At 68.0% G+C, this 55,463-nt stretch carries 55 protein-coding genes (1 of these 55 only partly in view); 28 read left to right on the top strand and 27 right to left on the bottom strand.

The features are described from left to right. Both uca and atzF read right to left on the bottom strand, forming a co-directional pair. Positions 1–294, bottom strand: partial view of an urea carboxylase gene (gene uca / locus AC6LKD_RS05590; protein WP_498115483.1) — the 5' portion only. Its footprint begins 3,366 nt before the window's first position; 294 of the gene's 3,660 nt are visible here — the first part of the coding sequence; the start codon lies at positions 292–294; the stop codon falls past the left edge of the window. A gap of 44 nt (positions 295–338) precedes the next feature. Beyond that, positions 339–2,159 (bottom strand): allophanate hydrolase, encoded by a 1,821-nt coding sequence (atzF, locus tag AC6LKD_RS05595; protein WP_498115484.1) that lies wholly within the window; start codon positions 2,157–2,159, stop codon positions 339–341. Between the two features lie 369 nt (positions 2,160–2,528). Here atzF and urtA point away from each other — a divergent pair, with 369 nt between their 5' ends. The 10 genes from urtA to AC6LKD_RS05645 all read left to right on the top strand — a co-directional run bounded on the left by urtA (position 2,529) and on the right by AC6LKD_RS05645 (position 13,722). Then, positions 2,529–3,782: an urea ABC transporter substrate-binding protein gene (gene urtA, locus AC6LKD_RS05600; RefSeq protein ID WP_013395837.1), complete on the top strand. Its 1,254-nt coding sequence runs from the start codon at positions 2,529–2,531 to the stop codon at positions 3,780–3,782. A 20-nt stretch (positions 3,783–3,802) separates the two neighbouring features. Continuing rightward, positions 3,803–5,434, top strand: coding sequence for an urea ABC transporter permease subunit UrtB (gene urtB / locus AC6LKD_RS05605; RefSeq protein WP_013395838.1), 1,632 nt, complete (start codon positions 3,803–3,805; stop codon positions 5,432–5,434). Further along, positions 5,431–6,558 (top strand): urea ABC transporter permease subunit UrtC, encoded by a 1,128-nt coding sequence (gene urtC, locus AC6LKD_RS05610; RefSeq protein ID WP_013395839.1) that lies wholly within the window; start codon positions 5,431–5,433, stop codon positions 6,556–6,558. Before urtB ends, urtC begins: the two co-directional genes overlap by 4 nt. After that, positions 6,555–7,394, top strand: a complete 840-nt coding sequence (gene urtD, locus AC6LKD_RS05615) for an urea ABC transporter ATP-binding protein UrtD (RefSeq protein WP_013395840.1) — start codon at positions 6,555–6,557, stop codon at positions 7,392–7,394. Before urtC ends, urtD begins: the two co-directional genes overlap by 4 nt. Position 7,395: 1 nt before the next feature. Further along, complete coding sequence (gene urtE, locus AC6LKD_RS05620) at positions 7,396–8,094, top strand: urea ABC transporter ATP-binding subunit UrtE (protein ID WP_013395841.1); 699 nt, start codon at positions 7,396–7,398, stop codon at positions 8,092–8,094. 75 nt (positions 8,095–8,169) lie between these two features. After that, positions 8,170–8,583, top strand: a complete 414-nt coding sequence (locus tag AC6LKD_RS05625; protein ID WP_013395842.1) for a DUF2946 domain-containing protein — start codon at positions 8,170–8,172, stop codon at positions 8,581–8,583. 185 nt (positions 8,584–8,768) lie between these two features. After that, on the top strand, positions 8,769–10,970 hold the full coding sequence (locus AC6LKD_RS05630) for a TonB-dependent receptor (protein ID WP_498115485.1): 2,202 nt from the start codon (positions 8,769–8,771) through the stop codon (positions 10,968–10,970). A gap of 23 nt (positions 10,971–10,993) precedes the next feature. Then, on the top strand, positions 10,994–12,523 hold the full coding sequence (locus AC6LKD_RS05635) for a PepSY domain-containing protein (protein ID WP_498115486.1): 1,530 nt from the start codon (positions 10,994–10,996) through the stop codon (positions 12,521–12,523). 72 nt (positions 12,524–12,595) lie between these two features. Next, positions 12,596–13,024, top strand: a complete 429-nt coding sequence (arsC, locus tag AC6LKD_RS05640) for an arsenate reductase (glutaredoxin) (protein WP_013395845.1) — start codon at positions 12,596–12,598, stop codon at positions 13,022–13,024. Positions 13,025–13,116: 92 nt separating this feature from the next. Continuing rightward, the gene (locus AC6LKD_RS05645) at positions 13,117–13,722 is read left to right on the top strand and encodes a phosphatase PAP2 family protein (RefSeq protein ID WP_492274507.1); all 606 of its coding nucleotides are present in this window, start codon (positions 13,117–13,119) and stop codon (positions 13,720–13,722) included. A 13-nt stretch (positions 13,723–13,735) separates the two neighbouring features. Here the strand turns inward: AC6LKD_RS05645 and AC6LKD_RS05650 are convergent, their stop codons facing one another. The 4 genes from AC6LKD_RS05650 to ogt form a co-directional block, all read right to left on the bottom strand. Beyond that, entirely contained in the window at positions 13,736–14,716 is a 981-nt protein-coding gene (locus AC6LKD_RS05650; protein WP_498115487.1) for a Bug family tripartite tricarboxylate transporter substrate binding protein, read from the bottom strand. A 108-nt stretch (positions 14,717–14,824) separates the two neighbouring features. Further along, on the bottom strand, positions 14,825–15,910 hold the full coding sequence (locus AC6LKD_RS05655) for a tartrate dehydrogenase (protein WP_498115488.1): 1,086 nt from the start codon (positions 15,908–15,910) through the stop codon (positions 14,825–14,827). A 207-nt stretch (positions 15,911–16,117) separates the two neighbouring features. Further along, positions 16,118–17,083, bottom strand: coding sequence for a DUF3829 domain-containing protein (locus AC6LKD_RS05660; RefSeq protein ID WP_013395849.1), 966 nt, complete (start codon positions 17,081–17,083; stop codon positions 16,118–16,120). 73 nt (positions 17,084–17,156) lie between these two features. Next, positions 17,157–17,705, bottom strand: a complete 549-nt coding sequence (ogt, locus tag AC6LKD_RS05665; protein WP_498115489.1) for a methylated-DNA--[protein]-cysteine S-methyltransferase — start codon at positions 17,703–17,705, stop codon at positions 17,157–17,159. Positions 17,706–17,854: 149 nt separating this feature from the next. Here ogt and AC6LKD_RS05670 point away from each other — a divergent pair, with 149 nt between their 5' ends. Continuing rightward, the gene (locus tag AC6LKD_RS05670; protein ID WP_498115490.1) at positions 17,855–19,300 is read left to right on the top strand and encodes an AlkA N-terminal domain-containing protein; all 1,446 of its coding nucleotides are present in this window, start codon (positions 17,855–17,857) and stop codon (positions 19,298–19,300) included. A gap of 13 nt (positions 19,301–19,313) precedes the next feature. Here AC6LKD_RS05670 and AC6LKD_RS05675 read toward each other — a convergent pair whose 3' ends face one another. The 9 genes from AC6LKD_RS05675 to AC6LKD_RS05715 all read right to left on the bottom strand — a co-directional run bounded on the left by AC6LKD_RS05675 (position 19,314) and on the right by AC6LKD_RS05715 (position 28,810). After that, positions 19,314–20,219, bottom strand: a complete 906-nt coding sequence (locus tag AC6LKD_RS05675) for a LysR family transcriptional regulator (RefSeq protein WP_013395852.1) — start codon at positions 20,217–20,219, stop codon at positions 19,314–19,316. A gap of 49 nt (positions 20,220–20,268) precedes the next feature. Continuing rightward, positions 20,269–20,751 carry a YajQ family cyclic di-GMP-binding protein gene (locus AC6LKD_RS05680; RefSeq protein ID WP_013395853.1) on the bottom strand — a complete coding sequence of 161 codons (483 nt, stop codon included), beginning with the start codon at positions 20,749–20,751 and terminating at the stop codon, positions 20,269–20,271. Between the two features lie 79 nt (positions 20,752–20,830). Then, positions 20,831–21,619, bottom strand: coding sequence for a heme ABC transporter ATP-binding protein (locus tag AC6LKD_RS05685; RefSeq protein WP_498115491.1), 789 nt, complete (start codon positions 21,617–21,619; stop codon positions 20,831–20,833). Then, a complete protein-coding gene (locus AC6LKD_RS05690; RefSeq protein WP_498115492.1) occupies positions 21,616–22,614 on the bottom strand; it encodes a FecCD family ABC transporter permease in 999 nt (332 codons plus the stop codon). The genes AC6LKD_RS05685 and AC6LKD_RS05690 overlap by 4 nt, the downstream gene beginning before the upstream one ends. After that, positions 22,598–23,431 (bottom strand): heme/hemin ABC transporter substrate-binding protein, encoded by an 834-nt coding sequence (locus AC6LKD_RS05695; RefSeq protein WP_498115493.1) that lies wholly within the window; start codon positions 23,429–23,431, stop codon positions 22,598–22,600. The genes AC6LKD_RS05690 and AC6LKD_RS05695 overlap by 17 nt, the downstream gene beginning before the upstream one ends. Positions 23,432–23,449: 18 nt before the next feature. After that, positions 23,450–24,496 (bottom strand): hemin-degrading factor, encoded by a 1,047-nt coding sequence (locus AC6LKD_RS05700; RefSeq protein WP_498115494.1) that lies wholly within the window; start codon positions 24,494–24,496, stop codon positions 23,450–23,452. A gap of 81 nt (positions 24,497–24,577) precedes the next feature. Next, entirely contained in the window at positions 24,578–27,133 is a 2,556-nt protein-coding gene (locus AC6LKD_RS05705; protein ID WP_498115495.1) for a TonB-dependent receptor, read from the bottom strand. Positions 27,134–27,308: 175 nt separating this feature from the next. Beyond that, the gene (locus AC6LKD_RS05710; RefSeq protein ID WP_498115496.1) at positions 27,309–28,322 is read right to left on the bottom strand and encodes a FecR domain-containing protein; all 1,014 of its coding nucleotides are present in this window, start codon (positions 28,320–28,322) and stop codon (positions 27,309–27,311) included. Next, a complete protein-coding gene (locus AC6LKD_RS05715) occupies positions 28,301–28,810 on the bottom strand; it encodes a sigma-70 family RNA polymerase sigma factor (RefSeq protein WP_492274496.1) in 510 nt (169 codons plus the stop codon). The genes AC6LKD_RS05710 and AC6LKD_RS05715 overlap by 22 nt, the downstream gene beginning before the upstream one ends. Positions 28,811–28,946: 136 nt before the next feature. Here AC6LKD_RS05715 and AC6LKD_RS05720 point away from each other — a divergent pair, with 136 nt between their 5' ends. From AC6LKD_RS05720 to AC6LKD_RS05735, 4 genes are all read left to right on the top strand, one after another. After that, positions 28,947–29,414, top strand: coding sequence for a CopD family protein (locus tag AC6LKD_RS05720; RefSeq protein WP_013395861.1), 468 nt, complete (start codon positions 28,947–28,949; stop codon positions 29,412–29,414). A gap of 143 nt (positions 29,415–29,557) precedes the next feature. Next, a complete protein-coding gene (locus tag AC6LKD_RS05725) occupies positions 29,558–30,418 on the top strand; it encodes a hypothetical protein (protein ID WP_013395862.1) in 861 nt (286 codons plus the stop codon). A gap of 155 nt (positions 30,419–30,573) precedes the next feature. Continuing rightward, entirely contained in the window at positions 30,574–31,263 is a 690-nt protein-coding gene (locus tag AC6LKD_RS05730) for a helix-turn-helix transcriptional regulator (RefSeq protein ID WP_498115497.1), read from the top strand. A gap of 69 nt (positions 31,264–31,332) precedes the next feature. Continuing rightward, entirely contained in the window at positions 31,333–31,746 is a 414-nt protein-coding gene (locus AC6LKD_RS05735) for a VOC family protein (RefSeq protein WP_013395864.1), read from the top strand. An 80-nt stretch (positions 31,747–31,826) separates the two neighbouring features. Here AC6LKD_RS05735 and AC6LKD_RS05740 read toward each other — a convergent pair whose 3' ends face one another. Both AC6LKD_RS05740 and kynU read right to left on the bottom strand, forming a co-directional pair. Beyond that, positions 31,827–33,233, bottom strand: a complete 1,407-nt coding sequence (locus AC6LKD_RS05740; protein ID WP_498115498.1) for an amino acid permease — start codon at positions 33,231–33,233, stop codon at positions 31,827–31,829. Positions 33,234–33,310: 77 nt separating this feature from the next. Next, on the bottom strand, positions 33,311–34,561 hold the full coding sequence (gene kynU, locus AC6LKD_RS05745) for a kynureninase (RefSeq protein ID WP_498115499.1): 1,251 nt from the start codon (positions 34,559–34,561) through the stop codon (positions 33,311–33,313). Positions 34,562–34,699: 138 nt separating this feature from the next. Here kynU and AC6LKD_RS05750 point away from each other — a divergent pair, with 138 nt between their 5' ends. Next, positions 34,700–35,173: an Lrp/AsnC family transcriptional regulator gene (locus tag AC6LKD_RS05750; RefSeq protein ID WP_013395867.1), complete on the top strand. Its 474-nt coding sequence runs from the start codon at positions 34,700–34,702 to the stop codon at positions 35,171–35,173. Positions 35,174–35,180: 7 nt separating this feature from the next. Here AC6LKD_RS05750 and trhA read toward each other — a convergent pair whose 3' ends face one another. Both trhA and AC6LKD_RS05760 read right to left on the bottom strand, forming a co-directional pair. Continuing rightward, entirely contained in the window at positions 35,181–35,810 is a 630-nt protein-coding gene (gene trhA / locus AC6LKD_RS05755) for a PAQR family membrane homeostasis protein TrhA (RefSeq protein ID WP_492274490.1), read from the bottom strand. A gap of 85 nt (positions 35,811–35,895) precedes the next feature. Next, positions 35,896–36,981 (bottom strand): P1 family peptidase, encoded by a 1,086-nt coding sequence (locus tag AC6LKD_RS05760; RefSeq protein WP_498115500.1) that lies wholly within the window; start codon positions 36,979–36,981, stop codon positions 35,896–35,898. 194 nt (positions 36,982–37,175) lie between these two features. On the opposite strand from AC6LKD_RS05760, the gene AC6LKD_RS05765 reads away from it, so the two are divergent. The 3 genes from AC6LKD_RS05765 to AC6LKD_RS05775 all read left to right on the top strand — a co-directional run bounded on the left by AC6LKD_RS05765 (position 37,176) and on the right by AC6LKD_RS05775 (position 39,475). Continuing rightward, positions 37,176–37,958 carry an amino acid ABC transporter substrate-binding protein gene (locus AC6LKD_RS05765; RefSeq protein ID WP_492274488.1) on the top strand — a complete coding sequence of 261 codons (783 nt, stop codon included), beginning with the start codon at positions 37,176–37,178 and terminating at the stop codon, positions 37,956–37,958. Positions 37,959–38,042: 84 nt separating this feature from the next. Further along, positions 38,043–38,723: an ABC transporter permease subunit gene (locus tag AC6LKD_RS05770; RefSeq protein WP_498115518.1), complete on the top strand. Its 681-nt coding sequence runs from the start codon at positions 38,043–38,045 to the stop codon at positions 38,721–38,723. Next, positions 38,720–39,475 (top strand): amino acid ABC transporter ATP-binding protein, encoded by a 756-nt coding sequence (locus AC6LKD_RS05775; RefSeq protein ID WP_492274487.1) that lies wholly within the window; start codon positions 38,720–38,722, stop codon positions 39,473–39,475. Before AC6LKD_RS05770 ends, AC6LKD_RS05775 begins: the two co-directional genes overlap by 4 nt. A gap of 39 nt (positions 39,476–39,514) precedes the next feature. Here AC6LKD_RS05775 and AC6LKD_RS05780 read toward each other — a convergent pair whose 3' ends face one another. The 7 genes from AC6LKD_RS05780 to AC6LKD_RS05810 form a co-directional block, all read right to left on the bottom strand. After that, the gene (locus AC6LKD_RS05780) at positions 39,515–40,054 is read right to left on the bottom strand and encodes a hypothetical protein (RefSeq protein WP_498115501.1); all 540 of its coding nucleotides are present in this window, start codon (positions 40,052–40,054) and stop codon (positions 39,515–39,517) included. 114 nt (positions 40,055–40,168) lie between these two features. After that, positions 40,169–42,328 (bottom strand): TonB-dependent receptor, encoded by a 2,160-nt coding sequence (locus AC6LKD_RS05785; RefSeq protein ID WP_498115502.1) that lies wholly within the window; start codon positions 42,326–42,328, stop codon positions 40,169–40,171. 55 nt (positions 42,329–42,383) lie between these two features. After that, on the bottom strand, positions 42,384–43,034 hold the full coding sequence (locus AC6LKD_RS05790; RefSeq protein WP_498115503.1) for a hypothetical protein: 651 nt from the start codon (positions 43,032–43,034) through the stop codon (positions 42,384–42,386). Continuing rightward, a complete protein-coding gene (locus AC6LKD_RS05795) occupies positions 43,031–43,636 on the bottom strand; it encodes a hypothetical protein (RefSeq protein WP_498115504.1) in 606 nt (201 codons plus the stop codon). The genes AC6LKD_RS05790 and AC6LKD_RS05795 overlap by 4 nt, the downstream gene beginning before the upstream one ends. Positions 43,637–43,639: 3 nt before the next feature. Beyond that, the gene (locus tag AC6LKD_RS05800; RefSeq protein WP_498115505.1) at positions 43,640–44,377 is read right to left on the bottom strand and encodes an ABC transporter ATP-binding protein; all 738 of its coding nucleotides are present in this window, start codon (positions 44,375–44,377) and stop codon (positions 43,640–43,642) included. Then, entirely contained in the window at positions 44,370–45,455 is a 1,086-nt protein-coding gene (locus tag AC6LKD_RS05805) for a FecCD family ABC transporter permease (protein WP_498115506.1), read from the bottom strand. The genes AC6LKD_RS05800 and AC6LKD_RS05805 overlap by 8 nt, the downstream gene beginning before the upstream one ends. Beyond that, on the bottom strand, positions 45,439–46,509 hold the full coding sequence (locus AC6LKD_RS05810) for an ABC transporter substrate-binding protein (RefSeq protein ID WP_498115507.1): 1,071 nt from the start codon (positions 46,507–46,509) through the stop codon (positions 45,439–45,441). The genes AC6LKD_RS05805 and AC6LKD_RS05810 overlap by 17 nt, the downstream gene beginning before the upstream one ends. A gap of 112 nt (positions 46,510–46,621) precedes the next feature. On the opposite strand from AC6LKD_RS05810, the gene AC6LKD_RS05815 reads away from it, so the two are divergent. Beyond that, a complete protein-coding gene (locus AC6LKD_RS05815; RefSeq protein WP_498115508.1) occupies positions 46,622–47,317 on the top strand; it encodes a Crp/Fnr family transcriptional regulator in 696 nt (231 codons plus the stop codon). Between the two features lie 37 nt (positions 47,318–47,354). Here the strand turns inward: AC6LKD_RS05815 and AC6LKD_RS05820 are convergent, their stop codons facing one another. Beyond that, positions 47,355–48,038, bottom strand: a complete 684-nt coding sequence (locus AC6LKD_RS05820) for a M23 family metallopeptidase (protein ID WP_041654282.1) — start codon at positions 48,036–48,038, stop codon at positions 47,355–47,357. Between the two features lie 277 nt (positions 48,039–48,315). On the opposite strand from AC6LKD_RS05820, the gene AC6LKD_RS05825 reads away from it, so the two are divergent. The 8 genes from AC6LKD_RS05825 to AC6LKD_RS05860 all read left to right on the top strand — a co-directional run bounded on the left by AC6LKD_RS05825 (position 48,316) and on the right by AC6LKD_RS05860 (position 55,362). Continuing rightward, positions 48,316–49,566 (top strand): MASE1 domain-containing protein, encoded by a 1,251-nt coding sequence (locus AC6LKD_RS05825; protein WP_498115509.1) that lies wholly within the window; start codon positions 48,316–48,318, stop codon positions 49,564–49,566. Beyond that, positions 49,556–51,097, top strand: a complete 1,542-nt coding sequence (locus tag AC6LKD_RS05830; protein ID WP_498115510.1) for an acyl-CoA-binding protein — start codon at positions 49,556–49,558, stop codon at positions 51,095–51,097. The genes AC6LKD_RS05825 and AC6LKD_RS05830 overlap by 11 nt, the downstream gene beginning before the upstream one ends. Before the next feature lie 28 nt (positions 51,098–51,125). Continuing rightward, positions 51,126–51,551: a DUF2946 family protein gene (locus AC6LKD_RS05835; protein ID WP_207465778.1), complete on the top strand. Its 426-nt coding sequence runs from the start codon at positions 51,126–51,128 to the stop codon at positions 51,549–51,551. 61 nt (positions 51,552–51,612) lie between these two features. Continuing rightward, positions 51,613–52,236: an SCO family protein gene (locus AC6LKD_RS05840; RefSeq protein ID WP_013395885.1), complete on the top strand. Its 624-nt coding sequence runs from the start codon at positions 51,613–51,615 to the stop codon at positions 52,234–52,236. Positions 52,237–52,264: 28 nt separating this feature from the next. Beyond that, positions 52,265–52,759 (top strand): copper chaperone PCu(A)C, encoded by a 495-nt coding sequence (locus AC6LKD_RS05845; protein WP_498115511.1) that lies wholly within the window; start codon positions 52,265–52,267, stop codon positions 52,757–52,759. 249 nt (positions 52,760–53,008) lie between these two features. Then, positions 53,009–53,368 (top strand): DUF4148 domain-containing protein, encoded by a 360-nt coding sequence (locus AC6LKD_RS05850; RefSeq protein ID WP_492274474.1) that lies wholly within the window; start codon positions 53,009–53,011, stop codon positions 53,366–53,368. A gap of 234 nt (positions 53,369–53,602) precedes the next feature. Then, entirely contained in the window at positions 53,603–54,805 is a 1,203-nt protein-coding gene (locus AC6LKD_RS05855; protein ID WP_013395888.1) for an ATP-binding protein, read from the top strand. Between the two features lie 5 nt (positions 54,806–54,810). Then, on the top strand, positions 54,811–55,362 hold the full coding sequence (locus tag AC6LKD_RS05860; RefSeq protein WP_492274473.1) for a response regulator transcription factor: 552 nt from the start codon (positions 54,811–54,813) through the stop codon (positions 55,360–55,362). The last annotated feature ends 101 nt before the right edge of the window (positions 55,363–55,463 follow it).

Consider the following 55,463-nt stretch of genomic DNA (forward strand, 5'->3'; position numbering starts at 1 on the left):
GGCGTCCTCGCAGGCCTGCGCGAACTCGGCGCTTTCGGACAGGAAGCCGTAGCCGGGGTAGATGGCCTGCGCGCCATGCTCTCGGGCGGCGGCCAGCAGCAGGTCCATGCGCAGGTAGCTGTCGGCGGCCTTCTCGCCGCCCAGCGCCACGGCCACGTCGGCCGCGCGCACGTGGGCGGCATTGCGGTCCGGGTCGGAGTAGACGGCCACGCTGCGGATGCCCAGCCGCTTGAGGGTGCGGATGGCGCGGACGGCGATCTCGCCGCGGTTGGCAATCAGAACGGTATCGAACACGGTGCGACTCCCAGGTTTCTTGCGGGGGTTATCGAAAGCGGAGATCAGGCCAGGCTGGCCAGGTAGGCGCGCCAGCCGCCGAACTCCGTGATGTCGCGCGCGCCCTCCAGGCCGCGCGGCTCGCAGATGAAGCCCTTGACCTGCCGGCCGTCCGCCAGCTCCAGCGTGCCGATGCCCAGCGGCGCGGGGATCTCGGCCACGAAGGCGCCGAAGGCAGCCAGCGGCACATCCCAGAGCTCGACCTCGATGGGCGCGCCGCTCGCGGACTTCACCAGGCCGGGCTTGGGCGGCGATGTTTTTGCCAGGGCATACAGGCGGTAATCGCCGGCTGTGTGCGTCTGCTCGACGAACACCGCGCGGCGCGAGGTCAGCTGATGGTTCAGCGGCATGCCGCGCAAGTGCGCGCCGACCACGGACACACGCACCGTGTCGCCCGCCGGCGCCCGGGCAGGGCTGATGGCGGGCAGCGGTGCGCCGGTGGCGCCCAGCGGCAGGCCGAGACGCGCCTGCCACTGGCGGCCAAACTGCGCCAGGGCATGGTCCTGCCACGCCAGCCCGATCAGCGTGATGCCTGCGGGCAGGCCGTCGTCGCGCATGCCGGCGGGCAGCGCCAGCGCCGACAGGTCCGCCAGGTTCGCAAAGTTGGTGTAGATCCCCAGCCGTGAATTCAGCGCCACCGGATCGGCGTCCAGTTGGGTGATGGTGTAGATCGACGGCGCGGTCGGCACGACCAACGCGTCGAAGCCCGCCAGCGACTGAAGGATGCGCCGCGCCAGATCCGCGCGCCGGTACTCCGCCTTGAACGCGTCCAGCGCGCTGTAGTTGGCGGCCTGCTCGACGATGCCGCGCACCACCGGATGGATGGCGCCAGGGTTCTTCTGCCACAGTGCTTCCACGGCGGCAAAGCGCTCGGCCACCCAGGGCCCCTGATACAGCAGCGCCGCCAGCTCGCTGAACGGCGTGAAGTCCATGGGCTCGACCGTCGCGCCGGACGCCTTCAGGACGCGTACCGCCGCGTCGAACGCGGCCGCCGCCTGCGCATCGCCGAAGAATTCCAGCTGCGCGGGTATCGCCAGCCTGGGCTGCGCCGGCCACGGATGTACGCTGCCTGCCGGCTGGGCGCGCGAATAGGGATCGCGCTCGTCGAAGCCGGCCGCGATATCGGCCACCAATTCCGCGTCATCCACCGTCAACGCGAACACCGACACGCAATCCTGCGTGCGGCATGCCGGCACCACGCCGGCCGTGCTGAGCCGGCCCTTGGTGGGTTTGAGGCCGACGATGTTGTTAAAGCCCGCCGGCACGCGACCCGAACCTGCGGTGTCGGTACCCAGCGAAAACGCCGCCAGGCCACGCGCTACGACGGACGCGGAGCCCGAACTGGAGCCGCCGCTGACGTATTCCGGATTGAAGGTATTGGCCACGGGGCCCAGCGGCGAACGCGTGCCCACCAGTCCGGTGGCGAACTGATCCAGGTTGGTCTTGCCCACCAGGATGGCGCCCGCCGCGCGCAGCCGGGCGACGACGGTGGCGTCCTGCTCAGGCGTATAGGCGAATTCCGGGCAGGCCGCCGTGGTGGGCCAGCCTGCGGCGTCGATGTTGTCCTTGACCGCAAACGGCACGCCATACAGCGGCAGCCGCTTCAGATCGCCGCCGGCGGCTTCCAGCAACCCATGCAGGGCATCGAGCTGCCGCGCCAGCAGGGCACCGTCCACGCGCTTGATCCAGGCATTGTCCGGCTGGCCGCCGCGTTCGGCCCATGCAGCCAGCAGAGTCTCGGGCGTGGCGCCCTCATCGCGGTAGGCGGCCTGCCATTGCGCGATCGTCCATGCGACGGGGCCTTTGTGCGTTGCTACGGCGTTCATGCTGGAGTCCTTTCTTGTATACAAGTACGGATTCCCAAGCAATCGGCGTGCCATGTTGGCCGCCGCCCCGCGTTTTCCCCCTTCTCCTGCGGCGGCGCGCTCCAAGCCGCCAGGCGCGCATGACGACGCCCCACCCCGCACGCACCGCCAACGAGCGCCGCGCGCACCCATGTTGTGCATGCGGCACCAGATCGATCACTGGCGTCTTGCGCGCCGCGCTCCACGATGCTCGCGTCCCATCCCCCCTGCATATAGCGGACCGCACGTCAGCGCGTGGTTGGCATGCCTTTTGCTTTGAGGTTCTGGTCGTCGGGTGTTGTTCAGATCGTTCTCGCCGGCGCGACCGGCACATTCCCATCAGGAGTCACCATGAAACGCAGACTAGCCCTTAAGCAACTGACCGCCGTGAGCCTGTTGGCCATGTCTGGATGGATGCCCCAGGTACACGCCGCCGAAGACACCATCAAAGTCGGCATCCTGCATTCGCTCTCGGGCACGATGGCAATCTCGGAAACGTCGCTGAAGGACGTTGCCCTGATGGCCATCGAGGAAATCAACGCCAATGGCGGCGTGATGGGCAAGAAGCTCGAAGCCGTGGTGGTGGACCCCGCGTCGAACTGGCCGCTGTTCGCCGAGAAGTCGCGCCAGCTTTTGTCCCAGGACAAGGTGGCGGTCGTCTTCGGCTGCTGGACCTCGGTGTCGCGCAAGTCCGTGCTGCCGGTGTTCAAGGAGCTCAACGGCCTGCTCTTCTACCCGGTGCAATACGAAGGCGAAGAGCTGGAAAAGAACGTGTTCTACACCGGCGCCGCGCCCAACCAGCAGGCCATACCCGCCGTCGAATACCTGATGAGCGAAGACGGCGGCGGGGCCAAGCGCTTCGTGCTGCTGGGCACCGACTACGTCTATCCGCGCACCACCAACAAGATCCTGCGCGCCTTCCTGCATTCCAAGGGCGTCAAGGACAGCGACATCGACGAGGTCTACACGCCCTTCGGCCATTCCGACTACCAGACCATCGTCGCTAACATCAAGAAGTTCGCCACCGGCGGCAAGACGGCCGTCATCTCAACCATCAACGGCGACTCCAACGTGCCCTTCTACAAGGAGCTGGGCAATGCCGGCCTGAAGGCCACCGACGTGCCGGTGGTGGCGTTCTCGGTCGGCGAAGAGGAATTGCGCGGCGTCGACGCCAAGCCGCTGGTAGGCCACCTGGCCGCGTGGAACTACTTCCAGTCGGTCAAGAACCCGGTCAACGACGCCTTCATCCAGAAGTGGAAGGCCTATGCCAAGACCAAGAACCTGCCCAACGCCAATACGGTGGTGACCAACGATCCGATGGAGGCCACCTACATCGGCATCCACATGTGGAAGCAGGCGGTGGAACAAGCCAAGACCACGGACGTGGACAAGGTAATCGCGGCCATGGGCGGCCAGAAGTTCAATGCGCCCGACGGCTACACCATCGAGATGGACCCGACCAACCACCACCTGCACAAGCCGGTCTACATCGGCGAGATCAAGGCGGACGGCCAGTTCAGCGTGGTGTGGAAGAGCAAGGGTCCGATCCGCGCCCAGCCCTGGAGCCCGTACATCCCGGGCAACGAAGGCAAGCAAGGTCTCTAACGCACTGGGAACAAGCAGCCATGCGCATCGCGGCAATCGCACTCTACTTGCGTCGTTTCCTGCTGGCTTGGCTGGTGTCCCTGCCGCTCGCTGCCGCCCCGGCGGCGGCCGGCGGCGTGGACCCAGCCCTGCTGGCGCCGCTGGCCGGCGACGACACGGACGCCAAGCTCCAGACGATTGCCGCGCTGGGCCAGTTGCCCGAACCCGAAGCGGCAGCGGTGCTGCAGGCGCTGGGCGAGGACCGGCTCTATGCCGCCCCCGATGGCCGCGTGCTGATCGGCAACGGCGGCGCGCGCGCCACCGACGCGGCCACGGGCGCCGCCGCCGAGCTGCCCGCGGACGCGGGCGCCATAGGCATCAACAACCGCCTGCGCCGCGCCATCGAGGCCGCGCTGGCCGGCTCACGCCTGTACTCCGAACAACCCGCCGAGCGTCTGGCGGCGGCTCGCCGCCTGCAACAAACCGGCGACCCGGCGCGCCTGCCCATGCTGGAGAAGGCCCTGGCCGCGGAAAAGAACGAGGCCGTGCGCGACGCGCTGCTGATCGCGCAGGCCAACCTGGAATTGAAGAGCAGCGATCCTGCCAAGCGGCGCCACGCGGTGGAGCTGCTGGGCGGCACCCGCAGCGCCGCCTTCCGCCCCACCCTGGCCGCCCTGGCCGAGGAACGCGACGGCGCTTACGCCGAGCCCGACGCCGGCGTGCGTGAGGCCGCCGGCCGTGCGCTCAAACAGATCGACCGCCACCTGACCACCATCGAATGGGCCGGCAACCTGTTCTACGGCATCAGCCTGGGCAGCGTGCTGCTGCTGGCGGCGCTGGGCCTGGCCATCACCTTCGGCCTGATGGGCGTGATCAACATGGCGCACGGCGAGCTGCTGATGATAGGCGCCTACGTGACCTATGTGGTGCAGACGGCGTTCCGCGCCTGGCTGCCGGGCTGGCTGGACTGGTACGTGCTGGCCGCGTTGCCGCTGGCCTTTGCCGTGACCGCGCTGGTCGGCATGGCGCTGGAGCGCACCGTCATACGCTGGCTCTATGGCCGGCCGCTGGAAACGCTGCTGGCCACCTGGGGCATCAGCCTGATCCTGATGCAGGGCGTGCGCACGCTGTTCGGCGCGCAGAACGTCGAGGTGGGCAATCCCGGCTGGATGTCCGGCGGCGTCACGGTGCTGGGCGGACTGGTGCTGAGCTACAACCGCCTGGTCATCATCGGCTTCGCCTTCTTCGTGGTGTTCCTGGTGTGGGCGCTGCTGAACCATACCCGCCTGGGCCTGTTCGTGCGCGCCATCACACAGAACCGCCGCATGGCCGACTGCGTGGGCGTACCCACCGGCCGCGTCGACATGCTGGCCTTCGGCCTGGGCTCCGGCATCGCCGGGCTGGCTGGGGTGGCGCTGTCCCAACTGGGCAATGTGGGACCGGACCTGGGCCGCGGCTACATCGTCGATTCGTTCATGGTGGTGGTGCTGGGCGGCGTGGGCCAATTGGCCGGCACCGTCATCGCCGCGCTAGGCCTGGGCGGCGTCAATAAATTCCTGGAGCCTTACACGGGAGCCGTCATGGCCAAGATCACCATCCTCGCGCTGATCGTGCTGTTCGTCCAAAAGCGGCCGCAAGGCCTGTTCGCCCCCCGCGGCCGGAGTGTCGAATGAAACAGAACGCGCTGACTGACCTCAATCTGCTGACCCGCCGCCCGCTGTACTCGGGCCGCGTATGGGCGGCCCTGGCCGCGGCCGTGGCGCTGCTGGCGCTGCTGCCCTGGCTGAATCTCGTCTTCCCGCCCGGCCATGCGCTGCATGTGTCGGCCTATGCCGTGGCGCTGCTGGGCAAGTTCATGTGCTACGCCATGGCGGCGCTGGCGCTGGATCTGGTGTGGGGCTATGCCGGCATCCTGTCGCTGGGACACGGCCTGTTCTTCGCGCTGGGCGGCTATGCGCACGGCATGTACCTGATGCGCGCCATCGGCCGCGACGGCGTCTACCAGAGCGATCTGCCCGACTTCATGGTATTCCTGGACTGGAAGAGCTACCCCTGGTACTGGTCCTTTACCGAACACTTCTGGTACGCCATGCTGCTGGTGGTGCTGGTACCGGGCGTGCTGGCCTTCGTGTTCGGCTACTTCGCCTTCCGCTCGCGCATCAAGGGCGTGTACTTTTCCATCATCACGCAGGCGTTGACCTTCGCCGCGATGCTGCTGTTCTTCCGCAACGACACAGGCTTCGGCGGCAACAACGGCTTCACCGACTTCAAGCGCATCCTGGGCTTCGACATCACCGCGCCGGGCACGCGCGCCGCGCTGTACTGGATCACGCTGGCGGCGCTGGCCGGCGCCCTGATCCTGGCGCGGCTGGTCACGCAGAGCAAGCTGGGCCGCGTACTGACCGCCGTGCGCGACGCCGAAAGCCGCCTGCGCTTCATCGGCTACGACCCTCTGGGCTTCAAGCTGTTCGTCTGGACCCTGTCCGCAGTGCTATGCGGCATCGCCGGCGCGCTCTACGTGCCGCAGGTCGGCATCATCAACCCCAGCGAGATGTCCACCGAGACCTCCATCGAAATGGTGATCTGGGTCGCCACCGGCGGGCGCGGCACGCTGGTCGGCCCCATCATCGGCGCAGGCGCCGTCAACGGCCTGAAGACCTGGTTCACCAGCGTGCTGCCGGAGTTCTGGCTGTATGCGCTGGGCCTGATCTTCGTACTGGTGACGCTGTTCCTGCCCACCGGCATCGTCGGCCTGGCGCGCCGCATCTCCGCCCGCATCCAGGGGAACAAGGCATGAGCAGCACGCATATCGAATCCGCCGCGCTCGACGGCGGCCCCAGCGGCGACGCCGGCTATGGCCGCGTCAACCCCAAGGGCCTGGACACCAGCCACGGCGCCATCCTCTACCTGGAAGGCATCACGGTCAGTTTCGACGGCTTCAAGGCCCTCAACGACCTGACGCTGGACATAGGCGTAGGCGAACTGCGCTGCATCATCGGCCCCAACGGCGCCGGCAAGACCACCATGATGGACGTCATCACTGGCAAGACCCGGCCCACTTCGGGCACGGCCTACTTCGGCCAGAGCATAGACCTCGCGACGCTCAACGAAGCGCAGATCGCGCATGCCGGCATCGGCCGCAAATTCCAGCGGCCCACGGTGTTCGAGCAGCACAGCGTGTTCGAAAACCTGGAGCTGGCGATGAAGACCGACAAGCGCGTGCGGCCCACGCTGTTCGCGCGGCTGAGCGGCGAACAGGCCGACAAGATCGGCGAGACGCTGGACCTGATCCGGCTGCGGCCGGAAGCGGCGCTGCCCGCCGGGTTGCTATCGCACGGCCAGAAGCAGTGGCTGGAGATCGGCATGCTGCTGATGCAGGAGCCGCAATTGCTGCTGCTGGACGAACCGGTGGCGGGCATGACCGACGCCGAGACCGAACGCACCGGCGAGCTGCTCAACGAGCTGCGCGGACGCCATTCGCTGATGGTGGTGGAGCATGACATGGACTTCGTCAACCAGATCGCGGGCAACGGCAAGGTCACGGTGCTGCATGAAGGCTCGGTGCTGGCCGAAGGACCGATGAGCAAGGTGCAGGCCGATCCGCGCGTCATCGAAGTTTATTTGGGGCGCTGAAATGCTGGACGTGAACGCGATCGACCAATACTACGGCGGCAGCCACACCCTGCGCGGCGTGTCGCTGTCCTTGCGCCAGGGCGAATGCCTGGCGCTGCTGGGCCGCAACGGCGTGGGCAAGACCACCTTGCTCAAATGCGTGATGGGCGTGCTGCCGGTGGCGCGCGGCGGCATCGCCTTCGACGGCGCCGACGTCACGCGCCTGGAGCCGCACCAGCGCGCCGCGCGCGGCATGGCCTATGTGCCGCAAGGCCGCGACATCTTCGCGCGGCTGACGGTGGAAGAGAACATCCTGATGGGCATGGCGGCCAAGCCGGCGGCGCGCGCCCGCCGTATCAAGGAAGAGGTGTACGAGCTGTTCCCGGTGCTGCGGACCATGCTGTCGCGCCGCGGCGGCGACCTGTCCGGCGGGCAGCAGCAACAACTGGCGATCGCCCGCGCCCTGGTGGCCGAGCCCAAGCTCATCATCCTGGACGAGCCCACCGAAGGCATCCAGCCGTCCATCATCAAGGACATCGCCCGCGTCATCCACATGCTGCGCCAGCGCGGCGACATCGCCATCCTGCTGTGCGAGCAGTACTTCGACTTCGCCCGCGAGCTGGCGGACCAGTTCGTGGTGCTGTCCCGCGGCGAGGTGGTGGCGCGCGGCGACCGCGGTGCGATCGATGGCGAGGACGTGCGGCGGCATCTGTCGGTCTAGGGCCTGAGCCGGGCCTCGATTATTCCTGGCATACGCTGGACGGCAGCCCCATCTGCTCCGATATAATCGGGCGCCATGTGCTCCGCTGCCTACCTGACCCGCCCTGCCGTCTGGATCGCGCTCGTCGCGATCCTGTGGGCGTCGTTGGCGCCGTCGCTGGCGAATGCGCTGAGCCTGTCTCCGGCCAGCCACAACGCCCATCGCATCAGCGTCGACTTCTGCACCAGCGAAGGCGCGGGACAAGCCTCATTCTCCCTGGAGGTGCCGGGCAACAACGATGACGGCAGCCAGGCGGACAGTCACGGCGACAGCCATCACTGCCCGTTGTGCCGCAACCCTGGTGCCGACGTGGGCATCCTGCCCGCGCCCGTTCCCGTCGTACCCGCCCCGCTCGGGCGCGCCATCACCTATCCGCCGCTGTTCTTCCTCGCGGCGCATCCTCTTCATGCCTGGAGCGCGGCGCAGCCGCGCGCACCGCCAGCAGTCTGAGCCGGCGCGCCCCGCCGCCTGACGGCGGCCGGTCCGCGTCCGCACGCTGTTACCCCGCCGCCACCTTCCGTCCGCGCCGACCGCGCGTCCAGAGGCGTGCCGTCATTCAGGCTCATGCGCCCCGACCAGCCCCGCCCGTCCCCGGAGGGCAGCGGGGCGCGCGGGCCGGACCACCGGTTCCAGACATGAAGAAAACCACGACCTACACCCTGCTGCTGGGCGCGCTCGCCAGCGGCTCCGCCCAGGCCCAGCCCACGGAACCCGCCGTGCAAACCCTGGCGCCCACCACCGTGCATGGCGCAAGCGCCGAAGCGCCCGCCCCCAACGGCCCCATCAATCTGAACGCGCGCGACAGCACCGGCAGCCGCCTGGACCTGACCCTGCGCGAAACGCCGGCCAGCGTCACCGTGATCTCGCGCGAGCAGATCGAGGCGCGCGGCTCCTTGAACACCCAGGAGATCGCCCGTGGCATCCCCGGCGTGGACAACGCCTCGCCGCCCGGCAATGCCGGCGCGGTCAGCTACCGCGGCTTCTCCGGCGGCCAGGTCTCGCAACTGTTCAACGGCATCTCCGTGCAGTACGACTCGATCGCAGCGCGGCCGGTGGACAGCTGGATCTATGACCGGGTCGAAGCGATAGGCGGCCCCTCCACCTTCCTGTTCGGCGCGGGCGCGGTGGGCGGCGCCATCAACTACGTCACCAAGCTGCCCGAGCGCGACACTTTCTACGACGGCCAGTTGCGGTTGGGTTCGTTCGACAGCCGCCAGCTATCGGTCGGCCTGAACCAGCAGCTGACGGGCGAGCCTGGCGGCCGCGGCCACTATCTGCGCATCGACGCCAATACCGATTCCAGCCACGGCTGGGTCGACGGCAACCATTCCCGCGCCAGCCAGGTGGCCGCCTCGCTGCTGTCCGACCTGGGCGCTGACGTGACCCAGACTTTCGCCTTCGAGTACCAGCGCGAACAGGTCGACCGCCCCTACTGGGGCACGCCGCTGAAAACCGGCGCCAACGGTGTGGTGCAGGGCACGGGCCGCATCCTGGATGGCACACGCTTCAAGAACTACAACGTCAACGATGGCCTGTACGAGCAGTCGGTGCTGTGGGCGCGCTCCCTGACCGAATGGCGCGCCGGCTCGAATCTGACCTTCAAGAACACGCTCTACTACTATCGCGCTGAACGCGATTATCGCAACCTGGAAAGCTACCGCCTGAACGCTGGCAACAGCCTGGTGCTGCGCTCCGGCGCGCTGCTGCAGCGCCACGAGCAAAGCCTGATCGGCAACCGCGTGGAAGGGCTGTACCGCTCGACCCTGGCCGGCCTGCCCAGCGACTGGTCCTTTGGTGTGGACGTCAGCCAGAACAAGATCACCCGCTATCCCACCAGCCTGCCCGCCCAGGTGGACGCGGTGGATCCCTACGACTTCTCGGCCGGCGATTTCTACGACATCCCCGGCATGAAGCGCGGCCATGTCGCCGACCGCGACAACCGCATCCGCACGCTGGCGCTGACGATGGAGAATCGCACCACGGTGCTGCCCGGCGTGGCCATCGTGTCGGCGCTGCGCAAGGACTTCATCGACCTGGACCTGACCAACCGCCGCGCCGTCACCGCGACCTCGCCCGCCAGCGCGCAGCGCAGCTACTCTCCGCTGACCGGACGGCTGGGCGTGAACTGGGAGCTGAGCCCGGAAGCTACGCTGTACGCGCAGTACGCCACCGCGGCGGATCCCCCGTCGGGCATCCTGGCGACGGCCTCGTTCGCCGACGTGCTGAGCAATGACAAGCTCAGTACCGGCAGGCAGGCCGAAGTGGGCGGCAAGTTCAACTTCTGGGACGGCCGCGGCACGGCCACCGTGGCGGTCTATGAGATCAAGCGCAAGAACATCGCCACCTCGGACCCGAACAACCCCGGCGTCAGCGTGCCCGTGGGCGCGCAATCGGCGCGCGGCATCGAACTGGCCGGCGGCCTGCAGCTGACGTCCCAGCTGTCCCTGCAAGGCAACGTCGCTTTCGTCGATCCCCAGTACGACGACTTCTCGCAATCGGTGGGCGGCGTGGCGGTCTCGCGCAACGGCAACGTGCCGACCAACACCCCGCGCCGCCTCGCCAACGTCTGGCTGGATTACGCCTTCCTGCCCGACTGGACCGCCAGCATGGCGGCGCGCTACGTGGGCCGTATGTATGCCGACGCCGCCAATACCGTCTGGACGCCGTCCTACACCGTGTTCGACGCGGCGCTGTCGCACCGCATCAACCGCAACCTCAGCGTGACGGCGCGCGTGCGCAACCTGACCGACAAGGTCTACGCCGCGAACGCGACGCCTACCATGTACTACCTGGGCGCCCCGCGCTCGGTCGAGCTCACCTTGCAGGCCCGCTTCTGAGCGGCGCGCCGGGACAGACCGCCATGAACACGACACTCCCCTCCCCGTCCCGGCATCGCGCCGGTCCGCCGCTGTCGGCGCGCGCCAAGCGCTGGCTGTACCTGATCCATCGCTGGACGGGCATCGTGCTGTGCTTGTTCTTCGCCATGTGGTTCATCTCCGGCGTGGTGATGATGTACGTGGGCTATCCCAAGCTCACGCCGCAGGAACGCCTGGCGCACCTGCCCGCGCTGGACACCGCCGCGATTGCCGTGACGCCCGCGCAGGCGTTGACAGCCGCGGGAGCCAAGGACTCCGCTGGCCTGGTGCTGGCTGCGGCCCGCGGTGGCGCACCGGTCTATCTGGTTCCGACCGAGACGCGCCGCGCGCCCAAGGTGGTGGACGCCGCCAGCGGCGCGCTGCTGCCCCCAGCCGATGCCGCGACCGCGCTAGCCACGGCCCGCGCCTGGTCGGGCGGCCAGTATGCCGCCCATTACCAAGGCACGGTCGACGAGGACGCCTATACCCATTCGCGCGCGCTCGGTCCCGACCGGCCGCTGCACCGGGTGGACCTGGACGATCCGGCGCGCACGCGGCTCTACGTCTCGTCCGCCACGGGCATGGTGGTGCTGGACGCCACCCGCGCCGAACGCGTCTGGAACTACGCGGGCGCCTGGATCCACTGGCTGTATCCGTTCCGCGGCAACGCGCTGGACGGTTGGTGGCACGACATCGTGGTGTGGCTGTCGGTGGCCGGCGTATTGCTGGCAGTGACGGGGACGGTGGTCGGTATCCTGCGCTGGCGCTTTTCGCGGCCCTATGCCAGCGGCAGCCGCTCGCCCTACCGCGAGAACATCATGCGCTGGCACCACTGGAGCGGCCTGCTGTTCGCGGCCATCACCATCACCTGGATCTTCAGTGGGCTGATGTCGATGAACCCGTGGAAGCTGTTCAGCAGCGGCGCCCCACCCCTGGCCCAGGCAGCCTATGCCGGCGCGCCGGGCGCCAGCCTGGCCGCGCCCGGCGAGCTGATCGCGGCCCTGCCCGCCACGCCGCGCGAACTGCGCTGGGCCCGCGCCGACGGCCAGGACGTGGTGCTGGCGCGCAGCGCCGCCGGCGCCCCCATGGTGCTGTCGGCCCGCGATGCGCAACCCCATGCGTTCGACCGGGCGGCCCTGCGCGCCGCCGCCGCCCGGCTGGTTCCCGGCGCGCGGCTCGCCAGCGCCGAAACACTGGAGGCCTACGACTTCTACTACTACGCCCGCGACGAGCACGCGATGCTGGGCCATGTCGAAAAGCCCTTGCCTGTGTGGCGCCTGGCCTATGACGATCCCCAAGCGACCTGGGTCTATCTGGACCCGCGCACGGGACAGATCGTCAGCCGGCAGGACAGCGGTTCGCGCGCGAGCCGCTGGCTGTTCGCCTTCCTGCATAGCTGGGACTGGACCGGCCTCTTGTCGCGCCGCCCGCTATGGGACGCCCTGCTGGTATTCCTGAGCCTGGGCGGCGCGGCGCTCAGCCTGACCGGCGCGGTGATAGGCTGGCGGCGGCTGGGCAAGAAGCTGCGGGCCTGAAGCGCTAGCGCCAATGCACTATGCTCACAGCCTTGCATGACGCATGACGACACACCGGAAAGAGGAGCTTCCATGTCCGACGTAACCATCTACCACAACCCCAAGTGCGGCACCTCGCGCAACACCCTGGCCATGATCCGCAACGCCGGCATCGAACCCGAAGTGGTGCTGTACCTGGAAACGCCGCCCTCGCGCGCCGCCCTTAAGGCACTGTTCAAGAAGGCTGGCGTCAGCGTGCGCGAGGCCCTGCGCGAGAAAGGCACGCCTTACCAGGAACTGGGCCTGGACGACGCCTCGCTCTCTGACGACGCGCTGCTGGACGCGATCGAACAGCACCCCATCCTGCTGAACCGTCCCTTTGTCTCGACGCCGCTGGGCGCACGCCTGTGCCGTCCCTCCGAACTGGTGCTGGATCTCCTGCCGGCGCCGCAGCAAGGCGCGTTCAGCAAGGAAGACGGCGAAGCCGTGATCGACGCGCAGGGCAAACGCATCCAGAAGTAAAAGGACGCAGTCCGGCGCCTTTTTGCAAGCGGACTGAAGGCTGGGTTCTTTACCATCGCGGCAATCGCTTTATTACGCCGCAATGACCAGTCATGAATTCTCTCGAAGGCCTCAACCAGTCCCTTTTTCTTTGGATCAACGCCGATCCGGCCACCCCTGTCTGGCAGATCCACGCCGCCATGCTGGTGGCCAACCGGCTGATCCTGCTGGTGCCGGCCGTCCTGGCCGCCCTGTGGCTGTGGGGCGGCCGGCCACAGCGCGACCTGGCGCTGAAGGCGCTGGCCGGCATTGCCGTGGCGCTGTTCGCCAGCTATCTGTGCGGCGCCCTGTGGCCGCATGCCCGGCCCTTCGTCATGGGCCTGGGACATGCGTTCTTTCCCCACAAGGCGACGTCCTCGTTCCCCAGCAACCACACCATCATCATCGCCACGCTGGCATGCACGCTGATCCACGATCGGCGCTGGGCCGGCTGGGGCTGGCTGACACTGGCCGCGGCCGTCCTGGTGGGCGCGTCGCGCGTCTACCTGGGCGTGCACTTCCCGCTGGACATCTTGGGCGGGCTCTTGCTGGCGCCTGTGGCCGCCGGACTCGCCGCGATCGCATGGAGCCGCTATGGCGAGCCCCTCACGGGCGTGGCGCAAAGCCTGTACCGCAAGGTGTTGGCGCTGCCGATCGCGCGCGGCTGGATCCGCGCCTGAACGGACGCCGCGTTCAGTTGATCGCTACCTTGGTGTCCTTGACCAGCTTGGCGTAGTTCTCGGTGTCGGCGCCGATACGCGCCTTCATCTCGGCCGCCGTGTCGCCGATCGGCACCGCGCCAATCTCTGCCATCCGCCGCGAGAAGTCGGGCGAACGGATGATCTTGACCATCTCGGCATTCAGGCGCGCCACCACGTCCGCGGGCGTCGCCGCCGGCGCCAGCACACCGAACCAGGTCCCCATGTTGAAGGGCTTGAGGCCGGCCTCCTCCATGGTGGGCACGTCGGGCAGCGCGGCCGAGCGCTGATTGGTGGTGACAGCCAGCGCGCGCAGCTTGCCGCTCTGGATGTGCGCAAGCACCGGCGTCACGGTATCGAAGGACATGTCGATCTGGCCGCCCAGCAGGTCGGTGGTCAAGGGGCCGCTGCCCTTGTAAGGGACGTGCAGCAGCTGCACATGCCCTTCCTTTTCGAACTGCGCGCCGATCAGGTGTTGTCCCGTGCCCATGCCGTTTGAGCCATAGGTCAGCTTGCCCGGCTGGCCTTGCGCCAGCTTCAGCAGGGCCTGCACGTTCTGCGCCGGCAGCTTGGGATTGACCACCAGCACGTTGGGCACCAGGGCCACCGTGGTCACCGGCGCGAAATCCTTCTGGAAGTCGTAATGCAGGCTCTTGTAGACGCTGGTGGCGATGGTGTGGTGCACGGCGCCCATCAGCAGCGTGTAGCCGTCGGGCGCGGCCTTGGCCACGTAGTCGGCGCCCAGCGTCGAGCCCGCGCCGGGCTTGTTCTCCACCACCACCGGCTGGCCCAAGCTCTTGGCCAGTTCCTGGCCCAGCGCGCGCGCCAGCACATCGGTGGTGCCGCCGGCCGGAAACGGCACGACCAGGTTCACGGGCCGGACCGGATAGCTCTGTGCCTGCGCGCCGCCGGCCAAGGACAGGCCGGCCAGGCAGGCCAGCGCCAGGACGCGCGCGGATATCGTTCTCTTGTGCATGCTTGTCTCCTCGGTACGAATGGAATTCGCTTCTTGTCGTGGAGCCCGGAGCCGGCCTGAGGTCTAGCGCCCCGGTCCCGCTACGGGCCTGCTTCGTGCCTGTTCCGTCTACGCGGCCCGGGCCCTGGCCGCGGCCGCCAGCTTGGCGCAGACCGCCGCCGTGACCTGCGCGGTAGTGGCGGTTCCGCCCAGGTCGCCCGTATGCAGCGAGGGATCGGCGGTCACGCTTTCGATCGCCTGCATCAGCCGCGCGGCGGCCTGCGTTTCGCCCAGGTGCTCCAGCAGCATGACCACGGACCAGAACGTGCCGACCGGATTGGCCAGCCCCTTGCCCATGATGTCGAAGGCCGAACCGTGGATCGGTTCGAACATGGACGGATAACGGCGTTCGGGATCGATGTTGCCGGTGGGCGCGATGCCCAGGCTGCCGGCCAGCGCCGCCGCCAGGTCGCTGAGGATGTCGGCATGCAGGTTGGTGGCGACGATAGTGTCCAGCGTAGCGGGACGGTTCACCATGCGGGCGGTGGCGGCGTCGACCAGTTCCTTGTCCCAGGTCACGTCCGGGAACTCGCGGCTGACCTCCACGGCGATCTCGTCCCACATCACCATGGCGTGGCGCTGCGCGTTGGACTTGGTCACCACCGTGAGCAGCTTGCGCGGACGGGATTGCGCCAGCTTGAAGGCGAAGCGCAGGATGCGCTCGACGCCGGCGCGGGTCATGATGGAGACGTCGGTCGCGGCTTCCAGCGGGTGGCCCTGGTGCACCCGGCCGCCCACGCCGGAGTATTCGCCTTCGGAGTTCTCGCGCACGATGACCCAGTCCAGCTGGCCCGGTGTGCAGCGTTTGAGCGGCGCGTCTATGCCCGGCAGGATGCGCGTCGGGCGCACGTTGGCGTATTGGTCGAAGCCCTGGCAGATCTTCAGCCGCAGGCCCCACAGGGTGATGTGGTCGGGGATGTGCGGGTCGCCCGCCGAACCGAACAGGATGGCATCCTTGCCGCGCAGCGCGTCCAGGCCGTCGGCCGGCATCATGACGCCGTGCTGGCGGTAATAATCGCCGCCCCAGTCGAAATTCTCGAATTCGAAGCTCAGGCCGCCGTCCCGGGCCAGTTCCTGCATGATGCGCTGTCCGGCGGGAATCACTTCCTTGCCGATGCCGTCGCCGGGGATGGTTGCGATGCGATAGGTCTTCATGGGCCGACTGGGCTCCTTGCTGGTGAGATGCTGTCGGCACTGTACTGACGCCCGAGGGCGGCGGGCGCAGTGGAATTCAAAACATCTTTTACCTGGAGTTGAAGGTGGAATGCGCAGGCGCCGATTTGAACGCGCAAATAAAACAGCGCCCGCATGGGGCGCTGTTTCGGGCTGCGGCCATGTCGCGGCCGCTGGCGGGCGCTGCCGTCAGCAGCGGCCGACGTTCAAGGTAGAGATCATGTTGTTGAAGTTCTGGCGCAGGCTGCCGGCGTCCATCTCGATGGTGAGGCGGATCATCTTGAATGCGCCAGTGCGCGCCGCTTCTTCCTTGTAGCGGCCGCTGCTGGTGTTTTCAAGGATCTTGCGGCCGGAAGCCAGGAAGCTGTTGACGTTCATCATCATGCTGGAGCAGCCCTTGGGATCGGCCTCGCGGGTCTTCTTGTCAAAGCCCAGCGCCATCTCGTTCATCTTGTCCAGCTCCTGCTTGAACGCCTCCTGGTCGGCGCCCAGGCCCGTGCCGTCGAACACGCCCGACGCCTTGTCCATCGTGGCCTTGCCGTAATAGACCAGGCCGGCGCGGTAATAGGCGACAGTGTCCTTCTCGGCCTTCTCGAACGCTGCCTTGGTATTGGCCGTGTCCCTGATGGAAATGCCGCGATAGAAGCCGTTTTCGGCCTTCACCACTTCGGTCAGCGCCGCGACGTAGGCCGGACTCTTCTCGCGGGCCAGCGCGCCGTTGTCCGACAGGAAAGTCTTGGCTGCCGCGTAGTTCTGCAATTCGTTGCTCAGCGGCGCCAGCTTGCCCAGCGCGTCCGAAAATTCCTTGGCAGGCGCATCGATCTCGGCAATCGGCGTCTTCATCGCCAGCGCGCCGTCGAGTTTTTCCTTGGTGCGCAGGATGCTGGAATCGTTGCTGATGGAGAAATCCTTGAGCGGCTTGCCATCCTTCAGCGCCGGGACGACACGCGTCTGGTAGCGGTCCAGCGCCTCTTCGAAAGTCGTGGAGAGGCCATTGGCGGTGTCGACGTACTGGTTGTACTTGATGATCTCGGCCTGGGCGGTGGTCGGCTCGGACGCTTTCGCTTCCTTCTTGGCGCTATCGTCGCCACACGCGGCAAGCGCCAGCGTGACGGCCAGAACGGCGGACATGCGCAAGGGGCGCGGCATAAACATCTTTGTTTCCTGTTGCGGGTTGCTCTGAAGGGGACGGATGATATGCCTTTCAGATGCTTAACACGCTACAAATCTATTCAGCCCTGTCACAAGAATTTTCAAGCCATCTCTGCTCGTGATCCAGCAGCCAGCGCTTGCGATGCAGCCCCCCGCCATAACCGGTCAGGGAAGCATCCGCGCCCACGACCCGGTGGCAAGGCACCACGATGCCGATGGGATTCGCCCCATTGGCCGCTCCCACCGCGCGCACGGCGGCGGGTCGCGCGATGCGCTGCGCCAGGGCGCCATAGCTGACCGATTGGCCGCCCGACACTTCCCGCAAGGCCCGCCACACCTCGCGCTGAAAATCGGTGCCGCCGGTGGCCACGTCCAAGGTGTCGATGGCGCGCACGTCGCCGTCGAAATAGTCCAGCAGCGCGCGCCGCGCGGGCGAGGCCTGGGCGGCATCGCGCAGTTCCACGATCTGGTTGCGGTACTGCCTGCGCAGCAGCAGATGCATGCGCGATTCGTAGTCTTCCCAGTCCACCGCCCGCAAGCGCTGCTGCTCGTCGCTCAGGACCAGCATCAGGCCGATGGGCGTGGGAACGCGTTCAAGAAAGAAAGCCTGGGTTCGGGCGGACATGGGGCTGGCTCCTGCGGCGGTGATCGATGGGTGCAATATAGGCGCGGACGCGAAACTTGCGCTGGCGGTTTTCGGACAGGAATGCCGCATCCACAACACTGTCCGAAAACCGCTAGATCCGGCGCCCGCAGCGGCGGTAGCATGATCCCATGGACCTGAACCACGACGCCTGCTACAGCGCCATCCAAGTGCGCGACGCCCGTTACGACGGCCGCTTTTTCACCGCCGTGAAGACCACGCGCATCTATTGCCGCCCGGTCTGTCCGGCGCGCACGCCGCTGTCGAAGAACGTGGCGTTCTACGCCACCGCGGCGGCGGCGCAGGAGGCCGGCTACCACCCCTGCCTGCGCTGCCGCCCGGAAACCGCTCCCGAACTGGGACCTGGACATGAACTGCCGGACAGCGTGGCGCGCGCGCTGCAACTGATCGAACTGGGCGCATTGGACGAAGATGGCGTGGACGTGCTGGCGCAGCGCCTGGGCGTGGGCGAACGCCAGTTGCGGCGCCAGTTCCGCCAGCACCTGGGCGCCTCGCCCGTGGCCGTGGCCCAAACGCGGCGCGTGCTGCTGGCCAAGCAGCTGATCCACGAAACCCGGCTGCCGATGGCGGAAATTGCCTTCGCCTCGGGCTTTGGCAGCATCCGCCGCTTCAACGAGATCTTCCACGACCTGTTCGCGCGCGCGCCCGGAGACCTGCGGCGTTCCGGCAAGCCCGAGGTGTCCGCGGCGCAAGAAGGCGAGATCAAGCTGCTGCTGCGCTACCGTCCGCCCTACGACTGGGACGCGATGCTGGGCTTCCTGCGGCTGCGTGCGATCCCCGGCATCGAGCAGGTCACGGAGGACAGCTATGCGCGCACCGTCCTGCTCGACGGCCACCAGGGCACGGTGACGGTGCGCCCGGGCCGCGGCGATGCGCTCGAAGCCACGGTGCGCTTTCCCCGGCTGCAGGCGCTGCCGGCCATCATCGCGCGCCTGCGCCGCGTCTTCGACCTGGCCAGCGATCCAGTCGCCATCGCCGCGCAATTCGCCAGCGACCCTATCATGACCGAGCTGATCCGAGCGCGGCCCGGCCTGCGCGTGCCCGGGGCCTGGGACGGCTTCGAGCTGGCCATGCGCGCCGTGCTGGGCCAGCAGATCACGGTGGTCGCGGCCATCCGCCTGGCCGGCAAGTTGGTGGCCACGCACGGCGCGGCGATGGCGCGTCCCGAAGGCGGGCTGACGCATGTGTTTCCCTTGCCCGAAGCCGTGGCGGCCGCCGAGCTGGCGCCGCTGGGCATGCCGCGCAGCCGCGCGGCGACCTTGTCGGCGGTGGCCGCGGCGGCGGTGGCGGATAAACATCTATTCGATGCGGCCGGCGGCCTGGAGGACGCGGTGCGCCGGCTGCGCACCATACGCGGCGTGGGTGAATGGACGGCGCAATACATCGCCCTGCGCCAGTTGCGCGAGCCGGATGCGTTCCCGTCCGCCGACATTGGGTTGATACGGGCGCTGGAGAAACTGGAATCACGAGCCTACACGCCCGTGCAATTGTTGGCCCGCGCCGAGACGTGGCGGCCCTGGCGCGCCTACGCGGCGCAGCACCTGTGGTCGGCCTGAGCCGGGCCGGCCATCACCACCGGCTGTCCGCGCCCTTCCTGAAATACGCCACCAGGAAGTCCACGAACACGCGCACCTTGGCGGACAGGTGGTGCCTTTCCGGAAAGACCGCGTAGATGTCGGCTTGCGGCAAGGCGTAGTCTTCCAGCACCTGCACCAGCCTGCCGCTGCGCAGATAGCGGGCCAGGTCCCATTCGGCGCGCTGCAGGATGCCCAGGCCGGCCAGGCCCCAGGTCAGCGTCACTTCGCCGTCGTTGCTGCTGAGATTGCCGCGCACCTTCACGGTCTCGCTGCGGCGGCCCTTGGTGAAACGCCACAAGCCGTACGCGGCTTCATTCTGCCGCAGCACGATGCACTGGTGCCGCGCCAGATCGTGCGGCGTGACGGGAACGCCATGGGTCTTCAGGTAGCCCGGCGATGCGCAGACCAGACGCCGGTTGGGCGCGATCTTGCGGGCGATGAGGCGGGTGTCGGGCAGGTCGCCGAAGCGCACCGCCACGTCGAAGGCGTCCTGCACGAAATCCGCCGGGCTGTCGGTCAGCTGCAATTGCAGCGACACCTCGGGATAGGCTTGGGCAAATTCCGCAATCGCGGGCGCGATGTAGCTGCGGCCGAAACCCAGCGGCGCGTTGACCTTGAGCAAGCCGCGCGGACTGTCCTGGCGGCTGGCGATCAACTGGTCCAGGTCCTCGATCTCGCCCAGGATGCGGCGGGCGTTTTCCAGGTAGACCTCGCCTTCGGCGGTCAGGCTCAGGCGCCGCGTGCTGCGATTGACCAGCCGCACGCCCAGCCGCGCCTCGATCTGGGCCAGCCGCTTGCTGACCGCGGCCGGCGTGACGCCGAGCTCGCGGGCGGCAGCGGACATGCCGCCGGCGCGCACCAGTTCGACCACCAGCTGCAACTCATTGGAATGTCCCATGGCCCCCCTCGAGGTCGGCAGGGCGCCGCGCGCCCTGGCGCGGGGCGGATCAGTCGCGGAAGTTCTCGAACTGCAGCGGCAGGTCGACGTCGGTCTTCTTCAGCAGCGCGATGGCGGTCTGCAGGTCGTCGCGCTTCTTGCCGCTGATGCGCAGCTTGTCGCCGTTGATCTGCGATTCCACCTTGAGCTTGGCGTTCTTGATGGCGGCGATCAGCTTCTTGGCCACCGGCTGCTCGATGCCCTGCTTGATGGTGACCTTCTGGCGCGCGCCGCCCAGGTTTTCGAGGGGATCGGCCACATCCAGGCAGCGCACGTCGATGCCGCGCGCCGACAGGCGGCCGCGCAGGATGTCCAGCATCTGCTTGAGCTGGAACGCGCTGGAAGCGACCTGGGTCACGACAAATTCGTCGAGTTCGAACTTGGCCTCGGTGCCCTTGAAATCGAAGCGGGTGGCCAGTTCGCGGTTGGCTTGGTCGACAGCGTTGGAGAGTTCGTGTTTGTCGACTTCGGAGACGACGTCAAAAGTAGGCATGACACGGGATCCTGTTGGGTAGATGTTGAAAAAGGCGAATACAAGCGTATCGCCTATTTTACCGACCCCACAGCCCGCGTCACGCCATCAGCACCAGGAGGCGGCCGGCTTGCAGGGGATGCGGAATCACCTGGGCGTCGATGCCGTAAGCCAGATACAGATTGGCCGGCGTCAGGACCTCCGCCGGCGTGCCTTGCGCGATACCGCGCCCGCCGCAAAGCAGCAGCAGGCGGTCGCACCAGCGCGCGGCCAGGTTCATGTCGTGCAGGATCACCAGTACGCCCGTATGGGCGCTGTGGGCCAGCTCCCAGGCGCGGCGCAGCAAATCGCCCTGATGCTTGGGATCCAGGCTGGCGGTGGGTTCGTCCAGCAACAGGTAGCGCGGCTCGCCCTGTCCGCGCGCGGCATGGCACTGGACCAGCACGCGCGCGAATTGCACGCGCTGCTGTTCGCCGCCGGACAACTCCGGATAGCGCCGGCCCGCCAGATGCGCCGCGTCGGCCTGGCCCAGCGCCTGCGTCACGAATTCGTCCACCGCCTGCGGCGGCAACTCCGGGAACGGATAGGCGCCCATGGCGACCACCTCGCGCACGCTCAGGTCGAAAGTCAGCCCGGGCTTTTGCGGCAGCACGGCGCGCTGGCGCGCCTGCTGCCGGTGCGGCAGCGCGGCCAGCGGGGTCGCGCTCAGGCTCAGCTGGCCGGCATCGGGCGTCAGTTCCGACGAGAGCGCGCCCAGCAAGGTGGATTTGCCGGCGCCGTTGGCGCCCAGCAAGCCCACGACCTCTCCCGGCCGGATGTCCAGCGACACATCGGTCAGGATGCGCGCGCCGCCGCGGCTCACGGTCAGGTTCTGTGCGGAAAGCGTCATCCGATCCTCCGTCCGCGCGCCAGCAGCCACAGGAAGAACGGTCCGCCGACCAGGCCGGTCACCAGGCCGATAGGCAGTTCCACCGGCACGACCACGGTGCGCGCCAGCCAATCGGCGAGTATCAGCGCCAGCCCTCCCGCCAGAATGGTGGCGGGCAGCAGCCAGCGGTGGTTGGCGCCCAGCGTCATGCGGACCAAATGCGGCACCACCAGCCCGACGAAGACGATGGTCCCCGTGGCGGCGACCAGCGGCCCGACGATCAGCGCGCTGGCCAGCACCAGCCTGGCCCGCACGCGCTTGAGCGTGTAGCCCAGGTGCTGGGCTTCGCGCTCGCCCAGCAGCAAGGCGTTCATGACGCGCCATTGGCTCGTCAGCCACAGGCTGACCAGCAGCACCCATGGCCCCAGGAACGACAGCACTTTCCAGTTCGCGCCGCCCAGGCTGCCCATGTTCCAGAAGGTCAGGTCGCGCAGTTGCGCGTCGGTGGCAACGAAGGTGAACAGGCCGATCAGGCTGAACGCCATGGCCGTGATGGCCACGCCCGCCAGCAGCAGCCCGGCCACGCCCGGCACGCGCCGGCCGACCGCATAGGCGCAGAGCGTGGCGACCAGGCTGCCGGCGAAGGCCGAAGGCGCGGTGATCCAGAAGCCGCCGGATGTCAGCACAATGGCGGCCACCGCGCCCAGCGCGCCGCCAGCCGATATGCCGATCAGCCCGGGTTCGGCCAGCGGATTGCGGAACAGCGCCTGCATGGCCGCGCCGGATACCGCCAGTCCGGCGCCCGCCACCAGCGCGAACAGGACGCGCGGCAGGCGGATGTCGATCAGCACATTGCGCCACAAGGCGTTTTCCGGCGTCGGCGCGTCCCACAGCAGGGAGGGCAGCTCGCGCAAAGGAATCGCCACCGCGCCGTTGGCGGTGGCGGCCACCACCGCGACCGCCAAGGCCACGGCGAGCAAGCCCAATGCCAGCGGCGCGCTAACGCGCCATGACATGCGCGACCTCCTGCTTGAGCTGGGTCAGCGCCAGCGGCAGGCGCGGCCCCATGCCCAGGATGAGCAGGTCGTCCATGACCACGATCCGCCGCTTTGCGGCGGCCTGGGTGGACGCGATACCGGGCATGCGCAGGAAGGCTTCCATGCCGCCGCCCGCGTCCAGCGACGCCTGCGTGACCACGATCAGGTCAGGTGCGAGCGCGCCCAAGGCTTCGGCCGACAGGGGCTTGTAGCCCTGCTGGTCTTGCAGCACGTTCACCAGCCCCGCCAGATGCATGACTTCGTTGGCGGCGGTGTCGCGGCCAGCGCCTTGCGGCGAGCCCGTGCGGTTGATCAGCAGCAGGGCCCGCGCGCGCGTCGCGGGCACCGCCTCGGCGCGCGCGAGTTCGCGCGTGACCTCTGCCACCATGCGTTCGCCCGCGGGCGCAACGCCCAACGCGTCGGCAATGCCGCGGATGCGCGACTTGAGCGAGTCCACCGACGGCGCGTCCGACACGGTGACGACCCGCAAGCCGACGTCCGCCAGGCGCTTGAGCGCGTCCGGCGGCCCGGCCTGCTCAGACGCCAGCACCAGGTCGGGCTTGAGCGACAGCACGCCTTCCACCGGCACGGCCCGGTAGTAGCCGACGCGCGGCAGCTTGGTCGCGGCCTCGGGATAGAGGCTGGAGAGATCGTCTCCCACCAGCTTGTCGCCCTGCCCCAGCTGATACACGATTTCGGTCACGCTGCCGCCCAGGGTCACCACCCGGGTGGGCGGCGCGGCGTGCACGCTGAACGCCAAGGCCCAGCCTGCCGCCATTGCCAGCCATTTTTTCATCGCTACGTCCTTATGGAATCAGGCCGCCAGGGGCACACTGCACAGGCTGATCATCAGCTCACGCCAGCCGGCCAGCTCCGGCTTGCCCGGCTTGCGTTCGCCGAAGAACTGCGCGATCAGGTCGCCGGTGGCGGAATACAGCTCCAGCGAGGTGACCCAGCCGTCCGAGGTCGGCTTGTTCACCACCCAGGCCGAGGCGATGGCGGTGGTGTCCAGATGCAGGTTGAACTTCGGGTCCAGCACGTTGTACCAGGGGCCGGTGCGGCGCAATTGCTGCACCGGGCCGGTGTGGATCTGGATCATGCCCCGGTTGCCCACGAAACACATGATGGACAAGCCGGACTGCGCCGCGGATTCCAGCATGCGCTCGACGGCGTCGGCCGGCACCTGCTGCGCCAGGTCCTCGCCCGCGGCCACCAGCGCGGCCAGGCGCGACACCTTGAACTTGCGCAGCAAGGGGAAGAATTCGTGCGTGTCCTGCATGCCCAGCCAGGCCTCGCGCCATTGCGCGCTGTCCTCGACCCGGTCGGCGTCGGCGGCGGGCGCATAGGACTGGGTTTCCGGCCATTGCGCCTCGCCCGCGAACTTCGCGACCAGGGCGTCGTAGGCGGCCGCGTCGGTGGCCTCGGTGCGGTAGACCTTGTGCACCGCCACGCCCGCGCCGTCGAAGAACTGCAGGCTGTGGCGTCCGTCCTGCTCGACCGCCCAGGCCGACTTCCAGGACGTGAAGAAGACGCGCAGGTCGATGTCCGGTCCCAGCACCAGGCCTACCGGACCGTCGGCCTGGATGTCCTCATACACGCCGTGACGCTCGTGCACACACCAGTCGTTGCGCGTCAGCGCCATGACCGGACCCAGCGTGCCCAGTTCGCGGAAGATCTCCTGGGGCGTGCCGTGCAGGGCCGCGGCTTTTAGGCCGCCGCATTCCGCCGCCACCCATTCGGCTTCGGACACGCCCAGCGCCTGCGCCAGGTTGCGGGCGCGCAGCTTGGGTTGCGAGGCCGCCAGCGCGTCATTGCGGGCGCGCAGTTCCTGGGCGCGGGACGTGAAATCGGTATTGCTCATCGTGAGGCCCTCCGGCCGTTGCTAAGGTTTGCGTAGACCGCCGCCGCTCCAGTATCGACCGGACCGGCGGCGGGGTCTGGATCAATACTGGTATGTCAGTGAGACGCGCAGGCTGCGTCCCGGTTCCGTGTACCAATCGACCGGACGCGGAATGGCGATGGCGCCGGCGGTCGGCACATTGATGGCCTCCCAGTACTTCTTGTCGAACAGGTTGAAAACGCCTGCCTGCACCTGCAGCCCCTTCACCGCGGCCGGACGCCAGTAGCCCATCAGGTCCACCACGCCATAGCCGGGCGCCTGGAAGTCGGCATTGCGCGCCGTGGCCGTGGGCTCGGGGTACTCGACCTTGTTGCGCTTCAAGGCGGTGGTCAACATCGCGTCCACGCCCCACACGTCGCGGCCGTAGCCCAGGCCCAGCACCGCCTTCAACGGCGCCACCGAGTTCAAGTACTGCCCCGTCCCTTCATCCTTGCCCACGGCCCACGCCAGCGAGCCCCAGGTGCGCCAGCCCGGCGAGAACTTCCATTGCGCGCTGGCTTCGGCGCCGTAGATGCGCACCTTGGCGCGGTTGACGTTGCCGGTCACGCCCAAGGGATACTGGCCGGCCCAGCCCGGCTGCCACTGCGGCGACGATGCGTTCAGCGGCACGTCGCCGTCGATGAAGTTCTGGTAGCGGTTGTCGAACAACGATACCGCGCCGCCCAGGGAATCGGAACCGATCTTGGCGCCCAGCTCCCAGCCCTTGCTGGTTTCGGGCTTCAGATAGGGATTGCCTACGCGCAGGTAGGTGCCGGGGCCGCCGTAGTTGGTGTAGAGCTGCGTCGGGCTGGGCGCCTTGAAGCCGTAGGCGTACTGGGCGTAGAGGCTGAGTTCTTCCGCGGCCTTCCAGGTGGCCAGCAGCTTGGGCGAGAAGCGGCTGCCGCTGTTGGACGGCGGCAGCGCGCCCGCATTCGGGTTGCTTTCGTAGCTGGCCGTGGACTGCGGCTTCTGCTCGTAGTGGTCGTAGCGCAGCGCCGGCATGATGGTGTAGCGGCCGTCTGCGAAGCTGAATTCGTCCTGCACCCACAGGGCCCATTGATTGCCCTTGGACTGCGGCACGTCGGCCTGGTTGGTGTGCAGCATGTCGCACAGGCGCGGGCCCATGGGCGCCGGCGTGCCGGAGGGAATCGCGGGGCAATTGTCGTAGCCGCTGGAGTACTGCTCGGTCTTGTTGCCGTACCATTCCGCGCCCGCTGTCCAGAGCTGCGACACGGTCGCGCCGGCCAGGCGTTTCGTGACTTCGGCATTGGCGCCGAACATGGTCTGGCGAATGGAATTGCTGCGGCCATAGGGGCCGCTGGGATAGCCGTAATAGTAGGGATCGCCGGGCCTGGCATAGGCGCGGGAATCGACGCTGCGCACGCCGCTCAGCGAGCTGTCCAGCTGCAGGCGCTGCCAATAGACGACCGCGGTGGCCGTGTCGATCAGGCGGCCCTCGCCGGGCGCCTTGTACGAGTAATCGAAGGACACGCGCTGGCGCTCGGTTTCCTTGCGCGTGCTGTTCTCGCCGTAGAGATAGCTGGTGCCCGTGCCCTGCTCGAACATATTGTCGATGTCGGCATTGCGCTTGAAGTACTCACCTGTCAGGCCGAAGCGATGGCCGCCTTCGACGCGCTGCTGCAACTTCAGCAGGAAGCTGCGTTGATCGTAGTCTTCGGGGCTGGGCTCGCTGCGCTTGGAACCGTAGCCGCCCACGTCGGCGCGGTTGTCCAATGCGTGGCCGTTGCGCGCGCCGGCCTGCACCAGCCAGAACGTGTTGCTGTGGATCTGGCCGGCCAACGCGGCGTTGGCGCCCCAGCTGCTGTCGGCCGTGTCGTAATCGGTCTTGGCCAGCGCGCCGAAAGTCTTGCCGTCGGCCAGCAGGTCCGAAGGTTGCAGCGTGTACAGGTCGGCAATGCCGGAAATCGCGCCGGAGCCGCCGCCGCTGGCGTCGGCGCCTCGCACGATGTCCAGCCGCGACAGGCTGTTGAAGTCCACCGCCTCCAGGCCGCCCTTCAGGCCGCGCGCGCCGTCGTCCAGCCACGGCAGGCGGATGCCGTCCACGCGCGTCAGCACGCGGTCCTGGTCCAGGCCGCGGATGTTGATGCTGTTGCTCGTGCGGTTGAAATTCACGCCGGGTTCGGCGCGCTTGCCGAAGTCGCTCCAGTTCCTGACTTGCAGCTCATCCAGGCGCTTGCGGTCGGTGCTGGTTTCCCAGGCTGGCGCGACCGGCGCACCGTCGCCATCCACCTGGACCGGCGCCAGCTGCGTCACGTCCGCGGCCGTCACCGCCTGCAGCACATAGACCCGGGCGCTGCGCTCCTGCACGCCCAGGCCGCTGCCGGCCAGCAAGCGCGCGAAGCCTTCATTCACGGAATAGACGCCATCGAGACCCGCCGTGCGGCGCTGTCCCACCAGTGCCGCATCGAACAGCACGGTCACGCCCGCGCTGTCGGCAAAGCGCGGCAGCGCCTCGGCCAGCGCGCCCGCGGGAATGCGATAGCCGCGCGCCTGCGTCTGCTGCGCGGGCTGGGCCCATGCGCCGCTTGCAGGCAGCAGGGCGGCGGACAGCGCGGTCAACGCCAGCGCGGCATGCACGGCGGCTGCGACGCGGGTCATGCGGCATTGCAGGCCTCGGGCGGGTCGGGAGCCGCTTGCGCGGCCGGCGGGTAGATAAGCCATGGTCGTCCTTTCGATCCAAACGGTGGCGGCATTCGTTTGCCTCTACTGACCATGACCCTCGTGAAATCCGAATCGGACAGCTGGCCCTCCAGTTTTTTGTAACAGCGCGGATTCAGGCCTCGGCGGCCGCGCGCGCGGTGATCGTCACCCAGTACGGCGTGCGGTAGCGCACCTGCACCGGCAAGGTCGCGGGCAGCGCCGCCAGGACCGCATCGGTGTCGCGCACCTGGAACGCGCCCGAGATGCGCAGGTGCGCGGCTTCGGGATCGCAACGCAAAATGCCGGGGCGGTAGCGGCCCAGTTCTGCCGCGAAGGCGTCCAGGCGCATGCGCTGGGCGTACAGCACGCCGCGCTGCCAGTCGCTGGCGTGCGGATCGGCGGCGGACGGCGGCGACACGCCCCCGGCCGTCAGGCTGCTCTGTTCGCCAGCCTCCAGGCTGACCAGGCCGCGCGGCTGCGCGGCGCTGCCAACGCGAACCCGCCCTTCCTGCACGCTGACCCGGCACAGCCCGCCTTCCTGGCGCACACAGAAGCGCGAGGCCTGCGCCTCGATATCGCCCAGGCTGGTGCGCACCACGAACGGGCGCGCCTGCGGCGCCGTGTCGGCCACGGCGTGCACCGCGATCTCGCCCGCGCGCAGGCGCAGCAGGCGGGCGGTGGAACTGAACATCACGTCGACGGCGCTGGCCGTGTTCAGCAGCAGCGTGGAGCCGTCCGCCAAGGCCACTTCGCGCCGCTCGCCCGGCGCGCTGCGATAGTCCGCGGTCCAGTCCAGCGGATCGGCGCGCCAGGCGGCCCAGCCCACGGGCCCGGCCACCACCAGCGCCACCAGCGTCTTGAGCGCGGCGCGGCGGTTCCTGAGTTCGGGCCGGTTCAAGGTCGCCATGCCCAGCGCCGCCGGAATCAGCCCGAAACGCTCGTTCACGCGTTGCGCGCGCTGCCAGGCATGCTCGTGCTCGGCCTTGCTGGCGCGCCACAGTGCACAGGCGCGCTGGTCGGCATCGGTGGCGCGGTCGGAACTCAGCCGCAGCAGCCAGCGCGCGGCCTCGCGTGCCACGCCGCGTTCGACGGCGGGCAGCTCGGGCGCCGCTTCGGCCGGCGCGCTCAGATCGATGCCATGATGCATTGCTCGAATCCCTTGGCGATGTAGCGGTGGACAGTGCGCAGCGATATGTCGAGGCGGGCGGCGATCTCGCCATGGCTCAGGCCTTCGAGCTGCGCCATCAGGAATGCCTGGCGGGCCGGCAGCGACAGGCCCGCCAACATCTCGTCGATTTCCTGCAGCGTTTCCAGGATGATCAGGCGCTGCTCGGCCGAGGGCGCCAGGGCCTCCGGCATCAGCGCCAGGGCTTCCAGGTAGGCCTGCTCCACCGAACGCCGCCGGTGGTGGTTGAGCAGCAGGCGCTTGGCGATGGTGGTCAGATAGGCGCGCGGCTCGCGCAGGACGTCCAGTTCATGGCGGTGGCGCAGCACCCGCACGAATGTGTCCTGCGCCAGGTCGGCCGCGTCGAAGCTGTTGCCCAGCTTGGCGCGCAGCCAGCCGTGCAGCCACCCATGGTGAGCGCGATACAACAAATGGACGTTGTCGCTGGCGGCGACCGCAGGATTCGGCACGGAGGACTCCCTGAACTAACAATCACAAATAGAAATCAATCTCATTCTAAATGCAAAACCATGATTCCGGTCAAGTCCGCGCGCCGCGCTTGACGGGGATATGATGGGGACGGATTCCTCCCTACAGGCCTGCCTCATGTTCTACGCCGCGCTCAAATTCATCCACCTGATGGCCGTGATCCTCTGGGTCGGGGGCATGCTGTTTGCGCACTGTTTCCTGCGGCCGGCGGCCGCGCAGTTGGAACCGCCAGTCCGGCTGCGGCTGATGGCGTCGGTGCTGGGTCCGTTCCTGAATGCCGTGCTGGCGGCCATCCTGCTGATCCTGGCGACCGGCGCGGCGATGATCGGCCAGGAAGCCAGCCAGGCGGCGCAAACGGGCGGCGCTTTCTTCATGCCGCGCAGCTGGACCCTCATGGCCTCGGGCGGCCTGGTCATGACGGCCATCTACGCCTATATCCGCTTCGTGCTCTACCCGCAGCTGCGGGCGGCGGTCGCCGCATCCGCCTGGCCCCAGGGCGGGCAGGCCATGGCCGGCATACGCCGCTGGGTCGGCATCAACCTGCTGCTGGGCATCGCCATCGTGGCCATCGTCTTTCTGGTGTAGGCGGATATCAGCCGCCGGGCGCCAGCTATCGGGCATGCGCAGGCTGGTATCGGAATTCTTTTGCTTGGTGCAATACGCAGTACATCCGCGCTGGCCACACTGCGGGTGACTCTCGCGGGCCTACACAAACAAAAGGAATCTCCATGATCAAGCGTGTCTTCCAACTGGCCGCCCTCGGCCTGTTCGCCTCCGCCTCGGCCGCGCACGCCGCGGCCCCCATCGACAACAGCGCCCTGGACAAACCGGAATTCCGCGAGCACAAGGCCACCTACGGCGTGGTCTACCGCCTGCCCCAGGACGTCAATGCCATCCTGGACGCCAAGATCAACGCCACACTGAAGGCCGACCTGCTCAAGCTGGGCCTGAAGACCGAAGCCGAAACGCCCAACATGCCGCACGTGACGGTGGTGCACATCCACAGCGCCGACCCGCAAACGCCCGCCCGTATGTTGAAGGCCCTGCCCAAGCCGCCGGCCCCGCTGCAGGTCACGCTGAAGAACTTCTATCCGACCGAAGCCGCCAAGGGCGCGGGCCACCCGTGGTGGCTGGACCTGGGCGTGGTCAAGAGCGGCCAGGGCTTCGAAGACATGATGCGCTACAACACCGTCGCCACCGCCGCCCTGGCGCCGCTGCGCGATGGCCCGCTGCCGCGCGTCACCGGTCCGGTCTACGCCAAGATGGGCGATGCCGGAAAGGACCTGGTCAAGACCATGGGCGTGAGCGGCGTGAACATCATGCAGGACGGCAAGGAAGTGCGCGCGCACAACCCGCACACCACGCTGGTCTACAGCATGGCCTTGTACGACACGCGCCTGCAGGACGCCATGAAGCAGGAGTCCGACAAGTTCAACGCCGTGCTGCCCGACGGCATCAACACCACCTTCAAGGACGTGTCCATCGTCGAGATCGGCTTCGCCGGCAACGTGGTGCGCGAGATCTACCGCGTCAGCCTGGAAGACGGCTCGGCCATCGACGTGGCCACGGGCAAGAAGGTCGGGTCCTAAACGCCAGCTGCGGGAGCGGCCTCGCCGTTCCCGCTATAAAGTTCCAACGTACCGACGGGCGGCGCGCAGCATGAAAGCGCGATCCGCTGATCGCTGCGGCCCCTGATGCTGCCATTTCGTGGCAGCATTATGGATCCGCCATCCCCGCCCGTCCCATGTCCCGCACCGAACGCCTCCTGGGCCTGCTGCAGACCTTGCGCTGCCATCGCCGCCCCGTCAGCGGCCGCCAGTTGGCCGCCGACCTCGGCGTCAGCATCCGCACGCTGTACCGCGACATCGCCACCCTGCAAGCGCAGGGCGCCGAGATCGAGGGCGAGCCGGGCGTGGGCTACGTGCTGCGCCCCGGCTTCATGCTGCCGCCGCTGATGTTCAGCACCGAGGAAATCGAAGCGCTGGTGCTGGGCACCCGCTGGGTGGCGGACCGCGCCGATCCGCGCCTGGCGCAGGCTGCGAGCAATGCGCTGGCCAAGATCGGGGCGGTGCTGCCGGGAGAGCTGCGCGACGGGCTGGATGCGATACCGCTGCTGGTCGGCCCCAGTTCGATGCGGGTGATAGATCGGGTGGACCTGGCGCTGATCCGCCACGCCATACGCTGCGAACAGAAAATCGACATCACCTACCGCGACGACAAGGGCGCCGATTCCACGCGGCTGATCTGGCCGTTTGCGCTGGGGTTCTTCGACAGTGTGCGCATCGTCATGGCCTGGTGCGAACTGCGCCAGGATTTCCGCCATTTCCGCACCGACCGCATCGCCACCTTGACGCCCGGCCCGCGCTATCCCAAGCGCCGGCATGCCCTGCTCAAAGAGTGGCGCGCGATCGAACATGCGCCCAAGAAATCCTGATGCAAGCTACTGCCAAAAACTGACAGTACCCCTGTCTAAGATGAGCGCGTCTACCACCCGGAGCGCATCATGTCAGACACCAATTTCGTCATTTTCTACGTCGAAAAGCCCGCCGCCAGCGCCGCGTTCTATAGCGCCCTGCTGCAGCGTCCGCCCGTCGAAAGCTCCCCGACCTTCGCGCTGTTCAGGCTGGATTCCGGCCTGATGCTGGGCCTGTGGTCGCGCTATACCGTGGAACCGGCCGCCGCCGGCCGCGGCGGCGCGACCGAACTGGCCTTCACCGTGCCCGACGCACAGGCGCTGGACCGCCGCCATGTGGACTGGAGCCTGCGCGGCCTGCCCATCCTGCAAGCGCCCACCGACATGGATTTCGGCCGCACCTTCGTGGCGCTGGACCCCGACGGCCACCGGCTGCGCGTGTTCGCGCCGGCGCCGCAGGAACAGGCCGCGGAGCAGCACGCGCCCGCCATGGCCAGTGCCTGAAGCGCGCATATGAAACGGGGGCCTGAGGCTCCCGCCTCAGCCCCCAATTCAGGCTTGCGCCCGAACCCGGCGCGGCAACATCAGGAACGCTGATCGCGCGGGGTCAGCGCCACGGTTTCGCCGCGTCGGCGGAACAGCACCTGGTACAGCACGGCCAGCACCAGCAGGAACGGCACGCCGAACACCAGCGTCATCTTGAAGACGCTGGTGAAGTAGGTGGTGGCCAGAATGGCCAGCATCGCGCCCGCGCCCAGCAGGGTCAGCACCGGAAAGCCCGGCATGCGGAACGACAGCTTGCCCCCGCCTTCGCGTGCCCAGCGGCGGCGAAAGCAGTAGTGGGTCACGAAGATCATCATCCAGGTGAACAGCGCCCCGAACATCGAAATCGCCATCATCAGCGTGAACGAGGTCTCGGGGTACAGCACGTTCAGCACCGCGGCGATGGCGATGCCGCTGGTCGACAGCAGCAAGGCGTTCAGCGGCGTGCCGTTGCGGCTCAGCCGGCCGAAGGCGGATGGCGCATGGCCGGCGCGCGACAGGCTGAACATCATGCGGGTGGTGATGTACAGCTGGCTGTTCATGGCCGACAGCGCCGCCACCAGCACGATGAAGTTGATGACGCCCGCGGCCCCCGGAATCTCCAGCGCCTGCATCACCTTGACGAAGGGACTGCCGCCCTTGCCGGCCTCGTCCCAGGGCACGATGGCCAGGATCAACGCCAGCGTCAGCAGGTAGAACACCACCAGCCGGACGATGGTGGCGCGGAAGGCCTGCTTGACCGCGCGCTCGGGATCTTCGGCCTCGCCCGCCGCCACCGCAATCATCTCCACGCTGAGGTAGCTGAAGATCGAGATGACTACCGCGATCCACATGCCCCAGACGCCGTTCGGGAAGAAGCCTCCGTGCGAGGTGTACAGCGCCGTGCCGTACTGCGGATTGCCCCAGACCACATAGGCGCCCAGGATGATGAAGGCCACGATGGCGGTGATCTTGATGGTGGAGAACCAGTATTCGACCGTGCCGAAGGTCTTGACGCTCATGGCGTTGATGAAGATCAGCACCGCCGAGAACAGGCAGACCCACTGCCAGCCCGGCACGTCCGGGAACCAGAACTTCATGTACTCCGCCACGGCGGTGACTTCCGTGCCCACCGCCAGCACCACGCAGGACCAGTACGCATAGCGCACCAGAAAGCCCGCCAGCGGGCCGACGTAGTGCTCGGCGTAGGCGCCGAACGAGCCCGAGGTGGAATGCGCCACCGTCATTTCCGCCAGGCAGCCCATCAGCAGCAGCGTGATCAGGCCGCCGATGGCGTAGCTGATGATGACGCTGGGTCCGGCGAAGCCGATGGCGAACTTGCTGCCCAGGAACAACCCCGTGCCTATGGCGCCGCCAATGGCGATCATGCTCATCTGGCCCGACGTCAGCCGCCGCTTCAGGCCCTGCTCGCGTTCGGCGATCTGGCCGAATCCTTTCTGTTGTTGCATTTGTCTCCTCCAGGTCCTGCGCTCTCTTGTGGATGTAGGGCCGGTTCGGCCCGCGCAATACGGCTGCGTCGCGGCGCTCAGGTCACGGCGGCGCGGTGCTTGAATTCCGGTTTGTCCCAGGAACGCGTGTCCAGCACGTCCTTCAGGATGTCGACGGCGTCCCATACGTCGGCGTAGCCGAAGTACAGCGGCGTCAGGCCAAAGCGCAGCACCTCGGGCTCGCGGTAGTCGCCGATCACGCCGCGCGCGATCAGCGCCTGCATTACCTCGAAGCCGTTGGGATGGCGGAAGCTGACGTGGCTGCCGCGGTCGGCGTGCTTGCGCGGCGTCACCAGCGTAAGGGGGTGCTCGGCGCAGCGTTCTTCGACCAACGCGATGAACAGGTCGCCCAAAGCCAGCGACTTGTTGCGCACCTCGGCCATGTCAGCGGCATGCGCCACGTCCAGACCGCATTCCACCAGCGACAGCGACACGATGGGTTGGGTGCCGCACAGATAGCGGCGCACGCCGCCCGCCGGCTCGTAGGCCACGGCCATATCGAACGGCCGCGTGTGGCCCCACCAGCCGGACAGCGGCTGCCAGAAATCCTTGGTGTGGCGCGGCGCCACCCAGATGAAGGCGGGCGAGCCCGGGCCGCCGTTCAGGTACTTATAGGTGCAGCCCACGGCGAAGTCGGCGTTGGCGCCGTTCAGGTCCACCGGCACCGCGCCCGCGGCGTGCGCCAGGTCCCAGATGGCCAGCGCGCCGCGCTCGTGCGCCAGCGCAGTCACGGCGGCCATGTCGTGCATCTGGCCGCTGCGGTAGTTCACGTGCGACAGCAGCATCACCGCCACGGACTCGTCCAGCGCCTTTTCCAGGGGCAGTTCGTCGTCGATCAGGCGCATTTCGTAGCCCTGCTGCAGCAGGTCGATCATGCCCTGAATCATGTAGAGATCGGTGGGGAAGTTGTCGCGTTCGGACAGGATGACGCGGCGCTGCGGGTGCTGGTGCTGCTGGATGCGCAGGGCGGCGGCCAGCGCCTTGAAGATGTTCAGCGAGGTCGTGTCGGTCACGACCAGCTCGCCTTCGCGCGCGCCCAGCAGGCGGCCCAGCTTGTCGCCCAGGCGGGCGGGCAGTTCGAACCAGCCGGCGGTGTTCCAGCTGCGGATCAGGCCCGTGCCCCATTCCTGGCCGATCACGGCGGCGGCGCGGGCGGCGGCGTCCTTGGGCAGCACACCCAGGGAATTGCCGTCCATGTAGAGCACGCCGGGCGGCAGGTCGAAACGGTCTTTGAGGGGCGCCAGGGGGTCCTGGCGGTCGGCGTTGACGCAGGCGTCGCGGGTGTTCATTTTCTGCTCCAAGAGGCTATATTCTGGGTACATACTATCAGCGCGATCGGGCTGATAAATTGCAAAATCAGGCGCGGAATACCCTAGGTTTCCGCATTGAATTGCACGTAATCCGTATTTTTGGAATTTGATTGCACCATGCAGATCGACGCCATAGACCAGCGCATTCTTTACCGGCTGCAGGAAGACGGCCACCTCAGCAACCAGGACCTGGCCGAGCAGGTGGCGTTGTCGCCCTCGGCCTGCCTGCGGCGGGTGCGCGCCCTGGAGGAAAGCGGACTGATCCGCAACTATCGCGCCGTGCTGGACGCGGAAAAGCTGGGTTTCGAGCTGGAGGCCATCGTCCATGTGTCGCTGGACCAGTCGCGCCCGGGCTGGCACGAGGAGTTCCTGGCCGGCATCGCGCTGCATGACGAGATCACCGAGGCCAGCATCGTGACCGGCGCGTCCAACTACATCCTGACAGTGAGCACGCGCAATCTGAAGGCGTTCTCACTGTTCGTCGAAGACAAGCTCAGCAAGATCCCGGGCGTGCGGAATCTGTCCTCGCATATCGTCATGCGCAAAGTGAAGAACCGCGGCGGCATGCTGCCGCTGGCCAGTTGGCGCTAGGGCCCGATCAGGCCGGGCCCAACCGCAGAAAGCCGAACACCGTCACGAAATGGCAGGCCGTGCCACCCATGACGAACAGGTGCCAGATGCCGTGCGCGTGCGGCCAGCGCTGGTCGTTGACGTAGAACAGCGTGCCGGCGGTATAGACCGCCGCGCCCGCCAGCAGCCAGGCGAGCCCGGCCGCGGACAAGGCGCCCGCTATCGGCGCTGCAAACATCACGCCCAACCAGCCCATCGCCAGATACAGCGGCAGGGCCGGCGCCGCGCCGCGCGCCCACCACAGTTCGCGGCTGATGCCGACCGCGGCCAGCGCCCAGATCGCCACGCCCATGGCCGCGCCCCAGCCATGCTCCACCGGCCCGTAGGCCAGCGGCGTGTAGGTGCCGGCGATCAGCAGGTAGATCGCGCAATGGTCGGCCTTGGCCCATAGCGCCTTACGGCGGCCGCGGGTGCAATGGAACAGCACCGACGAGGCATAGACCGCGATCATCGACGCGGCGAACACGGCGCAGGCAACGACCTGCCGCGTGTCCACCTTCAGTTCGGCGGCGCGGGCAATCAGCGCGCCCGAGGCCGCCACGGCGAGCGCCAGGCCGGCCAGGTGCGTCGCGCCGTTGAATCGTTCGCCCTTGTACATGCACGCCCTCCGCCCGCCGGCCACGCGCCGGCGCCACCCATGATGGTCCGGTTGTGTGACAAGCCGAGGTCAGGGCGGCATGGCGTCAGGCGACGAAGTCCACCGCCGCCGGATAGCCTTCCAGCGCGCGCGCCGAGAGAATGGCGCGCTGCACCGCGATCGCCATGGCCTCGGCCGCCATCACGCCCAACAGCATCACGTTGCCCGGCTTGCCGGACGTGCCGGTGCCCAGCGCAAAGATGGTGTCGCCGTCCAGCATGGTGTGGATGGGATTGATGGTGCGGGCCAGGCCGTCATGCGCCATGCCGGCGATCTTCTGTGCCTGCGCCTTGGTCAGCTTGGCGTCCGTCGCGACCAGGCCGATGGTGGTGGCGGTGCCCGGCCGCATGGACTTGGGCAGGTCGCCCGCGAGGATGGCGGCTCGGGTATCCAGCAGCATCTTGCCGTCAGAGGTGCGCGCGCCGGCCAGGATGCGTCCGGTAGCCGGGTCCACCACGTCGCCCACCGCATTGACCGCGACGATGGCGCCCACGGTCACGCCCGCCACGGTCAGCGAGGCGCTGCCGATGCCGCCCTTCATGGCGCGCTTGGGGCCGTACAGCTTACCCACCGTCGCGCCGGCCCCGGCGCCCACGTTGCCCTCCTGCGGCGCGGCGTCGGTGGCCGACTTGCAGGCCTGGTAACCGGCCGCCGCATCCGGCCGGATCGAGGCGTCGCCCACTCCCAGGTCGAACAGGATGGCCGAGGGCACGATGGGCACATGCGCCACCCCCACGTCGAAGCCGATCTTCTTTTCTTCCAGATAGCGCATGACGCCCGAGGCCGCGTCCAGCCCGAAGGCGCTGCCGCCGGACAGCACCACCGCGTGCACTTTTTCGACCATGTTCACCGGATTGAGCAGATCGGTTTCGCGGGTGCCGGGCGCCGCGCCGCGCACATCGACCCCGGCGGTCGCGCCGGCCTCGGCGATGATGACGGTACAGCCCGTCGGGCGGCGCGTGTCGGTGTAGTGCCCCACCCGCAAGCCCGCCACCTGCGTGATGCTGCCGCCGCCCGGCATCAGCCGCGTGCCGTCCGCGGCCTGGGCGGGCATTGCGCTTGCTGCTGCCGCGCCTGCGGCCGCCATCATGAAAGCTCGCCTGTTCCATTGCTGTTCCACACCGCTCTCCATCGAAGTCCTGCCTGGATGAACCCCGGTCGCCGGGCGCCGGGGCATGGGTATCGCCATATGACTTGCAGCTATATTTTTACTATTCCTTATGCTTTGTGGAAAAATAGACGCGTTGTTAGAGTGCGGCTACGCCGGAGGGCATTGCAGGCACGGATGCTCTCCACCGAGATATCTGCCATCCGTGGAGCACCGCCATGAAACTCTTCCGTACGCTGTTCGTCGCCGGCCTGGTCCAGGTCGCCGCCTTGTCCGCGGCCCACGCCCAATCCGGACTGGACCAGATCAAATCCGCCGGCGTTTTCAAGATCGGCACCGAAGGCACCTACGCCCCCTTCACTTTCCACGACGCATCCGGGCAGCTTACCGGGTTTGACGTGGACATCGGCCGCGCCATCGCCGAACGCCTGGGCGTCAAGGCGCAATTCGTCGAAGGCAAGTGGGACGGCCTGATCGCCGGCCTGGACGCCAAGCGCTACGACGCGGTGATCAACCAGGTCGGCATCACCGACGCGCGCCGCGCCAAATATGATTTTTCCGATCCCTACATCTCGTCGGCCGCGGTGCTGATCGTGCGCGACGACAACACCAGCATCAAGTCCTTCGACGACCTGAAGGGCAAGAAGTCCGCCAACACGCTGACCAGCAACTTCGGCAAGCTGGCGCAACAGCACGGCGCGGAAGTGATCGCGGTGCAGGGCTTCAATGAAGCCATCGACCTGCTGACCTCGGGCCGGGTCGAGGCCACCGTGAACGACAACCTGTCGTTCCTGGACTTCAAGAAGCAGAAGCCCAACGCCCGCGTAAAGATCGCCGCCACCGACAAGACCGCCGAATTCAGCAATTCGGGCGTGCTGATCCGCAAGGGCAACCCCGAGCTGCAGGCCGCCATCAACAAGGCGCTGGCCGACATCAAGGCGGATGGCACCTACAAGACCATCTCGGTCAAGTACTTCGGCACGGACCTGTCGGCGCAATAAGCGAGCGGAGCGCACATGACGCTACCCCCCTGGCTGCAATCCGTCCTGCCCGACTGGCTGCTGGCGCAACTCGGCAACTGGGCGGTGCCGGCCTGGGTACAGCTGATGCTGGACTCGTTCTGGCCGCTGCTGCACGCGGGGCTGATGTTCACGGTCCCGCTGACGTTGATGTCGTTCGCGCTGGGCCTCGCGCTGGCCTTCGTGGTGGCGCTGATCCGCCTGTTCGGCCCCGCGCCGCTGGTGGCCCTGGTGCGCTTCTACGTCTGGCTGATCCGCGGCACGCCGCTGCTGGTGCAGCTGTTCGTGATCTTCTACGGCCTGCCCAGCATCGGCATCGTGCTGGATCCGCTGCCCGCCGCGCTGATCGGCTTCACCCTCAACGTCGGCGCGTACAACTCGGAAGTGATACGCGGCGCCATCGAGTCCATCACCAAGGGCCAGTGGGAAGCGGCCTATTCGCTGAGCATGACGCGGGCGCAGGCGTTGCGCCGGACCATCCTGCCGCAGGCGGCGCGGGTGGCGGTGCCGCCCCTGTCCAACTCCTTCATCGCGCTGGTCAAGGACACCTCGCTGGCGGCGGTGCTGACCGTGCCCGAGATCTTCCAGGCCGCGCAGCGCATCGCCGCCGTCACCTATGAACCGCTGATCCTGTACACCGAGGCCGCGCTGATCTACCTGGTGTTCAGCTCCGTGCTGTCCGCCGCGCAGGTCCGCCTGGAACGGCGCTTCGGCCAGCATGCGGTCTTTAACGAGAAAAACCGATGATCCGCCTGGAAAAGATAGAGAAGGCGTTCGGCGGCAATCCCGTGCTCAAGCAGGTGGATGTGAGCATCGCCGAAGGCAGCGTCACCGCCCTGATCGGTCCCTCCGGCAGCGGCAAGAGCACCCTGCTGCGCTGCGTGAACCTGCTGGAAGTTCCCGACCGCGGCACGCTGGAGATCGGACCGGAGACGGTGCAATTCGAGCCCGGCCGCAAGCTCTCGCGCGATCAGGTCCAGCGCGTGCGCAAGCAGACCGGCATGGTGTTCCAGAACTTCCAGCTGTTCCCGCACCAGACCGTCATCGGCAACGTCATGGAAGGCCTGCTGACGGTACAGAAGTGGCCGCAGGACCGCGCGCGCGCCCGCGCCGAGGAACTGCTGCGCAAGGTCGGCATGCTGGAAAAGCGCGACGCCTGGCCCGCCAATCTTTCGGGCGGCCAGCAGCAGCGCGTGGCCATCGCCCGCGCGCTGGCGCCGGCGCCGCGCGTGCTGCTGTGCGACGAGCCGACCTCGGCGCTGGATCCTGGCCTGGCGGCCGAAGTGGTGGACGTGCTACGCCAGCTTGCAGCCGAAGGCATGACCATGCTGATGGCCACCCATGACCTGCGCCTGGCGGCCAGCGTGTCGCGCGAGGTGGTGTTCCTGCTGGACGGCACGGTGGTCGAATCCGGCGATTCGCGCACGCTGTTCAGCCAGCCGGCGGACCCGCGCACGGCCGCGTTCATTTCGACCTTGACGCAGGAAGCGGCGCTGTAGGACGGCGGGAGTCCCGCCCGGCCCGCCGCCCGTGCCGCCTCAGTTTTCGCTGTCCGTCACGAAGTAATCGAACAACGATTCCGGTTCGGCGGCGACGACCCGCGCGGCGATGTCGCGCCGCAGCTGGGCGTGGACACGCTGCGCGTCCGGCGCGGGATTTCCCAGCAAGTCAAAGAACTCCGGCGGCAGCACGCCGGGACGCAGCACGCCCTGGACGCTGCGCGCGCCGCGGCGCAGATGGAAGCTATACGACTTGTCCGCGCTGCGGCTATAGCGCGCTTCGGGCAGCGTCAGGTCCACCGTGTAGCAGCCGCGCGTGACGGCGCGTGTGACGAATTCGAACGCGTCGCGCACGCCCGGACCGGGATGTCCGCTGATGACGGACAATTCCTTGCGCGGCGCAGGCACGCCGTCCTGCTCCAGCTTCGGCAGCGCGCCGCGCAAGCCCTGGAAGGTCAACGCCAGCATGGCCAGCGCCCCGTGGCCATGGTAGGCCTGGACGGCGTCGAAACAGATGGGCAGCGGCCCCTCCTCGGCCGTCACGGTCAAGGAGGAAGCGCGTTGTTCGGGGGTAGTCATGGAATATCTCCGTGTCGTGCGCGGTCACGGACCGCCGCCATGGCGGCCCGCTGGCGCAAAGATGGGTCTAGGGTTGAAGGACGCGCCAGGGCGCGCCCAGGTGGGCTGGCGAATTCAGAAGCGCGTGCGCAGCGTCAGGCTGAAGCTGCGGCCGGGTTCCAGCAGCGGATTCAGATCGGTCATGGCATAGGCCACGTTGGATGAGGTCGCCGCCGTGCGGTAGGCGCGGTCGAACAGGTTGTTCACGCCCAGCACGACCTGCGTATTGCCGGCCTGCGGCAGCCCCAGGCGATCCAGCTGGAACTGGGCGTACAGGTTCACGACACCGAAGCCCGCGGCCGGATATTCGGTGCGCTCGGCGTAGCGGCTCTGGCCCTTGGCCCACTGCAGTTCGCCGCTGAGCGCATAGGCTTCGTTGGGGCTCATGTATTGCACGCCCAGCAGGCCGCTGAAGGGCGCGATCGATTGCAGCGGCGTGTCCGTCGTGCGGTTGGTGCCGTGCAGGTAGCTGGCGTTGCCGTACAGATTGACGTCGCGGCTCAGTTGCCAGCGCCAGTCCAGCTCCAGGCCCTGGATCCGCGCCCGGCCGACGTTGCGGCGCTGCGTGGCGGGCAGGCCCTCATAAGAGGTGGTGACGTTCTCCAGGAAGTCGCTGTAGTTGCTGCGGAAGGCGGTCAGGCCGACGGTGGCCTGCTCGAAGTGCAGCCGGGTGCCGGCTTCCACGGTGACGCCGCGTTCCGGCTTCAGGCCCGGGTTCGGAATGGTGTAGCTGGTTCCGGTATAGCCGCTGCTGAACATTTCCGAGGTCCACGGCATGCGGAACGAGCTGCCCACGCTGCCCAGCAATTCGACCACCTCGGTAGCGCGGTAGGCCAGCCCCAGGCTACCGGTGGTGGCGGTTTCGGTGGCGTTCTGCGCGGCGCGGAACGCGGGCAGCAGATTCGGCGAGGGCAAGGGTTCCAGCCCCACGTCGGACTTGAACCAGTCGAAGCGGCCGCCTGCCGTAACGGTCCATTTCGGCGCGGGCTTCCATTCGGTGGTCAGGAATGCGCCGACGTTGGTCTGGTACTGGTCAGGGCCGGTCTTGGCATAGGACGTGCTGGTGGTCGTGGTGGTGCCGTTGGGGCGGCGCACGGTGATGTCGCTGCGCGATTCCGATCCGGGACGGCGCTCATGCATGAAGTCCAGGCCGAAAGTCGTATTGGTGTCGGCCCACGGCACCGTTGCCGCGACGCTGCCGCCCCACACCACCGGCCCGATCACATTGCTGCGCGAATCCACCACGCGCGCCGGATTGGTCTGGTTGTGCGTGGCCATGACGGTGCCGAACTCGTTCACATAGACGCTGGCCTTGAGCGCGCTGATGACGCCATCGAACTCGCCGCTGTAGGCCAGCCTGCCCTGCTTGACCTTGAGCGGATCGCGGCGGCTGTAGCTCAAGGGATATTGCGGCACCGTGCCGGCCGCGCCGTCCTTCACATAGGCCACGCGCGCGCTGGCCTCGATGCGCTGGCGCGCGTCGGGCATGTAGCCCAGCACGATTCCGCCGCCCGCGCCGCGGAAGTCGCTGTTGGGCACTTCGCCCGCCGCGCTGTCGTAATTGCTGGCGCGGCGTCCGGTGGCGTAGACGCGCAGGTCGAAGCCGTCGCCGGCGCCTTCCAGCGCCACATTGCTCTGCACGCCATCGCCGTTGGTGTTGTACGTGACCGAGGCTTCGCCGCCATTCAACCCGAAGGGCTGGCTCAGATTGCCATGCGCCCGCTTGGTGACGAAGTTGACTAGCCCACCCAGGCCGTCGCTGCCGAAACGCGAGGAGTTCGGCCCGCGCACCACCTCGACCTGCTCGATCTCGGTCGGGCTGATGAGCATGAACTGCAAGGTGTTGCGGCCGCGGAAGCGGTCGCCGTCGATGAACATCGGCACCCGCATGTCGTTGGTATTGAGTCCGCGCAGGAACAGCGTGCCGGCGATGCCGCCGCTACGGCTGACGGTAGCGTTGGGCACGCGGCCCAGCAGATCCAGCGTGCTCATCGTGTTCAGCCGATCGATGTCCTGGCTGTCGACCACGCTGACGGCTTGCGTGACGTTGTGATCGATCGAGGCGGCGGGCGGCGTGGCCCCCATGGGCCGCAGGCGGCCGTCATCGGGCTGGCCGTCGGCCGTGACCTGGATCGACGGCAATTGCGCTACGTCGGCCGCGGCGCTGGGCGCGGCGATGGCGGCGGTCAGCAGTCCGGCGCCGACCAAGGGGGCATAAAGATAGGAGCGTTGCATACATGCACACAAGAGAGGGGGCAAAATCGGAATGGGCGCGGCGGTCCGCGCCTCGTCAGGCGGGAGGCAGGTCTTGATCGATGGCCGGCGTGGAATCCCTCAGCCAGGGCAGAAAGCCACGCAAGAACCGGCTGGAAGCAGGCATGAAGTAGCTGCCGTGGTGATACATCGGGTCCAGCGAGGTCACGATCAGGCGACCCGGCGTGCTGTGCCTGTCCTCGTACAGCACCGATCCAGCGCCGACCTTGTCGATCAAGGACAGCGCGCCTGGCGGCGGTTCGAAGGAGCCGTGCTGGTGCCAGGTGGCGTCGGCCAGCGTCAGGGTGCTGAACAGCGGATGCGCGGGCGCCGCCAGGCGCAGGCCGGAATCGGCGCCCGGCTCTTTCCACCACCAGAAATTCACTTCGGACGGGGTCCAGCGCACGCCGTCCAGCCAGCGCTCGGAATGGGTTTCGCCCATGGCGACCAGGGTATTGCCGGCGGCCAGGAAGCGGCGCCAGAGATCGCGGTGCGGCACCAGCAGATCCGGATTGCTGCGGCACGACACGATCAGCGCGTCGCAGCCCCGCAGCGCGGCCTCGTCCAGGTCGCGGAGGTATATCGTCCGGTCGATGTGAGGCATCAGGTCCGGCGTATGGAAGGTGCGATGGTGGTAGTAGGTGCCGGCGTCCAGCGCCACGATCACGGGGGTGCGTCCTGCGGTCATGCCGCGTCTCCCTGCAGCCAGTCGAACAGTTGGGGAACGATGCGGCCGGCGCTGTCGGCGCTGCCGGCGTACATCCACAGGTCATTGCCGGAATGCACCAGCAGGCGTCCGCCTCCTGGCAGGGCCAGGACCCAGTCGATGGGCTGGGCATCGGGACCCAGCGTGTTGAGTACCTGCGCGCCGCCCGGCGCGGGATTGCCGCCGCGCGCATAGAAACCCGCCACGCCGCGCCTGAACGTCAGGTGTTCGGGGTCCACGCCGTCGAACACCGGATGGGGCGCTGCACGCTGCACCCGCAGGCCCGCGATGCCTGCGCCGGATCCCGGCACGAAGGGCGCCAGCCAGCGCAGGAAGGGATAGGCGACATGGCCGTTGAAGACCAGCGTGCCGCCCGCTTCCAGATAGGCTTCCAGGAGCGCGCTGTGCTCCAGCAAGTAGCGCTGGTCGGTGTGCGCCGGGACCAGCAGCGCGCGGTAGCCGGAAAGATCGCGTTCATGCAGCTGATACAGCGGCAGGCAGGCGGCGCGCGGCGCGGCGCCGCCAGTCAGCGCGGCAGGGCCGTCACCGGTCCAGTTGTTCAGGTAGGCAATGGTGTTTTTCATGGTTCAACGGAAGACAGGGATCACGCCCAGGATGTCGCCGGCTTCGCCGCGCAAGGTGGCCACGCGCACCGGCAGGCCGTACAGGCGGCTCAGGCGTTCGTCGACGCACATGGCGGAGGTCGGACCGGTTTCGCAGCCATCGGCATGCATGAGCAGGGTCTGGTCGGCGATGTGCTGCGCGTGCTGCGGCTGGTGCGTGGTGAAGACCACGGCCAGGCCCTGTTCGCGCGCCAGCCGGCGCAGCAACGACAGGACCACGTCCTGATTGCGCAGGTCCAGGGCGGCCGCGGGCTCGTCCAGGATGATCATGGGACTGGCGCTGGCCATGGCGCGCGCGATGCAGGCCAGTTGCTGTTCGCCGCCGCTCAAGGCGTGGAAGGGACGGTCCGCCAGATGCGCCAGGCCAACTTCGCCCAGACATTCGCGGGCAATGCGCCAGTCGTGCACGCCGGGCGATGCGTACCAGCGCAGATGGCGCGCGCGGCCCATGCTGACCATGGTCAGCACGTCATAGGCATACAGCGTGTCGCTACGCTGGGGCACATAGGCGGCGTGGCCCTGCAGACGGACGCTGCCTGCGGCAGGCGGGTTCAGTCCGAGGATGGTGCGCAGCAGCGTGGTCTTGCCGCGGCCGTTCGGCCCCAGCACCGCCAGGATCTGTCCGGCGGACAGGCTTAGCGACAGATCGCTCAACAGGCGGCGGCCGCCGGCCTGCACGGCCAATTGCTTCAGCTCAAGCATGCTGCGCTCCCCCGCGCTGGGCGCGGCGCAACAGCCATGCGAACAGCGGCGCGCCGATCAGCGCGGTAATCACGCCCAGCGGAATCTCGGCGCTGGTGGCGCTGCGGGCCACGGTATCGACCCACACCATGTAGGTGCCGCCTATCAGGGCGCTGGCGGGCAGCAGCACCCGGTGGTCGGGACCGACCAGCATGCGCGCGATGTGCGGCACCACCAGCCCTACCCAACCCACGGTGCCCGATACGGCCACGCTGGCCGAGACCACCAGCGTGGCGCAGCCCAGCAGCAGCCAGCGCAAGGGCTCGACGGCAATGCCCATGGCGCTGGCCTGCTCGTCGCCCAGCGACAGCACATTGATGCGGAAGCGCAGCGCGTACAGCAGCGCCATGCCGGCCACGACGGGCGGCACGGCCGCCGCCAGCTTGGTGTAGGTTGCGGTGGCGAAACTGCCCATCAGCCAGAACACGATGGCCGGCAGGCTGTCATTCGGATCGGCGAAGTAGGTGGTCAGCGAGATCAGCGCGGAAAAGAAGGCGCTGGTCACCACGCCGGCCAGCACCAGCATCAGGATAGTCGTGCGGCCGTTGGCGCGGCTCAGCAGATAGACGATGGCCACCGCCAGCAAGCCGCCGGCGAATGCCAGGCCCAGCGTCGCCCATAGCGACGAGAACAGCAGGATCGCCGCGCAGCCGCCAAATGCGGCGCCCGAGGAAATGCCCAGGATCTGCGGACCGACCAGCGGATTGCGAAAGGCGCCCTGCAACGCCGCACCGCACATGGCCAGGCTGGATCCTGCGAGCACCGCCAGCAGCACCCGCGGCAAGCGCACCTGCAAGACCACGCGATGCTCCGTGGCGCTGACCGACGGCAGCCAAGCCGCCAAGCCGTCCGGCAAGGCGAGCCCGGCCAGGACGCTGGACACCTGCGACAGCGCGAGCGGATAGCGGCCGACGCAGAGCGCCGCCAGCACGGAAAGCGGCAGCGCCAGCGCCATCAGCAGCCACGGCCACGACCATGCGCCCTGGCGCGTGGACACCGCCCTGCCCGGCGCGCGCGCCGTTTCAACGGAAGCGTTCATAGCCCGCGGCCCCTTGATTCATTTTCAGGCGCAGCACCGCGTCGATCTCGTCCGCGCCGGGCTTATAGCCATAGAGTTCGCCGTAGGCCCGGGCGATGTTGTCCCGCAAGGGCCAGGAGAATTTTTCCGGGTGCAGCAGCAGGCTCAGCCACTGCCAATACAAGGGCGATTCCTGGCTGGGGGGATCCCACAGATACCCGCCCAGCGGCACCTTGTAGACGCGGCGTTCGCGCACGGCGGGTATGTCGGCGAACAGCGGGTCGCGGTACAAGGTTTCCGGCGTCAACTCCGGCTCAAAGTTGTTCAGCAGGATCACCTCGGGCGCCCAGGCCATGATCTGTTCGATGTTCACGGTCTGGCCGCTGGCAATGGATGCGGAGACGTTGCGTCCGCCCGCCAGCGTGATGTCATCCTCGAAGCTGGTGTTGCCGCCCGCGGCGCGCAGCTGCGGCGCATGGCGCGACAGGTACAGCACGCCTGGCCGCTGGCCGGCCGGGATGGCATCCGTGACGGCGCGGATCTCCGCCCGCACTTGATCGCGCCAGCGCAATTGCGCTTGCGCGCGGGCCTCCTGGCCCAGCGACAGGCCGATCAGGCGTATCCATTCGCGGGTGCGGTCCTCGGTGCCGTACACCAGCGCCGCGGTCGGCAGCCCGGCATTGCGCAGGGGTGCGAGCAGGTCGTCGCCCATATGCCCCCATTGCCACACCAGGTCGGGCTGCATCTGCAGCAGCGTTTCCACATTGGGCACGAAACCGGAACGGGTGATGTCCGTGCGCACCGCGGCCGTGGCCGGAAAGATCCGCGCCAGCAACCCGTCCTTCATCAGGCCGTAGGCGCTGGGATGCATGCCCGCCAGGTGCTCCGCGCCCCCATCCAGCGAGATCAGCAGCGATCCGGCGGGCATGGGCAGGGTCACCGCGCGCTGCGTCGGGGCGGGCAGGCTGACGGCATTGCCCAGCATGTCCTTGAACACGATGGGCGTCGCGCCGGCGGCGGACGACAAGAGAGCGCCTGCCGCCACGGCGGCGCGGAAATACGCTGAGAAAGTCATGTGGGAGCTGGTTGCGCCGCTCGGCCCCGCCGTTGGCGACGGTCCGCGCAGTGGTACGATCACAAATAAGAATCAATCGCATTAATTTTATTGGCCCAGCCCCCCAGACCAAATGACTATTGTCAATTCACGATCCGCGCCCTTGATGGCGGCGCTGCGCCAGCATCCCTGGTTCGATGGCGTGGACGATGCCGCCCTGCTCGCACTGGCTGGGCGCAGCCGCTGGCTGGAGTTCGGCGCGGGCGATACGATTTTTTCGGAAGGCCAGGCGGCTTCCTCCTGCCTGCTGGTGTGTGCGGGATCGCTGCAAGGCTTGCGCTACACCGCGGATGGCGGCGACAAGGTATTCGGCCATGTCGGCCCGGGCGGCTGGCTGTCGGTGTCCTCGCTGTTCGAGGCCGCGCCGCGCCATTTGCACAGCGTGCGCGCGCGCGCCGACGGCAACGGCTGCCTGCTCAATGGCGAGGCCTTCCGCCAGCTCTGCCTGAACGACGCGCGCTTCGCCTGCCGCGTCATGGCGCACAGCGCCAACCTGATCCGTCATCACACGGACCAGATCGATTGGCTGACGTCGAGTTCGGCGGAAGAGCGCCTGGCTGAGTACATCCTGCGCGCGGGCAAGCCGCAGGGCAGCCAGCCCGTGGTGCTGCCGCTGAGCCATTCGCAGATTGCGGTCAAGCTGGGCATGCGCGCCGAAACGTTGAGCAGGATATTCGCCAAATGGCGGCGCCAGGGCTATATCTCGGACCGGCGCGGCGAGCTATGCATCCTGAAGCTGGATTCGCTCAAGCAGCTGGTGCATATCTAGGACCCTGTCCCGCATTTACGGCACAGGGCCATGCGACTTACTTCGGCGGCAAGGATCCCGCCGGATCGACCGCCTGGCCGTCGTAGCGCAATTCGAAGTACAGGCCGATCTGCTTGCTGTCGCTATTGCCCATTTCGGCAATCTTCTGGCCCTGGCTGACGCGCTGTCCTTCCTTGACCAGCAGCTTGCTGTTGTGCGCGTAGATGCTCAGGAAACTGGCGTTGTGCTTGACGATGACCAGATGGCCGTAGCCGCGCAGGCCGCTGCCGGAATAGGCCACGGTGCCCTGCGCCGCGGCCACCACCGGCGTGCCCGATGAGTTGCTGATGACGATGCCGTTGGAGCCCGAGCCATCGTAGCCGCGCGTGACCTTGCCCTGGGCGGGCCACACCAGCGAGATCGCGCCCGGCGGGGCGGTGCGGCGCTTGGCGGTGGACGTCGACGACTTGGGCGAAGGCGCGGGCTTGCCGCGTGCCTTGCTGGGCGCGGTGGAGGTGCTGGCCTGCCCGGCCGGCGACTGGACCCGCAGCAATTGCCCGACCTCGATGGAATTGGAATTCGACAGATTGTTCCAGCGCACCAGATTGCTCACGCTGGTGCCCTGCTTGCGCGCGATCTGGGTCAGCGTGTCGCCCGATTGCACGCGGTAGTAGCCGGGCTGGACCTTGGTGGTGCCGCAGGCGCTCAGCAACGTCAGCAGCGCGACCGCCAGGACGCACAACCAGCGGCGGGCGGACGGACCTGTCCAGCCCCCGCTGGCGGGCGCTGCGGCTGTGGATGAAACGGAAACGGGCAAGGCCGGAGCGGACAAGGAGAGCACTGAAACCTGGGGCACTGAGGTGGAGTATCGGGATCTGAGTGCGTTCAAGGGTACCAAGATTTTGGCGGATTGGTGTGGCGCGAGCGCTTCGCGGGCCGACGCGGAGCGTGTATAACCCGCAGATCGGGGCGAACGGTTTTCGCCGTGGATCAATGCGCCAGCAAGGACCCTCATGGGAATGAAAGACTCGTCCAGAAGAAACCCGCTCTGCCTGCTGTGGGCCATCCCCTACCTGCTTTGCGGCTGGTTCTCGCATCTGCTGAACGACCCGGTCAGCCATGCTTCGTTCGTGTGGCTGCCGCCCGGCGTGGCGGTCGGCGCCTACCTGCTGACGCGGCGCCGCGACTGGCCCTTGCTGCTGCTCGGCTTCTTCTGCGCGCAGTTGCTGCTGACCCTGGTCTGGCGCGGCCAGCCCCTGACCGCGGTGGTGTTTGCGGTCACGGGCAGCCTGTCTTCGATGCTGGCCGCCTGGACGGTGCAGCGGCTGTCGCCGCGCCGGCACGGGCCTGGCTTCGTGGCCGCGCTGCTGGGCGGCGGCTGGCTGTGGCTGACGCAGGAGGCCGGCGCGCTGCTGCGGCTGCGCACCTGGGTGGTGGCCTATCTCGCCGGCATACTGATCCTGGCGCCGGCCTTCACGGGCTGGGCGCAGTTCCGTCCGCGCCGCTCCGGCGGTCCGCGCTTGCGCGACTTCGTGCTGGGGGCCGTGGCCTACGCGCTAATGATCGTGTCGACCTTCATGACCTTCGACGGCGACATGATCCGCAATCTGCCCTACGTCGTGTCGTTCGAGCTGACCTATCTGCCCCTGGTGTTCGCGGTGCTGATCGCGCTGGTGTGGGGACCGCAAGGCGGCACGCTGGCGATGGTCACCTTGATGGTGATGGCGCTATACCAGAGCGCCCAGGGCGAAGGCCCCTTTGTCGAGGCCAATGATCCCTGGCACGTGCTGCTGGCCACCCAGGTCTACCTGGTGGTCACGGCGCTCCTGCTGCTGCTGGTCAATACCTTGCGCAGCGCCCGCGAGCAGGCGCAGGCCGACGCCGAGCAATGGCGCGGCCGCTTCGACCTGGCGCTGGCGGGCAGCCATCAACTCATGTACCGCTACGATCCGCATGACGGCGCGCTGGAGCTGGCGGGCGACCTGCAGGACGCGTTCGGGCTGTCCGCCGGCGCCATCGCCGACCTGGACTCGCTGCTGGCGCTTGCCCACCCGGACGATCGCGCCCGCCTGTCGATGCACTGGGCGGCGCGGCGTGCGGGCGCGCAGGATCGCACGCCGCTGCCGTTCCGGCTGGCGCATGCGGACGGAGGCTGGCGCGTCGTCAGCGACCGCGGCTCGCCGCTGGCCGACTTCGACGGCAGCGTCGCGGTCGTGGCGGGTATGTGGCGCCTGGGAGAAATCGAGCGCGAGCCGGCCGATGTCCGCTAGCCCAGACAATTCCGGCACCGCTGCGCTGCTGATCCATGGCCTGGGCGGAACCCAGTACGACCTGGGATCCATGCACAAGGTGCTCAGGCGCGTCGGCATCGAAACGCACAGCCTGACCCTGCCCGGGCACGGCACCACGCCGGAAGACCTGGTGTCGGTGCGCGCGGAGGCCTGGCTGGACGCCGTGACCGCCAAATACCATGAGATCGCCGACCGCTACGACACCCTGCACGTGATGGGCATGTGCCTGGGCGCGCTGCTGGCGGTCGAACTCTGCAAGCGGGTCGGCCACAAGAAGGGCAAGCTGGTATCGCTGGCCGCGCCGGTCTTCATCGACGGCTGGAGCACGCCCTGGTATCGCGGCCTGCGCAAGCTGGTCTACCGCATTCCGGGCCTGGGCGCGCGCATGCGGGTCGAAGAGGAAGAGCCCTACGGCATCAAGAACGAATTGGTCCGGTCCATCGTCAAGGCCAAGTTCGAACGTGGCGAGAACTTCCACTACCGCTGGGTGCCGCTGGCCTGCGTGCGCGAAGTCGACCGGCTGCGCGGCTTCGTCAGGCGCGGGCTGGACCGCATCGGCTGCCCCACCCTGATCGTGCACGCCCACGAAGACGAGCTCACCTCCGTGCGCTCGGCCCATCTGCTGCACCAGCAGATCGCCGGCAGCCGGCTGGTGCTGCTGGACAACAGCTATCACATGATCTGCGTGGACAACGACCGCGACCGGGTCGCAGCCAATGTGCTCGAATTCATGGGCCAGGATCCCGCCGCGGCGCAACCCGCGCGCGCCGCCGGACGCGCCGCCCCCATGGGCGCGGAGGACGTCGAACGTCTGCTCGAGGCCTACCGCGGTTCGCTGCTGGCTGGGAAATTCGAATTGCTGTTTCCCTTGTTCGCCGAGGACGTGGTGTGGAACGAGGCAGGCGACAGCCCCATCAGCGGCGTCTATGAAGGCCGGGGCGCGCTGATCGACCTGTTCTCGCGCCTGATGGACTACTCGCGCAACACTTTCGCCATCCAGGGCGTGGGCCCGCCCGCCCCCGCCGGCCGCTCCATCGCGCTGCCGCTGAGCTACCAGGTGCAGGACGGCGCGCAGTTGCATCTGGGCGGCGCCACGCACACCCTGCGCCTGCGCAACAACGCCATCTCCAAGGTCAACGCCCAGGCCGACGACCCCACGCGCGACGATGCCATGTGGCGCCGGCTGGCCGCCGCCAGCGGCCGGGAGCCCGAGGGCGACGCCATCGACGCGGACACCCAGGCCCTGACGGCCGAAGCGCTGCCCGACGCCTTTGAAGCCGCGCTCATCGAGCGGCGGGCCCTGGCCCGCGAACCTTCGGCCGCCATCGCCATCCGGCTGTACGCCTGCGAGCAGCAGGCGCGCCACGGCGATGCGCCGGCCTCGCCCGAACCCGACGCGGCGCCCCTGGACCAGGTGCGGCATGCCGCCTGGCAACGGCTGTCCGGCCTGCCAGCCGATCAGGCGCAGCGCCGCTACATCGCGCTGGTGCGGCGCTTGGACGCAGCCTGACGGCCTGCCTGCGCACTAGAATACCGCCATGTCCCGCCTGACCCGCCTCCAGCACCTCGGCAGCGCCGCGCGCGCGCGGGGCGTGCTATGGCTGGCGCTCCTGGCCCTGGCGCTGCGCGCGCTGGTGCCCGCGGGTTACATGCCCGACGCCCGGGCGCTGCACGATGGCCGGCTGGAAGTCACGTTCTGCTCGGCTGCCGGCGACCTGTCGGCCCTGACGCTGGCGCTGTCGCCCGGCGACAAGAACAAGGCCGGACACGAAACCGCCGAGGCCGGCGCGCTCTGCCCCTTCGGCCTGCTGGCGCATGTGGCGCCCGCGCCCGCCCCCGCGCTCACTCCCCTGCTGCTGGCCGCCGGCCGGCATGCGCTGCCCGCGCCCGCGCGCGACGCGCCCCCCGTCCGGACCGCCTCGGGTCCGCCTCTCGGTTCCCGCGCCCCGCCATTCCTCGCCTGACTCCGCCTGCACGCGCGGCCCCGCCGCGCTCCTGGACGAACCGTCAACCGACGAGGTTTTCATGCATTCCCCTCTTCTGCGCGCGCCCGCTGGCGCGCCGCGCGCCCACGCGCCCGATCCGCGGCGCCGCCTGCTGCTGTCCTCTTTCGCCCTGCTGGCCCTGGCGGGCTGCGGCCCCGATGCGCCCAAGCTGCACGGCATGGACCTGTCCGGCATGCCGGCCGGCGACTTCCAGCTGCAGGACACCGAGGGCCGCGAACGCCGGCTTGCCGACTACGCCGGCCAGCCGGTCATGCTGTTCTTCGGCTTCACGCAGTGCCCGGACATCTGCCCCACGGCGCTGACCCGCGCCGTCGAGATCAAGAGCCTGCTGGGCGCGGATGCCAAGAAGCTGCGCGTCCTCTTCATCACCGTCGATCCCGAGCGCGACACGCCGGAAATCCTGCGCGCCTATACCCAGGCCTTTGATCCGGATTTCGTCGGCCTGCGCGGCAATGCCGAGCAGACTCGCGCCGCCGCCCAGTCGTTCAAGGTCTTCTACCAGAAGGTCGCGACCGGCTCGTCCTACACCATGGACCACACCGCGCTGACCTACGTCATCGACGCCAGCGGCAAGCTGCGCATCGCCCTGCGCCACCAGCAAAGCGCGCAGGAATGCGTGGACGACCTGCGCACCGTGCTCTGACCCAAACCTATATATAGAGGCAACCATCATGAAAAAATCCGCGATCAAGTCCCTGTCAGCCGCCGCCTTCGCCGTCTGCGCCCTGGCGGGCGCCCATCCCGCCGCGCTCGCCCAGGACGCCGCCCTGAAGGTGGACGACGCCTGGGTGCGCTCCACGGTGCCCAGCCAGCACGCCACCGGCGTCTTCATGCGCCTGACCTCCGCCAACGCGGGCCGCCTGGTCGGCGTGGAATCGCAGGCCGCCAAGCATGTGGAAATCCATGAAATGGCAATGCAGGACAACGTCATGAAGATGCGCCAGGTGCCGGGCATCGCCCTGCCCGCGGGCCAGGCCGTGGAACTCAAGCCTGGCGGTTACCACGTGATGCTGATCGACCTGGCCGGCCAGATCTCGCCCGGCGACCATGTCGCCCTGACGCTCATCGTCGAGGACGCCGACAAGCGCCAGCGCCGCGTGGCGGTGGACGCGGTGGCGCGCCCGCTGAACGCGGCGGCCGCTCCCGCCGCCGGCCACGGCCACTGAGGCCCTGCCCACAACGTCCCCATGAAAGTGGCTTGACAGCAGTACTTCACGGCTGAAACAGCTTCCTTGCAACAAGGCCGCCCGCGGTGCAACGCCGCGCCGCGCGCCGGGTCGAATTGGAAAAGGCCCGGCGCGCCCTCGCGGTGCGCCCGGCCAGGCTTTCCCGCATCCAGGAATCGTCCGCAGGCAGCATCGCGAACGAAGGCGCGGTCCTCCACGGCCGCAAGCTTTGATTGCCAGGAGCGTTTCATGAAGACCCTCAGCAAGACCTTATTGCTATGCGCCGGCTTGGCCGCCGCCGGGGCCGTCCAGGCCCAGACCACGCAGTACTCTCGCGATCTCTATGGTGACTGGCAGGTGTCCCGCACCGCCCCCGCCGCCAAGACCTCGGCCCAGGTCAGCGCCGAACTGGCCCAATCCAAGGCCGACGGCCAGTACTCGTTCGGCCAGGAAGACTATCCTCCTCCCGTTATGTCCCACCAGAGCGAAACCCGCGCCCAGGTGGAACAGGAACTGCAGCAGGCGCAGATCCAGGGGCAGATGGCGTCCGACCAGGAAGACTATCCTCCTCCCGCGATGGCCCACAGCGGCACCTCTGATATCCATTAATACAGAGGCGAGGCGACGGCAGGCCCGGGCAGTTGACTCACATATCAGGGACGCATCATTCGCCCGCTGACCGGCGGCGGCTCCTGATTCGCCATACAATGCCTGCACATCCACCGCCGGCCTCCCCGCAGGCGCGGCGGCAGCCGGCCCCGCCGCCGCGCCCCGGATGCCAGCGTTCCGCGCAGCCGGGCGCCCGTAGCCGCCGGCAGCCTGCCGGCACCTCTGTGTCTGGATATGCCCGGTAGTTCCGCCTTTTCATTCCTGCGTACCCTCTGCAGCCTGCGCTGGCTCGCCATCGCGGGCCAGGCCGCCACCATCCTGCTGGCCAGCAGCGTCCTGGGCCTGGCCCTGCCGCTCGAGCCGCTGTGGATAGGCGTCGGCGCGCTGATCGGCTTCAACGTCTACGCCAGCCTGCGCCTGCGCCAGCGGCGCGACCTGTCCCACGCCACCGCCTTCGGCCATCTGTTCGTGGACATGGCGGTGCTGGCCTGGATGGTGGGCTGGAGCGGCGGCATCAGCAATCCGTTCGGCATGATGTTCCTGATCCTGACCGCGCTGGCGGCCCTGGCGCTGCCGCGCAACTGGGCGCTGGCCGCGGCGGTGGCGGGCATCTCGGGTTACGCCGTGGCCGCGATCTTCGGCCAGCCCCTGCGCGGCGACGTCGACACCCATACCCTGCTGCTCTGGGGCATGGGCGCCAACTTCCTGATATCCGTGGTGGTGGTGCTGGTGTTTTCGACCCGCCTGGCGTCGGACCTGCGCGACCGCGAACGCGAGCTGGCGCGGCTGCGCGAACGCTTCACCCGCAACGAAGGCATCGTCGCCCTGGCTACCCACGCCGCGGCGATGGCGCACGAACTGAACACGCCGCTGGCGACCATGACCCTGCTGGCCGACGAGATCGCCGCCGAGGTCAAGGACGAGGACCTGCGCGCCGACGTCTCCACCCTCAGCCAGCTGCTGGCCCTGTGCCGGGAACGTATCCGCAATCTGGCGGTCCCAACCGCGGTGGATCTGGTCCGCGTGGTGGGGCAATGGCGTTTGATCCGGCCGACCATCGACCTGCAACGCTCGGGCACCCTGCCCGGCCGCCTGCGGGTCGATCCGGCCATCGCCCACTTGCTGCAGGCCCTGCTGAACAATGCGGCGGACGCTGGCGAAGCCGCCGACGTGCCGCGCGTGGACCTGCATCTGGAGTACGGTTATGGCGCCCTGCGCGGCGAAGTCAGGGACTACGGACGGGGTTTCGATCCTGACCAAACCCTGCTGCCGGCGACCAGCCTGTTCAACAGCGGCAAACCGGGAGGGCTGGGCGTGGGCCTGGCGCTGTCGCACGCCACGGTGGAACAGATGGGCGGCGAAATGACCATGACCGCCGCCGAGGAAGGCGGCACGCGTATTCGCTTTTACCTCCCGCTGGGGAGTACCGGGACTTGAGTGCAATGAACCCAACCGATCTTGGCCTGCTGATCGACGACGACGAACTGTATGTGCGCACCTTGCAGCGCAGCCTGTCGCGCCGCGGCCTGGAAACCCGAACCGCCACCGGCATCGCCGAGGCGCTGCGCGTGGCCGAGGAAATCCGCCCCGCCTTCGCCCTGGTGGACCTGCGCCTGGGCGAGGACTCCGGCCTGACCCTAATCCGTCCGCTGCGCGCCTTGCGCGCCGACATGCGGATCCTGCTGGTCACCGGCTACGCCAGCGTGGCCACCGCGGTCGAGGCGATCAAGCGCGGCGCGGACGACTACCTGCCCAAGCCCGCCACGGCGCCCATGATCCTGCGTACGCTGGGCCTGGTGAAGCCGGAAAACGTTATGATCGAAACCACCATGACGCCCTTGCACCGCCTGGAATGGGAGCACATCCACCAGGCCCTGCACGAAACCGGCGGCAATGTTTCGGCGGCGGCGCGCCTCTTGGGCATGCATCGGCGCTCCCTGCAGCGCAAGCTGGCCAAGAAACCGGGGCCGGAACGCGAAGTCCTCGTGGACTGATTTGTGCGGATGCGACAAAACGTCGCATCCTACACATGCGGTGGTGCGACATATCGTCGCACCCGGGAACCTGGGGGCAGCCTCCTGCTCCCCTAGGAAAA

Source organism: Achromobacter sp. D7-1, from assembly GCF_059760445.1.

Coding starts and splice junctions, on each gene's coding strand:
- atzF (WP_498115484.1), bottom strand. CDS start 2,159: ATGAACGCCGTAGCAACGCACAAAGGCCCCGTCGCATGGACGATCGCG.
- urtA (WP_013395837.1), top strand. CDS start 2,529: ATGAAACGCAGACTAGCCCTTAAGCAACTGACCGCCGTGAGCCTGTTG.
- urtB (WP_013395838.1), top strand. CDS start 3,803: ATGCGCATCGCGGCAATCGCACTCTACTTGCGTCGTTTCCTGCTGGCT.
- urtC (WP_013395839.1), top strand. CDS start 5,431: ATGAAACAGAACGCGCTGACTGACCTCAATCTGCTGACCCGCCGCCCG.
- urtD (WP_013395840.1), top strand. CDS start 6,555: ATGAGCAGCACGCATATCGAATCCGCCGCGCTCGACGGCGGCCCCAGC.
- urtE (WP_013395841.1), top strand. CDS start 7,396: ATGCTGGACGTGAACGCGATCGACCAATACTACGGCGGCAGCCACACC.
- AC6LKD_RS05625 (WP_013395842.1), top strand. CDS start 8,170: ATGTGCTCCGCTGCCTACCTGACCCGCCCTGCCGTCTGGATCGCGCTC.
- AC6LKD_RS05630 (WP_498115485.1), top strand. CDS start 8,769: ATGAAGAAAACCACGACCTACACCCTGCTGCTGGGCGCGCTCGCCAGC.
- AC6LKD_RS05635 (WP_498115486.1), top strand. CDS start 10,994: ATGAACACGACACTCCCCTCCCCGTCCCGGCATCGCGCCGGTCCGCCG.
- arsC (WP_013395845.1), top strand. CDS start 12,596: ATGTCCGACGTAACCATCTACCACAACCCCAAGTGCGGCACCTCGCGC.
- AC6LKD_RS05645 (WP_492274507.1), top strand. CDS start 13,117: ATGAATTCTCTCGAAGGCCTCAACCAGTCCCTTTTTCTTTGGATCAAC.
- AC6LKD_RS05650 (WP_498115487.1), bottom strand. CDS start 14,716: ATGCACAAGAGAACGATATCCGCGCGCGTCCTGGCGCTGGCCTGCCTG.
- AC6LKD_RS05655 (WP_498115488.1), bottom strand. CDS start 15,910: ATGAAGACCTATCGCATCGCAACCATCCCCGGCGACGGCATCGGCAAG.
- AC6LKD_RS05660 (WP_013395849.1), bottom strand. CDS start 17,083: ATGTTTATGCCGCGCCCCTTGCGCATGTCCGCCGTTCTGGCCGTCACG.
- ogt (WP_498115489.1), bottom strand. CDS start 17,705: ATGTCCGCCCGAACCCAGGCTTTCTTTCTTGAACGCGTTCCCACGCCC.
- AC6LKD_RS05670 (WP_498115490.1), top strand. CDS start 17,855: ATGGACCTGAACCACGACGCCTGCTACAGCGCCATCCAAGTGCGCGAC.
- AC6LKD_RS05675 (WP_013395852.1), bottom strand. CDS start 20,219: ATGGGACATTCCAATGAGTTGCAGCTGGTGGTCGAACTGGTGCGCGCC.
- AC6LKD_RS05680 (WP_013395853.1), bottom strand. CDS start 20,751: ATGCCTACTTTTGACGTCGTCTCCGAAGTCGACAAACACGAACTCTCC.
- AC6LKD_RS05685 (WP_498115491.1), bottom strand. CDS start 21,619: ATGACGCTTTCCGCACAGAACCTGACCGTGAGCCGCGGCGGCGCGCGC.
- AC6LKD_RS05690 (WP_498115492.1), bottom strand. CDS start 22,614: ATGTCATGGCGCGTTAGCGCGCCGCTGGCATTGGGCTTGCTCGCCGTG.
- AC6LKD_RS05695 (WP_498115493.1), bottom strand. CDS start 23,431: ATGAAAAAATGGCTGGCAATGGCGGCAGGCTGGGCCTTGGCGTTCAGC.
- AC6LKD_RS05700 (WP_498115494.1), bottom strand. CDS start 24,496: ATGAGCAATACCGATTTCACGTCCCGCGCCCAGGAACTGCGCGCCCGC.
- AC6LKD_RS05705 (WP_498115495.1), bottom strand. CDS start 27,133: ATGACCCGCGTCGCAGCCGCCGTGCATGCCGCGCTGGCGTTGACCGCG.
- AC6LKD_RS05710 (WP_498115496.1), bottom strand. CDS start 28,322: ATGCATCATGGCATCGATCTGAGCGCGCCGGCCGAAGCGGCGCCCGAG.
- AC6LKD_RS05720 (WP_013395861.1), top strand. CDS start 28,947: ATGTTCTACGCCGCGCTCAAATTCATCCACCTGATGGCCGTGATCCTC.
- AC6LKD_RS05725 (WP_013395862.1), top strand. CDS start 29,558: ATGATCAAGCGTGTCTTCCAACTGGCCGCCCTCGGCCTGTTCGCCTCC.
- AC6LKD_RS05730 (WP_498115497.1), top strand. CDS start 30,574: ATGTCCCGCACCGAACGCCTCCTGGGCCTGCTGCAGACCTTGCGCTGC.
- AC6LKD_RS05735 (WP_013395864.1), top strand. CDS start 31,333: ATGTCAGACACCAATTTCGTCATTTTCTACGTCGAAAAGCCCGCCGCC.
- AC6LKD_RS05740 (WP_498115498.1), bottom strand. CDS start 33,233: ATGCAACAACAGAAAGGATTCGGCCAGATCGCCGAACGCGAGCAGGGC.
- kynU (WP_498115499.1), bottom strand. CDS start 34,561: ATGAACACCCGCGACGCCTGCGTCAACGCCGACCGCCAGGACCCCCTG.
- AC6LKD_RS05750 (WP_013395867.1), top strand. CDS start 34,700: ATGCAGATCGACGCCATAGACCAGCGCATTCTTTACCGGCTGCAGGAA.
- trhA (WP_492274490.1), bottom strand. CDS start 35,810: ATGTACAAGGGCGAACGATTCAACGGCGCGACGCACCTGGCCGGCCTG.
- AC6LKD_RS05760 (WP_498115500.1), bottom strand. CDS start 36,981: ATGGAGAGCGGTGTGGAACAGCAATGGAACAGGCGAGCTTTCATGATG.
- AC6LKD_RS05765 (WP_492274488.1), top strand. CDS start 37,176: ATGAAACTCTTCCGTACGCTGTTCGTCGCCGGCCTGGTCCAGGTCGCC.
- AC6LKD_RS05775 (WP_492274487.1), top strand. CDS start 38,720: ATGATCCGCCTGGAAAAGATAGAGAAGGCGTTCGGCGGCAATCCCGTG.
- AC6LKD_RS05780 (WP_498115501.1), bottom strand. CDS start 40,054: ATGACTACCCCCGAACAACGCGCTTCCTCCTTGACCGTGACGGCCGAG.
- AC6LKD_RS05785 (WP_498115502.1), bottom strand. CDS start 42,328: ATGCAACGCTCCTATCTTTATGCCCCCTTGGTCGGCGCCGGACTGCTG.
- AC6LKD_RS05790 (WP_498115503.1), bottom strand. CDS start 43,034: ATGACCGCAGGACGCACCCCCGTGATCGTGGCGCTGGACGCCGGCACC.
- AC6LKD_RS05795 (WP_498115504.1), bottom strand. CDS start 43,636: ATGAAAAACACCATTGCCTACCTGAACAACTGGACCGGTGACGGCCCT.
- AC6LKD_RS05800 (WP_498115505.1), bottom strand. CDS start 44,377: ATGCTTGAGCTGAAGCAATTGGCCGTGCAGGCCGGCGGCCGCCGCCTG.
- AC6LKD_RS05805 (WP_498115506.1), bottom strand. CDS start 45,455: ATGAACGCTTCCGTTGAAACGGCGCGCGCGCCGGGCAGGGCGGTGTCC.
- AC6LKD_RS05810 (WP_498115507.1), bottom strand. CDS start 46,509: ATGACTTTCTCAGCGTATTTCCGCGCCGCCGTGGCGGCAGGCGCTCTC.
- AC6LKD_RS05815 (WP_498115508.1), top strand. CDS start 46,622: ATGACTATTGTCAATTCACGATCCGCGCCCTTGATGGCGGCGCTGCGC.
- AC6LKD_RS05825 (WP_498115509.1), top strand. CDS start 48,316: ATGAAAGACTCGTCCAGAAGAAACCCGCTCTGCCTGCTGTGGGCCATC.
- AC6LKD_RS05830 (WP_498115510.1), top strand. CDS start 49,556: ATGTCCGCTAGCCCAGACAATTCCGGCACCGCTGCGCTGCTGATCCAT.
- AC6LKD_RS05835 (WP_207465778.1), top strand. CDS start 51,126: ATGTCCCGCCTGACCCGCCTCCAGCACCTCGGCAGCGCCGCGCGCGCG.
- AC6LKD_RS05840 (WP_013395885.1), top strand. CDS start 51,613: ATGCATTCCCCTCTTCTGCGCGCGCCCGCTGGCGCGCCGCGCGCCCAC.
- AC6LKD_RS05845 (WP_498115511.1), top strand. CDS start 52,265: ATGAAAAAATCCGCGATCAAGTCCCTGTCAGCCGCCGCCTTCGCCGTC.
- AC6LKD_RS05850 (WP_492274474.1), top strand. CDS start 53,009: ATGAAGACCCTCAGCAAGACCTTATTGCTATGCGCCGGCTTGGCCGCC.
- AC6LKD_RS05855 (WP_013395888.1), top strand. CDS start 53,603: ATGCCCGGTAGTTCCGCCTTTTCATTCCTGCGTACCCTCTGCAGCCTG.
- AC6LKD_RS05860 (WP_492274473.1), top strand. CDS start 54,811: ATGAACCCAACCGATCTTGGCCTGCTGATCGACGACGACGAACTGTAT.